At 62.5% G+C, this 57,671-nt stretch carries 48 protein-coding genes (1 of these 48 only partly in view); 11 read left to right on the top strand and 37 right to left on the bottom strand.

The window, feature by feature from the left end; translation table 11 throughout:
- Positions 1 to 186: 186 nt before the first annotated feature.
- Positions 187 to 1,113, bottom strand: coding sequence for an AraC family transcriptional regulator (locus AB8A23_RS07555; protein WP_231078897.1), 927 nt, complete (start codon positions 1,111 to 1,113; stop codon positions 187 to 189).
- A gap of 349 nt (positions 1,114 to 1,462) precedes the next feature.
- On the opposite strand from AB8A23_RS07555, the gene AB8A23_RS07550 reads away from it, so the two are divergent.
- The 3 genes from AB8A23_RS07550 to AB8A23_RS07540 all read left to right on the top strand — a co-directional run bounded on the left by AB8A23_RS07550 (position 1,463) and on the right by AB8A23_RS07540 (position 6,797).
- On the top strand, positions 1,463 to 2,212 hold the full coding sequence (locus AB8A23_RS07550) for an SDR family NAD(P)-dependent oxidoreductase (RefSeq protein WP_231078896.1): 750 nt from the start codon (positions 1,463 to 1,465) through the stop codon (positions 2,210 to 2,212).
- A gap of 239 nt (positions 2,213 to 2,451) precedes the next feature.
- The gene (locus tag AB8A23_RS07545; RefSeq protein ID WP_439060008.1) at positions 2,452 to 3,942 is read left to right on the top strand and encodes a diguanylate cyclase; all 1,491 of its coding nucleotides are present in this window, start codon (positions 2,452 to 2,454) and stop codon (positions 3,940 to 3,942) included.
- 125 nt (positions 3,943 to 4,067) lie between these two features.
- Positions 4,068 to 6,797 carry a bifunctional diguanylate cyclase/phosphodiesterase gene (locus AB8A23_RS07540; RefSeq protein ID WP_439060009.1) on the top strand — a complete coding sequence of 910 codons (2,730 nt, stop codon included), beginning with the start codon at positions 4,068 to 4,070 and terminating at the stop codon, positions 6,795 to 6,797.
- Positions 6,798 to 6,801: 4 nt separating this feature from the next.
- On the opposite strand, the gene AB8A23_RS07535 is transcribed toward AB8A23_RS07540, so the two are convergent.
- From AB8A23_RS07535 to cobS, 4 genes are read right to left on the bottom strand one after another with little or no spacing between them, the layout of a single operon-like run.
- Entirely contained in the window at positions 6,802 to 7,854 is a 1,053-nt protein-coding gene (locus AB8A23_RS07535) for an esterase-like activity of phytase family protein (protein WP_439060010.1), read from the bottom strand.
- A gap of 50 nt (positions 7,855 to 7,904) precedes the next feature.
- Entirely contained in the window at positions 7,905 to 9,806 is a 1,902-nt protein-coding gene (gene cobT / locus AB8A23_RS07530) for a cobaltochelatase subunit CobT (RefSeq protein ID WP_093758161.1), read from the bottom strand.
- Positions 9,807 to 9,815: 9 nt separating this feature from the next.
- On the bottom strand, positions 9,816 to 10,226 hold the full coding sequence (locus AB8A23_RS07525; RefSeq protein WP_439060011.1) for a GNAT family N-acetyltransferase: 411 nt from the start codon (positions 10,224 to 10,226) through the stop codon (positions 9,816 to 9,818).
- 4 nt (positions 10,227 to 10,230) lie between these two features.
- Positions 10,231 to 11,238, bottom strand: a complete 1,008-nt coding sequence (gene cobS, locus AB8A23_RS07520; protein WP_068729504.1) for a cobaltochelatase subunit CobS — start codon at positions 11,236 to 11,238, stop codon at positions 10,231 to 10,233.
- Between the two features lie 297 nt (positions 11,239 to 11,535).
- Here cobS and AB8A23_RS07515 point away from each other — a divergent pair, with 297 nt between their 5' ends.
- Positions 11,536 to 12,186: a DedA family protein gene (locus AB8A23_RS07515; RefSeq protein ID WP_439060012.1), complete on the top strand. Its 651-nt coding sequence runs from the start codon at positions 11,536 to 11,538 to the stop codon at positions 12,184 to 12,186.
- A gap of 139 nt (positions 12,187 to 12,325) precedes the next feature.
- The gene (locus AB8A23_RS07510) at positions 12,326 to 13,288 is read left to right on the top strand and encodes an acetyl-CoA carboxylase carboxyltransferase subunit alpha (RefSeq protein WP_093757526.1); all 963 of its coding nucleotides are present in this window, start codon (positions 12,326 to 12,328) and stop codon (positions 13,286 to 13,288) included.
- Between the two features lie 285 nt (positions 13,289 to 13,573).
- Here AB8A23_RS07510 and AB8A23_RS07505 read toward each other — a convergent pair whose 3' ends face one another.
- On the bottom strand, positions 13,574 to 14,521 hold the full coding sequence (locus AB8A23_RS07505) for a GlxA family transcriptional regulator (RefSeq protein WP_439060013.1): 948 nt from the start codon (positions 14,519 to 14,521) through the stop codon (positions 13,574 to 13,576).
- Between the two features lie 122 nt (positions 14,522 to 14,643).
- Here AB8A23_RS07505 and AB8A23_RS07500 point away from each other — a divergent pair, with 122 nt between their 5' ends.
- Positions 14,644 to 15,471, top strand: a complete 828-nt coding sequence (locus tag AB8A23_RS07500) for an SDR family NAD(P)-dependent oxidoreductase (protein ID WP_231078888.1) — start codon at positions 14,644 to 14,646, stop codon at positions 15,469 to 15,471.
- Between the two features lie 63 nt (positions 15,472 to 15,534).
- On the opposite strand, the gene AB8A23_RS07495 is transcribed toward AB8A23_RS07500, so the two are convergent.
- Entirely contained in the window at positions 15,535 to 16,473 is a 939-nt protein-coding gene (locus AB8A23_RS07495) for a peptidylprolyl isomerase (RefSeq protein WP_089267776.1), read from the bottom strand.
- 369 nt (positions 16,474 to 16,842) lie between these two features.
- On the opposite strand from AB8A23_RS07495, the gene secA reads away from it, so the two are divergent.
- Together secA and AB8A23_RS07485 are read left to right on the top strand one after the other, a co-directional pair.
- Positions 16,843 to 19,689: a preprotein translocase subunit SecA gene (gene secA, locus AB8A23_RS07490; RefSeq protein ID WP_439060014.1), complete on the top strand. Its 2,847-nt coding sequence runs from the start codon at positions 16,843 to 16,845 to the stop codon at positions 19,687 to 19,689.
- Between the two features lie 202 nt (positions 19,690 to 19,891).
- Positions 19,892 to 20,599 carry an MgtC/SapB family protein gene (locus AB8A23_RS07485; protein WP_309942303.1) on the top strand — a complete coding sequence of 236 codons (708 nt, stop codon included), beginning with the start codon at positions 19,892 to 19,894 and terminating at the stop codon, positions 20,597 to 20,599.
- A 30-nt stretch (positions 20,600 to 20,629) separates the two neighbouring features.
- Here AB8A23_RS07485 and AB8A23_RS07480 read toward each other — a convergent pair whose 3' ends face one another.
- The gene (locus AB8A23_RS07480; RefSeq protein ID WP_439060015.1) at positions 20,630 to 22,138 is read right to left on the bottom strand and encodes a L,D-transpeptidase family protein; all 1,509 of its coding nucleotides are present in this window, start codon (positions 22,136 to 22,138) and stop codon (positions 20,630 to 20,632) included.
- Positions 22,139 to 22,540: 402 nt separating this feature from the next.
- Positions 22,541 to 23,197, bottom strand: a complete 657-nt coding sequence (locus AB8A23_RS07475) for a J domain-containing protein (RefSeq protein WP_089267780.1) — start codon at positions 23,195 to 23,197, stop codon at positions 22,541 to 22,543.
- Positions 23,198 to 23,334: 137 nt separating this feature from the next.
- Between AB8A23_RS07475 and AB8A23_RS07470 the strand changes: the two genes are divergently transcribed.
- Positions 23,335 to 23,607, top strand: a complete 273-nt coding sequence (locus tag AB8A23_RS07470) for a BolA family protein (RefSeq protein WP_089267781.1) — start codon at positions 23,335 to 23,337, stop codon at positions 23,605 to 23,607.
- 169 nt (positions 23,608 to 23,776) lie between these two features.
- On the opposite strand, the gene AB8A23_RS07465 is transcribed toward AB8A23_RS07470, so the two are convergent.
- From AB8A23_RS07465 to AB8A23_RS07425, 9 genes are all read right to left on the bottom strand, one after another.
- The gene (locus tag AB8A23_RS07465) at positions 23,777 to 24,004 is read right to left on the bottom strand and encodes a formate dehydrogenase subunit delta (protein WP_068729526.1); all 228 of its coding nucleotides are present in this window, start codon (positions 24,002 to 24,004) and stop codon (positions 23,777 to 23,779) included.
- Positions 23,976 to 24,833 (bottom strand): formate dehydrogenase accessory sulfurtransferase FdhD, encoded by an 858-nt coding sequence (gene fdhD, locus AB8A23_RS07460; protein ID WP_439060016.1) that lies wholly within the window; start codon positions 24,831 to 24,833, stop codon positions 23,976 to 23,978. Before fdhD ends, AB8A23_RS07465 begins: the two co-directional genes overlap by 29 nt.
- Positions 24,834 to 24,848: 15 nt before the next feature.
- Positions 24,849 to 27,758 (bottom strand): formate dehydrogenase subunit alpha, encoded by a 2,910-nt coding sequence (gene fdhF / locus AB8A23_RS07455; protein WP_439060017.1) that lies wholly within the window; start codon positions 27,756 to 27,758, stop codon positions 24,849 to 24,851.
- A gap of 11 nt (positions 27,759 to 27,769) precedes the next feature.
- The gene (locus AB8A23_RS07450) at positions 27,770 to 29,341 is read right to left on the bottom strand and encodes a formate dehydrogenase beta subunit (RefSeq protein ID WP_231078882.1); all 1,572 of its coding nucleotides are present in this window, start codon (positions 29,339 to 29,341) and stop codon (positions 27,770 to 27,772) included.
- Entirely contained in the window at positions 29,338 to 29,829 is a 492-nt protein-coding gene (locus tag AB8A23_RS07445) for a formate dehydrogenase subunit gamma (protein WP_439060018.1), read from the bottom strand. Before AB8A23_RS07445 ends, AB8A23_RS07450 begins: the two co-directional genes overlap by 4 nt.
- Before the next feature lie 178 nt (positions 29,830 to 30,007).
- On the bottom strand, positions 30,008 to 30,907 hold the full coding sequence (locus tag AB8A23_RS07440) for a LysR family transcriptional regulator (RefSeq protein ID WP_068729536.1): 900 nt from the start codon (positions 30,905 to 30,907) through the stop codon (positions 30,008 to 30,010).
- Between the two features lie 277 nt (positions 30,908 to 31,184).
- Positions 31,185 to 31,391 carry a hypothetical protein gene (locus tag AB8A23_RS07435; protein WP_068729538.1) on the bottom strand — a complete coding sequence of 69 codons (207 nt, stop codon included), beginning with the start codon at positions 31,389 to 31,391 and terminating at the stop codon, positions 31,185 to 31,187.
- 471 nt (positions 31,392 to 31,862) lie between these two features.
- Positions 31,863 to 33,860 (bottom strand): O-linked N-acetylglucosamine transferase family protein, encoded by a 1,998-nt coding sequence (locus AB8A23_RS07430; RefSeq protein ID WP_439060019.1) that lies wholly within the window; start codon positions 33,858 to 33,860, stop codon positions 31,863 to 31,865.
- Between the two features lie 195 nt (positions 33,861 to 34,055).
- The gene (locus tag AB8A23_RS07425) at positions 34,056 to 35,603 is read right to left on the bottom strand and encodes a porin (protein ID WP_439060020.1); all 1,548 of its coding nucleotides are present in this window, start codon (positions 35,601 to 35,603) and stop codon (positions 34,056 to 34,058) included.
- 419 nt (positions 35,604 to 36,022) lie between these two features.
- On the opposite strand from AB8A23_RS07425, the gene AB8A23_RS07420 reads away from it, so the two are divergent.
- On the top strand, positions 36,023 to 36,496 hold the full coding sequence (locus AB8A23_RS07420; RefSeq protein ID WP_309942281.1) for a MarR family winged helix-turn-helix transcriptional regulator: 474 nt from the start codon (positions 36,023 to 36,025) through the stop codon (positions 36,494 to 36,496).
- A 42-nt stretch (positions 36,497 to 36,538) separates the two neighbouring features.
- Here AB8A23_RS07420 and AB8A23_RS07415 read toward each other — a convergent pair whose 3' ends face one another.
- The 11 genes from AB8A23_RS07415 to AB8A23_RS07365 form a co-directional block, all read right to left on the bottom strand.
- A complete protein-coding gene (locus AB8A23_RS07415; protein WP_439060021.1) occupies positions 36,539 to 37,681 on the bottom strand; it encodes an alpha/beta hydrolase family protein in 1,143 nt (380 codons plus the stop codon).
- 228 nt (positions 37,682 to 37,909) lie between these two features.
- Complete coding sequence (locus AB8A23_RS07410; RefSeq protein WP_175368114.1) at positions 37,910 to 38,272, bottom strand: Rieske (2Fe-2S) protein; 363 nt, start codon at positions 38,270 to 38,272, stop codon at positions 37,910 to 37,912.
- A complete protein-coding gene (locus AB8A23_RS07405) occupies positions 38,244 to 38,948 on the bottom strand; it encodes an ABC transporter ATP-binding protein (RefSeq protein ID WP_068729545.1) in 705 nt (234 codons plus the stop codon). Before AB8A23_RS07405 ends, AB8A23_RS07410 begins: the two co-directional genes overlap by 29 nt.
- Positions 38,941 to 39,753 (bottom strand): ABC transporter ATP-binding protein, encoded by an 813-nt coding sequence (locus AB8A23_RS07400; RefSeq protein WP_093757539.1) that lies wholly within the window; start codon positions 39,751 to 39,753, stop codon positions 38,941 to 38,943. The genes AB8A23_RS07405 and AB8A23_RS07400 overlap by 8 nt, the downstream gene beginning before the upstream one ends.
- Positions 39,753 to 40,799 carry a branched-chain amino acid ABC transporter permease gene (locus tag AB8A23_RS07395; RefSeq protein ID WP_439060022.1) on the bottom strand — a complete coding sequence of 349 codons (1,047 nt, stop codon included), beginning with the start codon at positions 40,797 to 40,799 and terminating at the stop codon, positions 39,753 to 39,755. Before AB8A23_RS07395 ends, AB8A23_RS07400 begins: the two co-directional genes overlap by 1 nt.
- Complete coding sequence (locus AB8A23_RS07390; RefSeq protein ID WP_170849610.1) at positions 40,796 to 41,668, bottom strand: branched-chain amino acid ABC transporter permease; 873 nt, start codon at positions 41,666 to 41,668, stop codon at positions 40,796 to 40,798. Before AB8A23_RS07390 ends, AB8A23_RS07395 begins: the two co-directional genes overlap by 4 nt.
- Positions 41,669 to 41,860: 192 nt before the next feature.
- Complete coding sequence (locus tag AB8A23_RS07385) at positions 41,861 to 43,015, bottom strand: ABC transporter substrate-binding protein (protein ID WP_120287422.1); 1,155 nt, start codon at positions 43,013 to 43,015, stop codon at positions 41,861 to 41,863.
- 79 nt (positions 43,016 to 43,094) lie between these two features.
- Positions 43,095 to 44,297 carry a xanthine dehydrogenase family Fe-S subunit gene (locus AB8A23_RS07380; protein ID WP_439060023.1) on the bottom strand — a complete coding sequence of 401 codons (1,203 nt, stop codon included), beginning with the start codon at positions 44,295 to 44,297 and terminating at the stop codon, positions 43,095 to 43,097.
- A complete protein-coding gene (locus AB8A23_RS07375; protein ID WP_439060024.1) occupies positions 44,294 to 45,127 on the bottom strand; it encodes an FAD binding domain-containing protein in 834 nt (277 codons plus the stop codon). The genes AB8A23_RS07380 and AB8A23_RS07375 overlap by 4 nt, the downstream gene beginning before the upstream one ends.
- Positions 45,124 to 47,505: a xanthine dehydrogenase family protein molybdopterin-binding subunit gene (locus AB8A23_RS07370; RefSeq protein WP_439060025.1), complete on the bottom strand. Its 2,382-nt coding sequence runs from the start codon at positions 47,503 to 47,505 to the stop codon at positions 45,124 to 45,126. The genes AB8A23_RS07375 and AB8A23_RS07370 overlap by 4 nt, the downstream gene beginning before the upstream one ends.
- 51 nt (positions 47,506 to 47,556) lie before the next feature.
- The gene (locus AB8A23_RS07365) at positions 47,557 to 48,834 is read right to left on the bottom strand and encodes an amidohydrolase/deacetylase family metallohydrolase (protein ID WP_439060026.1); all 1,278 of its coding nucleotides are present in this window, start codon (positions 48,832 to 48,834) and stop codon (positions 47,557 to 47,559) included.
- A 162-nt stretch (positions 48,835 to 48,996) separates the two neighbouring features.
- On the opposite strand from AB8A23_RS07365, the gene AB8A23_RS07360 reads away from it, so the two are divergent.
- The gene (locus AB8A23_RS07360) at positions 48,997 to 49,491 is read left to right on the top strand and encodes a MarR family winged helix-turn-helix transcriptional regulator (RefSeq protein ID WP_320445806.1); all 495 of its coding nucleotides are present in this window, start codon (positions 48,997 to 48,999) and stop codon (positions 49,489 to 49,491) included.
- A gap of 78 nt (positions 49,492 to 49,569) precedes the next feature.
- Here the strand turns inward: AB8A23_RS07360 and AB8A23_RS07355 are convergent, their stop codons facing one another.
- The 8 genes from AB8A23_RS07355 to ccoP form a co-directional block, all read right to left on the bottom strand.
- Positions 49,570 to 49,905, bottom strand: coding sequence for a 2Fe-2S iron-sulfur cluster-binding protein (locus AB8A23_RS07355; protein ID WP_439060027.1), 336 nt, complete (start codon positions 49,903 to 49,905; stop codon positions 49,570 to 49,572).
- Positions 49,902 to 51,623 (bottom strand): FAD-binding protein, encoded by a 1,722-nt coding sequence (locus tag AB8A23_RS07350; protein WP_439060028.1) that lies wholly within the window; start codon positions 51,621 to 51,623, stop codon positions 49,902 to 49,904. The genes AB8A23_RS07355 and AB8A23_RS07350 overlap by 4 nt, the downstream gene beginning before the upstream one ends.
- Positions 51,624 to 51,706: 83 nt before the next feature.
- On the bottom strand, positions 51,707 to 52,870 hold the full coding sequence (locus AB8A23_RS07345; protein ID WP_439060029.1) for a M20 family metallopeptidase: 1,164 nt from the start codon (positions 52,868 to 52,870) through the stop codon (positions 51,707 to 51,709).
- Between the two features lie 43 nt (positions 52,871 to 52,913).
- Positions 52,914 to 54,497, bottom strand: coding sequence for a GMC family oxidoreductase (locus tag AB8A23_RS07340; protein WP_439060030.1), 1,584 nt, complete (start codon positions 54,495 to 54,497; stop codon positions 52,914 to 52,916).
- A gap of 203 nt (positions 54,498 to 54,700) precedes the next feature.
- Complete coding sequence (gene ccoS / locus AB8A23_RS07335) at positions 54,701 to 54,871, bottom strand: cbb3-type cytochrome oxidase assembly protein CcoS (RefSeq protein ID WP_089267801.1); 171 nt, start codon at positions 54,869 to 54,871, stop codon at positions 54,701 to 54,703.
- Between the two features lie 9 nt (positions 54,872 to 54,880).
- Complete coding sequence (locus AB8A23_RS07330; protein ID WP_439060031.1) at positions 54,881 to 55,381, bottom strand: FixH family protein; 501 nt, start codon at positions 55,379 to 55,381, stop codon at positions 54,881 to 54,883.
- Positions 55,382 to 55,392: 11 nt separating this feature from the next.
- The gene (gene ccoG / locus AB8A23_RS07325; protein ID WP_439060032.1) at positions 55,393 to 56,841 is read right to left on the bottom strand and encodes a cytochrome c oxidase accessory protein CcoG; all 1,449 of its coding nucleotides are present in this window, start codon (positions 56,839 to 56,841) and stop codon (positions 55,393 to 55,395) included.
- Positions 56,842 to 56,941: 100 nt separating this feature from the next.
- Positions 56,942 to 57,671 carry the 3' portion of a cytochrome-c oxidase, cbb3-type subunit III gene (gene ccoP, locus AB8A23_RS07320; protein WP_231078862.1) on the bottom strand. It continues 146 nt past the right edge of the window, so the window shows 730 of its 876 coding nt (coding positions 147–876); its start codon lies beyond the right edge, outside the window; its stop codon occupies positions 56,942 to 56,944.

Below are 57,671 nucleotides of genomic sequence, written 5' to 3'. Positions count from 1 at the left end.
CTCGCTTCGCGCTGCCCGGCAATGACGTGGGGAGAGGACGGAGCGTGGCTGGGCGAACTCCGAGCGTGCGGCTACCCCTCTCCCGGCGCTACGCGCCACCCTCTCCCGCCTAGCGAAGCTTCGCTTCGCCTGGGGGAGAGGGGAAGAAAAGAGCGCAGGTGTCCGTAAAAAGTCAGGGTGACACCGTCACCCCGCGACGCGGGCCTCGCCTCCGAGCACCGGGCCGCGCGCACTGCCGACGTCGCGGATCGGGGGCTGGCCGTAGAGCCGGGCATATTCCCTGGAGAATTGCGACGGGCTCTGATAGCCGACCGCATAGCCGGCGCTGCCGACATCGAGCCGCTCGACCAGCATCAGGCGGCGCGCCTCATGCAAACGAAGCTGCTTCTGATACTGCATCGGCGTCATCGCGGTGACGGTCTTGAAATTGTGATGCAGCGACGATTCGCTCATGCCGACGCGGTCGGCGAGATCCTCGATGCGGAGCGGGCTGGCATAATTACTGCGCAGCCAGGAGATCGCCTTGGCGACCTTGTTGCTCGGGCTTTCGGCCAGCGCGATCTGCCGCAGACGCGCGCCGTAAGGGCCGACCAGCAGGCGATACAGCACCTCCTGCTCCAGCAGCGGCGCCATCACCGGAATGTCCTGTGGCCGGTCGAGCAGGCGGAGCAGCCGCAGCGTGGCGTCGAGCAGATCGGCGGAGGCCTTGGCGACGACGACGCCGCGCTCGGGGAGCTGCGGATGCGCGGGCGCATCGGCATGGCCGTTGCCGAACCGGCCAAGCACCTCCTTCAACAATTGCGGATCGATCGCAAAGCCCATGCCCAGATGCGGCTGCGCTTCCGAGGCCTCGACGATGCAGGACGACATCGGCAGATCGAGCGACACCAGCACATAATCGCCGGCGGCATAGGTGTAGGTCTCGGTGCCCAGTTGCAGCCGCTTGGCGCCCTGCGCCACGAGGCCGAAACACGGCCACTGCGCGGTATGCACGAGCTGGGTCGGCTCGGTCTGCCGCTTCAGATAGAGGCTGGCGAGGCCGGTCGGATGGTCGCTGCCATTGGCGGCGTAACGGGCAATGATATCGGCAATCTCACGAATCGTCTCGGTCACACGCAAACCCCTCAAGCGGCAGGCCTTTTATGCCGAGGTGTATCTAGGTGCAGTGCCGTGGCGGGGAAATGGCTGCGCCATCACTTTTGCAGGATCGTGCAAAACAGATGCAGGATCGCGCTAACGCCGACGCGGCTGCATTTGCGATAACAGCACCAGCCACAGAGCAGATCGGCGAGCCGCCCGCGGGCCTCGGATCTGCCAGGCCATACGGGTATCGGGTCGAACTCCCCGCCTTGCGCGTCCAGACTGTTGTCGGGGCGCGATCACGCCCGGATCGATTCCGCCTCAAAATCTACGCACACGACTGACGATCAAGACAGACATCATCCAGATCCAAGGACATGCCATGACAAGACTGGCAGGAAAAGTTGCGCTCGTGACCGGCGCCGCGGACGGCATCGGCGCGGGCATTGCACGGCGCTTCGGCGCAGAAGGCGCGGCAGTGATCGTGCATCACGCGGACGATCCCCGCGGCGCGGCGCGCGTGGTCGCCGAAATCGTGTGGCGCGGCGGCCGCGCCATTGCCGTACAGGGCGACATCGCCCGCTGGCCGGACGTGCGGCGGCTCTATGAGGAAATCGCGGCGACCTTCGGCCGGCTCGATATTCTCGTCAATAACGGCGCCTTCGCGCGCAGCGAAATAGAGGACGTGGTGTCCGAGGACGAGTTGCACCGGCAGCGCGAGCTGAAGGTGTTCGGCGCCATGCTGCTGTGCCAGGAGGCGGTGCGGATGTTCGGCGTCGCCGGCGGCAGCATCGTCAATCTCACCGCCCTCGATGGCATTCCGACGGCGCCCGCATCACTGCCGGACCCCGGCGCGGACGCCGCCATCGATGCCATGACGCGCGGGCTGTCGCGCGCCTATGGCACGCGCAATGTCCGCGTCAGCACCATCGCGCCGGGCATGCTCGGCCCGGAGGAACCCGCCGCCATCGACGTGCTCGACGGCAGCGTGCGGAACCGGCAGTTCATCGCTTTGCCCGCCGCGCGCAACCACACAACTGAAGGCATCGCCGACATCGCCGTGGCGCTGACCTGCGACGACAGTGCTGATCGTTCCGGCCGCGACATCATGGTGGCCGGCGCCATGCGGTGATGCGGGAACCCGCTTTCCAGGTTCCCACCGACGTTGTGGGCGTGCCTCCGCGGCACGCCCACATTTCTTTTTGCGCACTCGCCGACCAAAGCGTCTAGATTTCTTTCACATCCTATTAACCGCCCGTCACAAAACGGCGAAACGAAACTGTTGATCACCGCGTAGCTGTCAAAGAATTACCGGTTCTGATGCTATGCGTCGGTGATTGTAACGCAGTCCTTTTTGATCGACGAAAGCCAATGCTGGCCCGTAATACATCCGAGACGACCCGCCGGATCTCCCCGCGCTGGCTGCTGGCCGCTGCGGCGATCGTCGTTGTCGGATTCACAGTCATCTGCGGCAGCGTGCTGATGAGCATGCGGCGCGGCGACGAGAAGCTGGCGCACCAGACGCTCGGCAACCTCGCCTCCAGCATCGATGCCGATGTCGCCCGCAATGTGGAACTCTACGACCTCTCGCTGCGCAATGTGGTCAGCAACATGACCTCGCCGGAACTGGTCGAGATTTCGCGGCCGATGCGGCAACTGATCCTGTTCGACCACGCCGCCACCGCGCGCCACTTCGGCGCCATCCAGGTCACGGACGTCGCCGGCAACGTGACGCTGGATTCGTCGACTCTCGATCCGAAGCCGCAGAATTTCGCGGATGAGGAATTCTTCAAGGTCCACAAGCGCGATCCGCTGTTCGGCCTCTATATCTCCAAGCCGATGCTGCATCAGGGCAGTTACGGCATCGTGCTGAGCCGCCGCATCGCGGCGCGCGACGGAACTTTTCTGGGCATCGTCGCCGGCTTCATCCGCTACAGCTATTTCCACGAGATCGCCGATCGCCTGCAGCTCGAGCCGAACGACGTGATTTCCGTCATCCGGCAGGACGGCGTGTTGATCATGCGTGCACCGTTCGACATGGAGATCATCGGCCGCGATCTCAGTCGGGTCCCGGGCGTACAGAAAGCGCTGGCCTATTTCTCCGGCTCCCATATCGGCGATTCCGCGACTGACGGCGTGCGGCGTCTTTTTGTCTGGCGTGAAGGCTCGCATCCGCTGATCGTGATGGTGGGGCGGTCCACCGACGTGATCTTCGGCCAGTGGCGCAAGGAAGCGCTGCAGATCGGCGGCGCCATGGCCGCGCTCGGCCTGATCGCCTGCGCGCTGATGCTGATCCTGGCGCGCGAGATGGGCAAGCGCGGCGAGATGGAAGACAGGATGGCGCGTCTCGCCATGACCGACGGCCTCACCGGCCTCGCCAACCGACGTCATTTTGACGTGGTGATGGATAAGGAATGGCAGCGCGCCCAGCGCGCCCGCGCGCCGATCTCGCTGCTGATGATCGATGCCGACCACTTCAAGGTGTTCAACGACAATTTCGGCCATCAGGCCGGCGACCTCGTTCTGTGCGGGATCGCCTGGAGCATTGCCCGGCATGCCAAACGCGCCAGCGATTGTGCCGCGCGCTATGGCGGCGAGGAATTCGCGCTGATCCTGCCGGGCCTCTCCCTGGCCGACGCCATCGAACTCGGCGAACGGATCCGCGTCGAGGTGGGCCATCTCGAGCGCGACGGCATGACCACGACGACGATCAGCGTCGGTGCAGCGTGTCTCGTGCCGTCATCGCTGACCACGTCGAACGACCTGATCAGCAATGCCGATAGTGCGCTCTATGCCGCAAAAGCGCACGGTCGCAACCAAACATGGCCAGTCGCACCGCTGCAGAAAAGCCTTGCGGCGTAAGCAGATACCATTTGTACGGTTGTAATTAACCCGCGGTTCACCTGACTTCCTAACGCGTCTTCCACCCTTGCTCGGGTATTCCTATGCACGAGGGGTAGGAATTCATGCGGCTGCTGGGGAGGCGAATGACGAACGACGTGCGCGTTTCAGCGCCGGGCGCCGCCGAGCATGGCGATGGGCGCGCGACGACACGCCGCGCGCCGGTGCGCTGGCTCGTGGTCGTTGGCGCCGTGCTGATCGTCACCATTGCCGCAGGCACGGCGATGACCGTGAACAATTTCCGTCAGCGCACGATCGACAATTCCAATCGCGAACTTGAAAACACCGTGCTGCTGCTCAGCCGGCACTTCGATCAGCAGTTCCAGGATCTACAGCGCATCCAGAAGAGCCTCACGGCTCATCTTCTCGCCAATGGCGTGATGTCGGTCCACAGCTTTGCCAGCAGCATGTCGAGCTACGAATCCCACATGATGCTGAAGTCGAAGGTGGATGATGAATTCGTCAACGACATCACCGTTCTCGATGCCGAAGGCCGTCTGGTCAACTGGACAGGAGCCTGGCCCGGGCCGGATCTGGTGCTGGCCGACCGCGAATATTTCCAGAAACTCAAATCGCAGACCTTCACCCAGGACGAAGAGATCGTGCAGCCCGTCCTGAGCCGCATCACCGGCCGGTGGAAGACGCTGTTCGCACGTCGCATTACAGGGCCCAAGGGCGAATTCTTCGGCATCGTGACGCGCAGCGTCGAACCGCAGCAATTCGAAAAATTCTTTGCCTCCGTCTCGCTCGGCGAGAACGGGACCATCGCAATGTTCCACCGCAATGGCACGTTGCTGGCGCGCTACCCGCAGACGCCCTCGTCGATCGGCAAGGTTTTCAATAGCGGCCCGCTGCTGCAGCATCTCCGCTTCAGCGACGCGCCCGCAACCATCCGCACCGTCAGCCCCATCGACAATATCGATCGCCTCGGCTCGATCCGACTGCTACAGAACTTTCCGGTCGCGCTGGTCGCAACCACGACGGTCGAGGGCACACTGGCCAACTGGCGCGACCAGACCAAATTTCTCGTGACCCTCGCGACGCTCTCGGCCCTGATCCTGGCAGGCCTGCTTTATCTGATGATCCGTCACATCCAGCGGCAGAACCGTGCAGCACAGTTGCAGATGACGCTGGAGAAGAACCGCCTCGACACCGCCATCAACAACATGACACAGGGCCTGCTGCTGTTCGATGCGCAGGCGCGCGTAGTGGTTTGCAATCAGCGCTATCTTGATATGTACGGACTGTCGCGCGAGGTCATCACACCCGGCCGTACGTTCCGCGACGTGATCGCACATCGCAAGGAAACGGGCTCCTTCGCTGGCAGCGTTGACGCCTATGTGGCGGAAGTGTTGCCCGACGTCGGGCGGTCGCACATCCAGATCATGCAGACCGCCGATGGCCGCACCATCCAGATTTCGTCGCGACCGGTGGCCGATGGCGGCTGGGTCGCGACCCATGAAGACATCACCGAGCGGCGCAATGCCGAGGAGAAGATCGCGCATCTGGCGCATTACGATGCGCTGACCGACCTGCCGAACCGCACGCTGTTCCGCAACGAACTCGAACGCGAATTGAAGCGCGTCGCGCGCGGCGCGCAATGTGCGGTGCTCTATATCGACATCGACGAATTCAAGGGTATCAACGACTCGCTCGGCCATCCCGTCGGCGACGAACTGCTCAAGGGCATCGCGCTGCGGCTGCGCGGCTGCGTGCGCGGCTCCGACGTGGTGGCGCGGCTCGGCGGCGACGAATTCGCCATCGTGCAGACTGGCGTCGAGAGCCATTCCGACATCACCGATCTCGTCGGCCGCATCTATGATGCGATCCGCCAGCCATTCGATTGTCTCGGCCACAGCCTGCTCACCGACGCGTCGATCGGCATCGCGCTGGCGCCGCGCGACGGCGCAGACCTCGATACGCTGCTGAAGAACGCCGACCTTGCGATGTATGGCGCCAAGGCCGACGGCCGCCGCACGTTCCGCTTCTTCGAGCCCGAAATGGATGCGCGGGTGCAGGCCCGTCGCTCGCTGGAGCTTGAACTGCGTCACGCGGCCGGTGATGGCGGCTTCGCCAAAGGCGGCTTCGAAGTCTATTATCAACCGCTGCTGACGCTGCGCGACGACACCATCGTGGGCTGCGAGGCCCTACTGCGCTGGCGTCATCCCGAACGCGGCATGATCTCGCCGGCCGAGTTCATTCCGGTCGCCGAAGATATCGGCATCATCAATGAGCTCGGCGAATGGGTGATGAACACCGCCTGCGCCGAGGCTGCCAACTGGCCCGACGACATCCGGGTGGCGGTCAATGTCTCGCCGGTTCAGTTCCGCTGCGCGTCGCTCGCCCTGAAGGTGACCTCCGCCCTCGCCGCGTCCGGACTGCCGGCGCGGCGACTGGAGCTCGAAATTACCGAGGCCGTGCTGATCCGCGACGACGAGACCGCACTGGAAATCCTGCACGGGCTACGCGAGATCGGCGTGCGCATTGCGCTGGACGATTTCGGCACCGGCTATTCCAGCCTGAGCTATCTGCAGCGTTTCCCGTTCGACAAGATCAAGATCGACCGTTGTTTCGTGACCGATATCGCCGATGCACAGGGGTCGTCCTCCATCGTGCAGGCCGTGGTGAATATCGCGAGTTCGCGCAACATGACGACGACGGCCGAAGGCGTCGAGACGCCCCGGCAGAAGGAGCTGCTGCGCGCGCTCGGCTGCACCGAGATGCAGGGCTATCTGTTCAGCCCCGCCAAGCCCGCAGCAGAATTGCGGGATCTGTTGATCGCCCATCAGGCCAAGCAGTCCGAGGCTGCGGCCTGATCGCCTATTCCAGCAGCGTGAACTGCATCAGCAGAGTTCGCTGCAGCATCGAGAAATTGTCGTCCGAGATCAGCGTCAGCACCGTGTCGCCCTCCGGCGTCACATGGACATCGAGCCCTTCGAAATTGTCGATCTCGTAGCCGAGATCCGCATCGAAGATGGTGGGACCGTCGATGACGGCCTCCGGCACGATCGATGCGAGGAGAATGCGGCGGATGCGGACGCCGGTGTCGCCGAACAGCGAGAACTTGCGTTCCAGCAACAGCAGATCGCCGGAGGGCAGCAGCGCCGCATCGCTGATGTCGTAATTTTTGGTGCGGCGGACCGAGAAACTTGCCGGCACCTTGCCGCCGATGATCCAGGCCGCAATATTGCCGGCGCTGTCTAGCCCGCGTTCCGAGATCGCCAGCAGCATGCCGGCCAGCGGCGAGGTCTTGAACCTGTCCCTGCGCACCATCACCAGCGCTTCGAGACTGCCATTGCTGGGCAGCTTGCGCATGCCCGGCGGCTGCGGGATCGGTTCGCCCCGGGCGCGCACGCCATCGCGGCCGAAGTCGAATTTCAGGATCTGATGCACGCGTTCGAGGCCGATATAGACCGTCGGCCCGTCCACCGCGATGGACTCGGTATCGTACCAGCCGCGCGCCGTGATCGGCCTGCCGTCGGCGCCCAACATCGGCGCCGCCTCGACATCGATAATGCCGACCATGGCATCGCTGCTATAGGCGATCTTGCCGGTGAACCAGTTACCCTTGTCGCTGATGGCGATGAAACCCTCGCCCTTGTCGTCCAGGCGAAGACCGGAGATGCCGCCGAAGTCCTTGTATCGCGACGTCAGGACCAATCCGCTGCGATATTGCAGCGACCCGAACCTTGTATGCGCGCGATCACGCGTATCGAAAGCCGGGATCGGCCGCGCTTCGATCTCGATCGACACCGGCGCACGGGCCGATGGCGTTGCCGGCACCGGCACGGGCTGCGCATGGGCAAGCGACGGCAGCGCGGCTGCTGAAGCCGCGACTGCAAGAAAGTGACGACGGGTGAGATGAGCGGTCAAGCGATGGCCCTGGAGGATGGGTAGAGCAAAGCAAAACCCATCCTGTAAGCCTAATGCGTTCTGCGTCGCCGACCATGGGTCGGTGCCGGCCCTGCCGTTTCGCTGAACAATTCAGCCAGCTTCTCGGTAATGGCGCCGCCGAGTTCTTCGGCGTCGACGATGGTCACAGCGCGGCGATAGTAGCGCGTCACGTCATGGCCGATGCCGATGGCGATCAGTTCGACCGGCGAGCGGGTCTCGATCTCTTCGATGATGTGGCGCAGGTGGCGTTCCAGATAGTTGCCGGGATTGACCGACAACGTGCTGTCGTCCACCGGCGCGCCGTCGGAGATCATCATCAGGATCTTGCGCTGCTCGGGACGACCGAGCAGACGCTTGTGCGCCCAGTCGAGCGCCTCGCCGTCGATGTTCTCCTTGAGCAGACCTTCGCGCATCATCAGGCCGAGATTCTTGCGCGCGCGGCGCCACGGCGCATCGGCCGACTTGTAGATGATGTGGCGGAGATCGTTGAGGCGGCCGGGATTGGCCGGCTTGCCGGCGCCGAGCCACGCCTCACGCGACTGCCCGCCCTTCCAGGCGCGCGTCGTGAAGCCGAGGATTTCCACCTTGACGCCGCAACGCTCCAGCGTGCGCGCGAGAATGTCGGCGCAGGTCGCAGCGACCGTGATCGGGCGACCGCGCATCGAACCGGAATTGTCCAGCAGCAGCGTCACCACCGTATCGCGGAACGTCGCTTCCTTCTCATGCATGAAGGACAGCGGATGATGCGGGTCCGTCACCACGCGCGACAGACGTGCGGGGTCGAGGATGCCTTCCTCGAGGTCGAAGTCCCAGGCGCGGTTCTGCTGCGCCATCAACTTGCGCTGCAGCCGGTTGGCGAGGCGCGCGACCACTCCCTGCAGATGCGCGAGCTGTTTGTCGAGATAGGAGCGCAGCCGCTCGAGTTCGTCGTGATCGCAGAGGTCTTCAGCCGCGATGACTTCGTCGAATTTCGGCGCGAAGGCATGATATTCCGGGCCGCGCGGCTCGTTCGCGCCGCGCGAATTCGGACGCGTGGCTTCGCCGGGCGTCTCGTCGTCGCCCATCTCACCGTCTTCGTCGAACGTGTCCGATGCAGACGCCTGCGCGCTCTCCATCGAACTGTCAGACATTTCGTCGGACGACTGCTGCGCCTGATCGGCGCTCATTTCCTGCGAGGCGTCGCTCTCCGGCGAGCCTTCGGCACCGGCCTGATCGTTCTCGCCCTGGCGCTCGTCGTCCTCGCTCTCCTCGTCATCCGGCTCGGCATTGCGATCGTCGCCGAGCTCCAGCGCCGACAGCAGGTCATGCACGGCATCGCCGAACTTGGCCTGGTTCTCTGCGAACCGATCGAGCTGGTCGAGGCGATCGCTGATCTTGTCTTCGAGGACCGGCCGCCAGAGGTCGACCATCTTCTTCGCGGCGGCTGGCGGCGCCATGCCGGTCAGGCGCTCGCGCACCAGCATCGCCAACGCATCGGCCAGCGGCGCATCGGCGCGGTCGGTGATTTCGTCGAACTTGCCGCGGTGGAAATGATCGTCGAGCATCGCCGTGAGGTTCTTCGCCACGCCGGCCATGCGGCGCGACCCGAGCGCTTCCACGCGGGCCTGTTCGACGGCTTCGAACACGCCGCGCGCCTGCGGATTACCCGGCATCAGCTTGCGGTGAACCTTGGGATCGTGACAGGCGAGTTTGAGTGCGATCGAATCCGCGTGGCCGCGCACGATGGCGGCGTCGCGCTTGCTCATTTTTCGCGCGGGTTCAGGAAGACGGGCTTTGCCCGGTGAGAGACCCGGCCGCTCGGCCGCGAAGGTCACTTCAAGCTCGGGCGCTTTGGCGATGGCGCGCAAACACGACGTCACCGCGCGCTTGAACGGCTCGGTCGGCGCTTCCTTGGAGCCGGGGCGGAATTTGTTGGTCGTCGTCGTGCTCATCGCCAGTCCCTACAGCGCCTTGGTAAACCAGTGGCGCGTCACGCCGCCTGGATAACCATCGATGGTGCCTAAAGCTTCATAGTCACAGGCGCGGTAGAAGTCTGGCGCCTGAAAACTCATCGTATCAACATAGGCACGCACCGCGCCGAAGTTTCGCGCTTGATCCTCGATCGATTCGATCAGCGCCTTGCCATGACCCTTGCCGCGAAACCGCTGATCGATCCAGAAGAGCTGAATGAACAGCACGGTCATCCAGACTTCGCCAACAATGCCGCCGACGACCTCTTTCTTGTCGCGCAAAGAGATGGCGAAGCTCTTGTGCTTCTGCTTCCCCATCTTCTCGACATTGTAGCGAAACAGGCCACCTTGAACCGCGCGCTTGGTTGCTCCAATCGTGCGCTCCACGGTGACCTTCGCCATCACATCAGCTCAGCGCCACATTCACCGAGCTTTCCGCCAGCTCTGCATTGAAGCAGCGCTGATAGAATTCGGCGACCAGCGGACGCTCGAGTTCGTCGCACTTGTTCAGGAAGGTCACGCGGAACGCGAAGCCGATATCGTTGAAGATGTCGGCATTCTCGGCCCAGGTGATCACCGTACGCGGGCTCATCACCGTCGACAGATCGCCATTGGCGAAGGCGTTACGCGTGAGATCCGCCAGGCGCACCATCTTGTTGACGATGTCGCGGCCCTCGGGGTTCTGATAGTGCTTGGCCTTCGCCAGCACGATCTCGACTTCCTCGTCATGCGCCAGATAGTTCAGCGTGGTGACGATCGACCAGCGGTCCATCTGACCCTGGTTGATCTGCTGGGTGCCATGATAGAGGCCCGACGTGTCACCGAGACCGATCGTGTTCGCGGTCGCGAACAGACGGAACGCCGGATGCGGCTTGATCACCTTGTTCTGGTCGAGCAGCGTCAGGCGCCCGGACACTTCCAGCACGCGCTGAATGACGAACATCACGTCCGGACGGCCGGCGTCGTATTCGTCGAACACCAGCGCGACATTGTGCTGCAGCGCCCACGGCAGAATGCCGTCACGGAATTCGGTGACCTGCTTGCCGTCGCGGACCACGATGGAGTCCTTGCCGACAAGGTCGATACGGCTGATGTGGCTGTCGAGATTGACGCGCACGCAGGGCCAGTTGAGGCGCGCGGCGACCTGCTCGATATGGGTCGATTTGCCGGTGCCGTGAAAGCCCGTGACCATCACGCGGCGGTTGCGCGAGAAACCGGCGAGAATGGCGAGCGTGGTGGCGCGATCGAACCGGTAATCGGGATCGGTGTCCGGCACATGCGGATCGGATTCGGAGAAGGCAGGCACTTCGAGGTCGGAATCGATGCCGAACAATTTGCGCACCGACACCATCTTGTCGGGAATGCCAATCAACGCGTCGGTCTTTTCTTGCAGTTTGGTCGAGGCGGCGGTCATCAATCCTCCGTGGTCCCGGATATCCCGAAACCAGTCTAGTAATGGCTGCGGATGGGGTGCTTTGTGGAACGTATCAGAGAGCCGCGGCTGGACAAAGCCCAGCTCTTCATCAAAGTTCCCGAATGTTATCATCGAGATAGGTTCTAACGGCAATTTTTGGAAGTCTGCCCTGCGAATCAGCCGATGCTCCGGGTCGATCAATTTGCAGCGGTATTTGGGGATCGAACGGCGCGGCCGGCCATTTCAATCATATATGCTGTCAGTTGGCTGAGGCACCCCGCGCTGGATCGGAATTTCGTGACGTCCTTCATCGATTCCCTGACCCATTTTGTCGCCGCGCATGCCTGGCTGGGCTACCTCACTATTTTCCTCGCTGCCTTGCTGGAAGCCGTGCCGGTGCTCGGAACATTCATCCCAGGCACCACGGTCATTCTGGCGCTGAGCGCCCTGATTCCGGCAGGCGACCTCGATCTCGTGGCGGTGCTCGCGGCCGCCGTGGCGGGCGCCGTGCTCGGCGACGGGAGCGCATTCTGGATCGGGCATGTCCGGCAACGACAACTGCTCGACGCGTGGCCGCTTTCGAATTATCCGGGCGTGGTGGCGCAGAGCGAGGCCTTCTTCCATCGCTTCGGCACGCTGGCCGTGTTCCTCGGCCGCTTCGTTCCGCCCATCCGCGCTTTCGTGCCGGTCACGGCCGGAGCATTGGGGACCGCACCGGCGAAATTCTATGCCGTGAACATCCCCGCAGCATTGCTCTGGGCGCCGGCGCATGTGTTGCCCGGCGTGCTCGCAGTGTCGGTGCTGGACCGCTATGGCGGCATTGCCGGCCTCGAAGGCCAAGCCAAACACTACTGGATTCAGGCCGTGATCGTGGCGGCCGTGCTGGCCGGCGCCACCATCTGTTGGTGGCATCGCCGCAAGCGCAACACAGCAATGGAAACGTCATAAAAAGGCGCTTGAACGTTGAAATATCTCTTTGATTTTTCAAAGTAAATGACACCTTCGCGGCTTGACTTGCAGCCCCGATTGACTTGAAAAGCCTGCACCGGCAGTTTCGCCCGCCGTCCGTCCTTCCCATATCCAGTGAATGTCCGAACCCATGCGCAGCTATCTCGACTTTGAAAAGCCCGTCGCCGAGCTGGATTCCAAGATCGATGAATTGCGCACGCTGGCCGCCAGCGGCAGCGACATCGGCGAAGAGATCGTGCGCATCGAGGACAAGGCCGTCGCCGCGCTGCACGAGCTCTATGCGAACCTGACGCCGTGGCAGAAGACCCAGGTCGCGCGGCATCCACAGCGCCCGCATTGCATGAATTACGTGGAAGCGCTGATCACCGAATTCACGCCGCTCGCCGGCGACCGCAAGTTCGGCGAGGATGAAGCGCTGGTGGCTGGCTTCGGCCGTTTCCGCGGCGAGAGCGTCTGCGTGCTCGGCCAGGAAAAGGGCAACACCACCGAAAGCCGGCTCAAGCATAATTTCGGCATGGCCCGCCCCGAAGGCTACCGCAAGGCAGTTCGCCTGATGGAGATGGCCGACCGTTTCAACATTCCCGTGCTGTCGCTGGTCGATACCGCCGGCGCCTATCCCGGCATCGGCGCGGAAGAGCGCGGCCAGGCTGAAGCCATCGCACGCTCCACCGATGCCTGCCTCGGCCTCGGCGTGGCCAATGTCGCTGTGATCATCGGCGAAGGCGGCTCGGGCGGCGCCATCGCCATTGCCACCGCCAACAAGGTACTGATGCTGGAACACGCCATCTACAGCGTGATCTCGCCTGAAGCGGCATCGTCGATCCTGTGGCGCGACTCATCCAAGGCGCAGGAAGCCGCGACCAATATGAAGATCACCGCGCAGGATCTGCTGCGTTTCGGCGTGATCGATTCCATCCTGAAAGAGCCGCCGGGTGGCGCCCACCGCGACCCCGCTGCCATGATTGCCATCACCGGGGACGCCATCGCCCAGGCTTTCAACGACATGCGCGGCATGGACGCGGCGACTATTCGTCAGCAGCGCCGGCAGAAGTTTCTGGATATCGGCCGCAAGATCGGGTGAAGCCCGTCAGCAGACAAACAAAAGCCCGTCTTCGTTAAGAAGGCGGGCTTTTTGTTTGCAGCAGAGCTCTGATCCCCTCTCCCCCGCGCGGCGCAGCCGCGAAGGCGGGAGAGGGTGGATCGAACGCACGGCAGTGCGTTCGAGACGGGAGAGGGGGTGGTGCGGACCGGAAGGACCGAGCTTTTAGAAAGAGCCCTCTCCCGCCTTCGCTGTGCTCAGGCACCCTCTCCCGCGGCGCGCGGCTGTGCCGCGCTGGGGGAGAGGGGAAGCGAAGAGCTTCTCTGCTCACGCGTCCATCTGAGACCGCGCATTTCGGCGGATCACCTGCGGCGGCTGGCCATAGGCGCGCAGAAATGCGCGGCGCATGCGGTCACGATCGGCAAACCCCGTCTGCTGCGCGACGGTGTCGATGGGATGCCGGCTCTGCTCCATCATCAACCGCGCGGCCTCTAGCCGCAGATGCTCGACGGCCTTGGCAGGCGATTGGCCTGTCTCGGCGTGAAAGGCGCGGCTGAACTGCCGCGGGCTGAGATTTGCGGCATCGGCGAGATCATTCACCGTCAGCGGCTTCTGCAGGTTGTCGCGCGCGAAAGCGAGCGCCTTCTGGATACGGTCCGACTTCGGCGCCAATTCCAGCAGCGCGGAAAACTGCGACTGACCGCCGGCACGGCGGTGATACACGACCATCTTTTTCGCGATGTTGCGTGCGACGTCCTCGCCGAGATCAGCCTCGACCATCGCCAGTGCGAGATCGATGCCCGCGGTCATGCCGGCCGAGGTCCAGACCGGACCGTCATTCACGAAGATGCGGTCTTCATCGACCCTCACTTTCGGAAATTGCTTCTGCATGTCGCGCGCATAGAACCAGTGCGTGGTCGCGCGCCGTTGATCGAGAATGCCGGCTTCGGCGAGCACGAAGGCGCCGATACAGATAGACGCAACACGCCGCGCATGTTTGGGCGCCCGTCGTACGAAATCGATCAGGCCGGGCGTCGCAGATTCGACCGTCAGACCGCCGGCAATGATCAGCGTGTCATAGGCATCAGCCGCATTGAACGGTTCGGTGGTCAAACTCATGCCCAGCGAGGTGCCGACCTGACCGCCCCGCTCCGACAACACATGCAGATCATAGGTGGGCGGATCGGTCAGCATATTGGCCAGTTCAAAGACCGACATCGCCGCAAGGCTGATGGGCGAGCACCCCGGGGAAACAACAAGGCCGATGCGCTGCATGTGTTCGCTCCCTCAGGACAAAACGTCCTAAAACGCTGTTTATATGACATTTGAGACATGCCCGCGCAAGACTAGGTTTCCTGACACGGCCGCTGCGGCCGAGAGCATTCAGGAGAACGACAATGACGATTTCACATCAGGGTACGGCACTGATTACGGGCGCCTCGACGGGTATTGGCGCCGTTTATGCGGACCGGCTGGCCAGGCGCGGCTATGATCTCATTCTGGTGGCGCGGAACCAGGACCGCCTGGCGGCCCTCGCCAAGCGACTGACCAGCGAGACCGGACGATCGGTCCGCACGCTGGCCGCCGATCTCGGCAACAAGGCCGATCTGGCAAAGGTCGAAGCCGCGCTGCGCGACGATGCGAGCATTACGATGCTGGTCAACAATGCCGGAGTCGGCGCGGTGGCACCGTTGCTCAATGCCGATGTCGACAAAATGGAAGACATGATCACGCTGAACATCACCGCGCTGACACGGCTGACCTATGCCGCCGTGCCCGGCTTCGTCGCGCGCAACAAAGGCACGATCATCAACATCTCGTCGATCGTTGGTATCGGTGCAGAAATCCTCAACGGCGTCTACGGAGCCAGCAAGGCCTATGTGCTCAGCTTCAGCCATTCGCTGGTGCATGAACTGGCCGACAAGGGCATCCGCGTGCAGGCGGTGTTGCCGGGCGCAACGGCCACCGAATTCTGGGACATCGCGGGCTACCCGCACCAGAACATGGATCAGGCCACAGTGATGCGCGCCGACGACATGGTCGATGCTGCATTGGCCGGCCTCGACCAGGGTGAGCTCGTCACCATTCCGGGCCTGCAGGACGGCGCGAACTGGACCCGCTTCGAAGCAGATCGCCGCGCCCTCTCGACCAAATTCGGTCATGCGACGCCAGCGCCGCGCTACCACGTGACGCAGCGGCAGCGTGTCACCGAAACGCAGGCCTGAAGCCACGCACAGGCAGCAAAAAGCCCGCCCTCTCGACAGAGGGCGGGCTTTTCGGGTCCAGAATTACTTCTTCGCCGGAGCCATCTTGCTGTCGGCCGGCTTCGGCGCGTCCTTGGCGGCAGGCGCGGCGGGTGCCGCCGGAGCAGGCGTTGCGGCGGCCTGATCGATACGCTCAACCTTCGCACCTTCACGCAGCTTGGTGACGTAGTCGGCCTGCGCCTTGCGCACGACATACTGTTCGATCTGCGGCTTCACCTGGTCGAATTCCGGCGCCTTGCGGTTGCGCTTTTCCTCGACCTTGATGATGTGCCAGCCGAACTGCGACTTCACGGGGTCCGAGATCTTGCCCGGCTCCAGCGCGAAGGCAACGGCGGAGAATTCCGGCACCATCTGGTCCTTGGTGAAGAAACCCAGATCGCCGCCATCGGCCGCGCCCGGATCCTTCGACTTCTTCTTGGCGAGTTCGGCGAAATCGGCGCCCTTCTTCAGCTCGTCGGCGACCGTCTTGGCCTCGGCCTCGCTCTCCACCAGGATGTGGCGGGCATGGACTTCGGCTTCGCCGGTGATCTGCTTGGCCGCGTCCTCATAGACCTTCTTCATGTTGTCGTCGGTCAGGGCTTCCTTGCCCTCGACGGCCAGGAGGTTGTCCATCAGCAGACGATTACGGGCGAAGGCCAGCTTGGACTTGAAATCCTCACGATCGGCGATCTTCTTGTCCTCGGCAGCCTTGGCGACGATCTTCATGTCGATCAGGAACGACAGCACATTGTCCTTCCGGGTCGCGGGATCCATCTGGGCGAGGCTCGGGCCGAGCTCTTCCTCGGCAATGGTGACGTCGCTCTGGCGGATTTCCTGGCCGTTGACCTTGGCGAGGACCGGATTGGCATCCTGCGCGTAAACCGGGAAACTGGTGAGAAAGGCCACCGCAACGGCGCCGGTCAGGGCAGCCAGGGTGCGGCCCGGGCGCAGGCCCGGCGTCAGGGCGAGCGATACGAAGGTCATGGAAAATCCTTATCTCGGATAAGAGCCTGTTGGGGACGGCGGACACTCTCCCAAACGTACCGTCTTGGCAACGCGAAAACTCTGTCAAAATGATGAAATCCTTGAGAGGTTCGCGCCGTTGACAACCCCCCACACGGGCCATATCTCTCCCCGACCGGGCCGGTGGCGAAGGCGCGATTTCGGCCGCGCCGTGGTCATTGAACCCCTGATTGCCCTGCTCCCACTCATCTCCCGGGGTCTTGCTTTTTTGGCACTCCCGCACCGGGGTCCAGACAGCAATCCGCCACAGACTTTGGATATGACGAGGCTGGGCGACCGCTGCACCATTCCACGGCCTTCGGGCCGCATTGCTAAAGACAGGATTTCGTGATGATCGGCGCGCTCGCCCGCAAGTTCTTCGGCTCTGCCAACGACCGCCGCGTCAAGGGATATCAATCGCGTGTTGCCGCGATCAACGCGCTGGAACCTGAGGTCGCAGCGCTGTCGGACGATGCGCTCAAAGCGCGCACCGCCGAGTTCAAGGCGCAGTTAGGGGCCGGCAAGACTCTCGACGATCTCCTCGTTCCCGCTTTCGCCACCGTCCGCGAAGCCGCCAAGCGCACCCTCGGCCAGCGCCACTTCGACGTGCAGCTGATCGGCGGCATGGTGCTGCATGAGGGCGACATCGCCGAGATGAAGACCGGCGAAGGCAAGACGCTGGTCGCCACGCTCGCCGTCTATCTGAACGCGCTCGCCGGTCAGGGCGTGCATGTCGTGACCGTCAACGACTACCTCGCCAAGCGCGATAGCGGCTGGATGGGCCAGATCTACAGCTTCCTGGGCCTCACCACCGGCGTGATCGTTCACGGCCTCGACGATGCCGAGCGCCAGGCGGCCTATGCCTGCGACATCACCTACGGCACCAACAACGAATACGGCTTCGACTATCTGCGTGACAACATGAAGTACCGGCTGGAGGATATGGTCCAGCGCAAGCACTTCTATGCCATCGTCGACGAAGTCGACTCGATCCTGATCGACGAAGCGCGTACGCCGCTGATCATCTCCGGCCCGCTCGACGACCGCTCGGAATTCTACAACACCATCGACACCTTCCTGCCCAAGCTCGAAAAGGTCATCGACTTCGAAGTCGACGAGAAGCAGCGCACCGTGACGCTGACCGAAGCCGGCATGGAGAAGATCGAAACCTTGCTGCGCGATGCCGGCCAGCTCAAGGGCGAGACGCTGTATGACGTCGAGAACGTCTCCGTCGTGCATCACATCAATCAGGCGCTGCGCGCCCACTCGCTGTTCAACCGCGACAAGGACTACATCGTCCGCGACGACGAAGTGATCATCATCGACGAGTTCACCGGCCGCATGATGCAAGGTCGCCGTTATTCGGAAGGCCTGCACCAGGCGCTGGAAGCCAAGGAACATGTGACGGTCCAGCCGGAAAACCAGACGCTGGCCTCGATCACGTTCCAGAACTACTTCCGCATGTACAAGAAACTGGCCGGCATGACCGGTACGGCTCTGACCGAAGCGGATGAGCTGTTCGACATCTACAAGCTCGAAGTCGTCGAAGTGCCCACCAATGTTGGCATCGGCCGCATGGACGAGGACGACGAGGTCTATCGCACCCAAGACGAGAAGCACGCCGCCATCCTCGCCGAAATCGAGCGCGCCAATGCGCGGATGCAGCCGGTACTGGTCGGCACCGCGTCGATCGAAAAATCGGAAGTGCTTGGCGAGTATCTGCTCAAGAACGGCTACAAGCTGATCGACTTCACCAAGCCGAAGGCGATGGACAAGCTCTATGCGGCCGCGCGTTCCGGCAAGCCGGCGAAACTGTTCGCGGTCCTGAATGCGCGCTTCCATGAGCAGGAAGCCTATATCGTCGCCGAAGCCGGCGTCCCCGGCGCCATCACCATCGCCACCAACATGGCCGGCCGCGGCACCGACATCAAACTCGGCGGCTCGGTCGAGATGCGCGCGCAGATCGAAACGGCCGAGATCGCCGACGAGGCCGAGAAGGCCGCCAAGATCGCCGAGATCAAGGCCGAGATCGAGCGTTTCCGCGAGATCGTGCTGAACGCCAAGGAAGTGGTCGAGATCGAGCCCGCCAAGGGCAGCAAGCCGGCCAAGACCGTCGAGAAGCCCGGCGGCCTCTACATCATGGGCTCCGAGCGCCACGAGTCACGCCGCATCGACAACCAGCTCCGCGGCCGCTCCGGCCGTCAGGGCGACCCTGGCCGGTCCAAGTTCTTCCTGTCGCTGGAAGACGACCTGATGCGCATCTTCGGTTCGGATCGTCTCGATACGATGCTGACGCGCCTCGGCCTGAAGGAAGGCGAAGCGATCATCCATCCGTGGATCAACAAGGCGCTCGAAAAGGCCCAGCAGAAGGTCGAAGCGCGCAACTTCGACATCCGCAAGAACCTGCTGAAATATGACGACGTACAGAACGACCAGCGCAAGGTGATCTTCGAGCAGCGCGTCGACCTGATGCAGAACGATAGCGTCGCCGAGACCGTCAACGACATGCGCCGCGCCTTCGTCGAGGATCTCGTCACCAAACACGTGCCGGAAAACCAGTATGCCGAGCAGTGGGACGTGGCCGGCCTGAAGGAAGAGCTCAAGCGCGTGCTCGACCTCGATCTTCCGGTGGACGAATGGGCCAAGGAAGAAGGCATCGCTGACGAGGAGCTGCTCAACCGTATCGAGCAGAAGGCCGACGAGCACATGGCCGCGAAGGTCGCCCAGTGGGGCCCCGACGTGATGCGTTACGTCGAGAAGACGATCCTGCTGCAGACGCTGGATCATCTGTGGCGCGAACATCTGGTGATGCTGGATCACCTGCGTCAGGTCATCGGCCTGCGCGGCTACGGCCAGCGCGATCCGCTGCAGGAATACAAGGCGGAAGCCTTCAACCTGTTCGAGGCGATGATCGCCAATCTGCGCGAAGCCGTCACCGCACAATTGATGCGCGTCGAAATCGTGCCGCCGGACGTGCAGCCCGAACTGCCTGTCATGGAAGCCCACAAGCTCGACTACAACACCGGCGAAGACGAAATGGCCTTCGCCAATGCGGCGCTGGCACCGATGGGCCAGCAACAGCCCGCCGTCGCCCGTGATCCGAACAACCAGGACACCTGGGGCAAGGTCGGCCGCAACGAGGACTGCCCGTGCGGCTCCGGCAAGAAGTTCAAGCACTGTCACGGGCGGTATGCGTAAGCCGACCACCGGTTAGATCGCGAAGCCATCTGAAATCCCTCCCCGTTCGGGAGGGATTTTTCTTTGGGCTGTTGGTTCCACGCATTCACGCAGCCAAGCACTGCGCTGGACGCCGCTGACGACGATTGGACAACGCGTCGCAGAGGACTAGCCTGTTCCATCGTGCCGACACGAGCGGCCGCAGGAATGAGAGGGCGTGCCGATGATGTCCAATTCCGAAATGTTGATCCGCCTGATCTCCGCCGCGGCGCTCGGCAGTCTGATCGGTTTCGAGCGGGAGCGGCTGCTCTGGGCCGCGGGCATCCGCACGCATATGCTGGTCTGCGTCGGCTCCTGCCTGATCATGCTGGTCTCACAATACGGCTTCTCCAACATCCTGCTCACGCAATCCAATGTCGTGCTCGATCCATCGCGTATCGCAGCGCAGGTGGTGTCCGGCATCGGCTTTCTCGGTGCGGGATCGATCCTGGCGCGCGGCGAGATCGTCAAGGGACTGACCACGGCGGCAAGCATCTGGACGGTGGCGGCGATCGGGCTCGCAGTCGGCGGCGGATTGTATCTCGCGGCCGGCGCATCGACGGTGATCATCCTGATCATCCTCGTCGGTATCAAGCCGCTCGAGGAGGCCTATCGTTCGCGCAACCAGACCTGCATGCTGAAGGTGGAAGTCGAGAACAACGGCCTGACGCCGGAATTGCTGCGCGAGACACTCTCGCTGCGCGCCGGCCAGGTGAAGCGCTTCCTGGTGGAAAGCCGCGATCCCCAGGGCACCGACCAGCTCTCGATCCTGCTTAGCAAGGTGTCGTCACAGGATATCGCGAGCTATCCTTCGAAGCTGCAGGAGCTCGATGGCGTGCGTCAGGTGAGTATTGTCAAACGCGTCAGCGACCACGGCGCCAATCACACGTGAGCGATATGTCTGCAGGAAGAGCGACGCGCCTCAGCGCATCGCCGAGAAGCGATCCGTGAACGAATTCGCGGACACGACCGGGGCTGCGCCTGACAGCGCGGCTGTGCCGGCGCCGCCGCCGGAGGCTGGCGTGGATGGTTCGGCCGACAGCGTCGGCTTGAGCGGCGGGCGTGGGGTGGCGACGAGCGGTGCGGGTGCAGCGGCCGGCTTCGCTGCAGCTACAGAAGCAGGCGTCGCAGGAGCAGCCGACGGGGCGGCCTTGCTGGCGACGGCCTTCGGCTTTGCGGCCGGTGTCGGCACGGGAGCGGCTGGCGCCGTAGTTGCGGTGGCGGTCGTTTCCGAGCCGCCGATGCCGACCTTCTTGGCGAGATTGCTGAAGAAGCCACCATCCGACGAGGCCGACGCGACACGCGTGGAGGGCGCGGCGACGACGGGTTCCTCCGACGCTGCGAACAGCGAGGCCGAATAGGACGTCGAGGCCGCAGCATTGGCCTTCGGCGGATTGACGTGCGGCGGGATCGTGCCCGGTGCGCGCGAATAGGCGGCGGTCTGCACGCCCGGCGGCTCCGGATCCGACAGGCCGGTGGCGCCATCGGGCAGTTTGGAGGCGAAGACGCGGTTCATGCCGCCGTCGATATCGGGACGGCGCTGTGCGACCGGCGTGCCCTTGGCAACCAGTTCGGCAATCTTCGCATCATCCTGCGCCTGCTTGGCGCTGACGGCATCGGCGATCTCGGACGGAATCTGGTAGACTGGGCACTTGGCCGAGGCATTGAACACCAGCGGCTTGGTCGATCCTGCAGGTGCGGCCGGATCGAACACATACTTGTTCTCGCAGAACTCGACCTTCGGCTCCTGCCGCGTCACTTCGAAATGATCATAGCCCTGCTTGATCATCTTCCAGAACGGCATGTTCGGGTTGTTGCGATGCTTGGCCATGTTGACCGGCGTCATCTTGAACGGAAACGCCGCGAACTGGAACGAGCGCTGTCCGCCGAAGAAGGATTCACGGCCCAGCGAATAGATCTCGGCGATCTGTTCGTCGGTCATGGCGAAACAGCCCCGCGACGAGCAATCGCCGTGCACCATCAGCTGCGAACCGGTGCGTCCCAGCGACTTGTCAAAGGCGTTGGGGAAACCGGTATTGAAGGAGAGATAATAGGACGAGCGCGGATTCATCTGCGCCGGCGTGATCGAGTAGAAGCCTTCCGGTGCCTGACGATCGCCTTCCTTGACCTTCGGACCGAGGTCGCCGGACCAGCGACAGATCGGATAGGTCTTCAGCAGTGCAAACTGGCCGGAGCGGTTCTGCTTCCAGACTTCGAGTTCGGCTTCCTGCTTGAACACACGAACCAGCATCGGCGACTGCAGGTCCATGTCCTTTTCAGTCATCTCGGCGACGAGCTTGGGAGGAACGGGCTGGTTGGCCTTCGCGTTGCTGGCGAGCGACATGTCTTCGCCGTTGCAGCCGGCCAGCACCACGCCTGTCGCAAGTACGACCGACGTCAGCAGCGCGCGAACAAGCGAGCGATGTTTCAAAGCCAAGCTCCGCAGCCGACGGGACGTCGACACCCCAAGGAATAAAGACAAATGAGCCCTTATTCGTACGCAAATATTAGCCTTAAGGTCCCTTGCTCGCAAGGCAACTGGCCGTGAGCAGCAGGTTCCGTTCCGGCGATGGTCAACAGAGATTGAAGATCTCAGGCCGGGCGGAATTGCGGCGGTATCTGGCGGGAAGGCGAATTAAGCAGGCGACGGTGGGGTATGCTTAATAGTTTGGCAGCGCTCTCGACCGTCATGGCGGGCTTGTCTCGGCCACCCACGTCTTTGTTCACTCGCCGCCAGAGACGTGAATGCCCGGCACATCCAGCAAAGCTCGCTTCGCGCTGGCCGGGCACGGCGAACATTAGCAATCGCGTGCGTGGACAATCTCGGAGCGCCTCAGGAGCCCCGGACCACGGTCTTCAAGTAGTTGTAAGCCTTGATGATTTCGATCAACCGGTCCTCGGTGGAGCGGTCGCCGCCATTGGCGTCGGGGTGGTGCTGCTTCACCAGCGCCTTGTACTGCGCCTTGACGTCGTCCAGCGTCGCACTGGGGCCGAGACCCATGACTTGCAGCGCCTTGCGCTCGGCATTGAAGATCTTGCGGGTTTCTTCCTTGATCGGCTGCTGCGGCTTGCGGGCCCGGCCGCGCCCCATACCCATGCCGTTCATCTCATTGAACATGGCAAACGGATCGATCGCGCCATCGAGGTCGGGCTGCCCGGCCTTGGTTTTGTCCGCAGAGCCATTGGCGCCCATCTTCCAGGTCGGACGGTGGCCGGTCAGCGCATCCTTCTGGTACTTGGCGACCGCGTCTGGGGCCATACCCTGGAAGAAGTTGTAGCCCTGATTGTATTCGCGGACATGGTTCAGGCAGAAGTGCCAGTATTCCTTGTCCTGCGCGCGGCCCTTGGGCGCGCGGTGCGGACCCTTGTTCTTGCACTCGGGCCACTCGCACATAATAGCTTCTTCGCGCGCAGCGGCCTGCTGCTTCGCGCTCAGCTTGTTCGGCTTGATACGGATGCTGTCGAAGAATTTGGATGAGTCGATGGGCATGGCTGACTATGACAACGCAATGCAAAAAGCTTCAAGTCTTGACATTCCGATTACCTCATTCGGCGCCTTGCGCCGCACCAATATGGTCGCCACATCGTGATTGACCATGAGTGGGGCGAACCGCTAAGCCGGCCATCATGACCATGAAAGATAACATCACAAAGAAGCTGACAGAGGCTTTCGCGCCCCTCAGCCTCGACGTTTCAGATGAATCGCATCTGCATGCCGGTCACATGGGCCACCGCCCGGAGGGTGAAACCCACTTCAGGGTCAATATTGTGTCGGAGGCCTTCGAAGGGAAGAGCCGGATCGACCGCCATCGCATGATCAACGAACTGCTGGCGGCGGAACTCGCGGGAACGGTACATGCGCTGGCGCTGAAACCGCAGACGCCGAAGGAAGCGGGCTAGGTTTCGTCGCGGCACCCTACACCCTCATTCCGGGGCGCGAGCGCCGCTTGGCGATCACGACCCGGAATCTCAGCATGGGAGTCTCCAACAGCGCCAAGCCATGTCCAGCTTCCGGGTTCGCGCGCACGAAGACGCGCCCCCGCCCCGGAATGACGAGTGTGGGCTGGTCCTACTTCTTCAGCGACGCGATCGCCTCGAGGACGTTCGGCTTCAGCCCGGCGCCGCCCGCATCCAGATGTTCGAAGATCTTCTTCCGCATGCGCGGATCCCAGAACTTCTTGATGTGCTCGGCAATGCCGGCCACGGCGTGATCGTGGCCCTGGCTGTTGAAGAAGTCGCCGATCTGGTTGGCCATGTAGATCAGCCGGTCAGGCGACGTCGATGTGTGGGTGTCCATGCTCTTGCCCTGATGCATCCGCGGTGACGCCGTGCTGACGCACGCGATGCTGATGTGTGAAAACTTCGAACCCGTCGCTGCGCGCGATCGCGGCCAACGTAATGCCTGCGGCTTCCGCCATGCGGATGGCCAGTGCGGTGGGGGCCGAGACCGACACCATGAGCGGCGCGCCGATGGCCGCCGTCTTCTGCACCATCTCGACGGAGACGCGGCTGGTGAGCAGCACCATGCCCTGCCCTGCATCGACCTTGGCCTGCGCCAACGCGCCGGCCAGCTTGTCGAGCGCATTATGACGGCCGACATCCTCACGCAACGCGACGATGCCGTCGGCCGGAGTCCAGAACGCCGCGGCGTGCACGGCGCGGGTCTGGATGTTGACCTTCTGCAGCGGCGACAGCGTCTCCATCGCCGCCATGATCTGCTCGAAGGAGAACACGCCGCCGGGCGCTACGATGGCCGCCGGCTTAACGGCTTCAGAAATCGAGTCGATGCCGCACAGACCGCAGCCCGTCGGTCCGGCGATCTGCCGGCGCCGCGCGCTGATGCTCTCGGCCTTCTCGCCTGCGAGCCACATGCGCAGCTCGACGCCATCGTCGAATTCAACGGCCTCGAAACTCTCGATCTCGTTGATCGAGGTGACCACGCCCTCGCTCAGACTGAAGCCGTAGGCGAAGTCGCGATAGTCCTGCGGCGTCCCCATCATGACGGCATAGGTGCCGCCATTATAGGTGATCGCCAACGCGGTCTCTTCCGGCACCGCGCGCAGCCCCTCGCTGACGCCGGACTGGCGCCAGATCTTGCGGGGGACTGAGCGAACCGGCTCGTACATCTTTGGTTTCCAGACCTACTCCGCGGCTTCCACGACAGGCATGGCGATCCGGCGCGACTGGCGAGCCTGCTCGTCATATTCCTTCTGCCACTCGGACGGACCGTTCGAGGGCGAGATCTGCACCGCGGTCACCTTGTATTCCGGGCAGTTGGTGGCCCAGTCAGAGAACTCGGTGGTGATGACGTTGGCCTGCGTGGTCGGGTGATGGAAGGTTGTATAGACCACGCCCGGCGCCATACGCTCGGTTAGCAGCGCGCGCAACGTCGTCTCGCCGGCGCGGCTCTGCAGCTTCACCCAGTCGCCGTCGCGGATGCCGCGCAGTTCGGCGTCATGCGGATGCAGCTCCAGACGATCCTCTTCATGCCAGACCACATTCTCGGTGCGCCGTGTCTGCGCGCCGACATTGTACTGGCTGAGAATACGGCCGGTGGTGAGCAGCAGCGGAAAACGGGGGCCGGTACGCTCGTCGGTGGCGATGTATTCGGTGAGCATGAACTTGCCCTTGCCGCGTACGAAGCCGTCCATATGCATGATCGGCGTGCCCAGAGGCTGCTTCTCGTTACACGGCCACTGCACCGAACCAACCTCCTCCAGCTTCGCATAGGAGACGCCGGCGAAAGTCGGCGTCAGCGCCGCGATTTCGTCCATGATCTCCGAGGGGTGATTGTAGGACATCTCATAGCCGAGTGCCTTGGCGAATCCCAAGGTCACTTCCCAATCCTCAAGACCATTTTTCGGCGACATCACCTTGCGGACGCGCTGAATGCGACGTTCGGCATTGGTGAAAGTGCCGTTCTTCTCCAGGAAGGTGGAGCCCGGGAAGAACACGTGGGCGTAGTTGGCGGTCTCGTTCAGGAACAGGTCGTGGACGATGACGCATTCCATCGCCGACAGCGCCGCGACCACATGCTTGGTGTTGGGGTCGGACTGCAGGATGTCTTCGCCCTGCACGTAGAGGCCCATGAAAGTGCCTTCGGTGGCGGCATCGAACATGTTGGGAATGCGCAGGCCCGGCTCACTGTTGAGCTTGACGTTCCACATCGCTTCGAACTGCTCGCGCACCGCATCGCCCGAGATGTGGCGGTAGCCCGGCAGCTCGTGCGGGAACGAGCCCATGTCGCAGGAGCCCTGCACGTTGTTCTGGCCGCGCAGCGGATTCACGCCGACGCCGGGACGACCGATATTGCCGGTCGCCATCGCGAGGTTCGCGATCGCGATTACGGTGGTCGAACCCTGACTGTGCTCGGTGACGCCGAGACCGTAATAGATCGCACCGTTGCCACCGGTGGCGAACAAACGGGCGGCGGCGCGCAGCTCCTTCGGATCGACGCCGGTCATGATGGCGGTGGCTTCGGGGCTGTGGTTCGGCTGCGCGACGAAGGCCGCCCAGTCCTCAAACTCGCTCCAGTCACAGCGCTCGCGGATGAATGTCTCGTCGGCGAGGCCTTCGGTGACGATGACATGGGCCAGCGCGGTGAGCACGGCGACATTGGTGCCGGGCATCAGGGGCAGATGGTGCTGTGCCTCGATATGGGCCGAGCGCACGATATCGGTTTGGCGCGGATCGACCACGATCAGCTTGGCGCCGGCGCGCAAACGCTTCTTCAGGCGCGATGCAAACACCGGATGGCCATCGGTCGGGTTGGCGCCGATGATCATCACGACATCGGTATCTTCCACCGAGTCGAAATCCTGCGTGCCGGCCGAGGTACCAAAGGTCGAGGACAGGCCGTAGCCGGTCGGCGAATGGCAGACGCGCGCGCAGGTATCAACGTTGTTGTTGCCGAAGCCGGCGCGGATCAGCTTCTGCACCACGAATACTTCTTCATTGGTGCAGCGCGACGAGGTGATGCCGCCGATGGAGTCTTTGCCGTATTTGGCCTGGATGCCCTTGAACTTCTTGGCCGCGAAATTGAAGGCCTCATCCCATGACACTTCCTGCCATGGATCGGTGATCTTCTCGCGGATCATCGGATTGAGGATACGCTCCTTGTGGTTCGCATAGCCCCAGGCGAAACGGCCCTTGACGCAGGAATGGCCGCGATTGGCCTTGCCGTCCTTGTACGGCACCATGCGCACCAGTTCCTCGCCGCGCATTTCCGCCTTGAAGGTACAGCCGACGCCGCAATAGGCGCAGGTGGTCACAGCGGAGTGCTCAGGCTGGCCGATCTCGATCACGGCCTTCTCGGTCAGCGTCGCGGTCGGGCAGGCCTGCACGCAGGCGCCGCAGGACACGCATTCCGAACCCAGGAAGCTCTCGCTCATGCCCGGCGAGACGCGGCTCTCGAAGCCGCGGCCGGAGATCGTCAGCGCGAAAGTGCCCTGTACTTCTTCGCAGGCGCGGACGCAGCGCGAGCAGACGATGCACTTGGAGGGGTCATAGGTGAAGTACGGATTCGACTCGTCCTTTGCCATCCAGTGATCATTTTCGCAGGCTTCCGGCGAATTGTGATTGTGCTTCGGGCCAGACTTGGCGAACACATGGTTCTCGCCGTCATAGCCGTAACGCACGTCGCGCAGGCCGACGGCGCCGGCCATGTCCTGCAATTCGCAATCGCCATTGGCGGCGCAGGTGAGACAGTCGAGCGGATGGTCGGAGATATAGAGCTCCATCACGCCCTTGCGCAGCGCCGCGAGCCGCGCATTCTGGGTATGAACCACGAGGCCTTCCATGGCCGGCGTGGTGCAGGAGGCCGGCGTGCCCGCGCGGCCTTCGATCTCGACGAGACAGAGACGACAGGAGCCGAAGGCATCCACCATGTCGGTGGCGCAGAGTTTCGGAATCTGCGTGCCCATCTCCATGGCGGCGCGCATGATCGAGGTGCCCTCGGACACCGAGACACTCTGCCCGTCAATGGTCAGCGTGACCATCTTTTCGGACTTCGAACGCGGCGTACCAAAATCGATTTCGTGAACGAGCGACATGTGTTGCTCCTTTACTCTGCGGCCTGAAGGCGCGATGGCGCCGGGCCGAAATCCCCGGGGAAATGTTTCAGCGCACTCATCACCGGATACGGCGTGAAGCCGCCCAGCGCACAGAGCGAACCGAACTTCATGGTGTTGCTGAGGTCCTGCAGCACGGCGATGTTCTCGGCGACGCGTTCGCCGCGGCGGATCTTGTCGATGGTCTCAACGCCACGGGTGGAGCCGATGCGGCACGGCGTGCACTTGCCGCAGGATTCGATGGCGCAGAATTCCATCGCAAAGCGCGCCTGCTTCGACATATCGACGGTGTCGTCGAACACCACGATGCCGCCGTGGCCGATCAGGCCGTCACGCTTGGCGAAAGCCTCGTAGTCGAACGGCGTGTCGAACAATTCGCGCGGGAAGTAGGCACCGAGCGGACCGCCGACCTGCACCGCGCGGACCGGCTTGCCGGTGAAGGTGCCGCCGCCGATATCATCAATCAGCTCACCCAGCGTGATGCCGAAAGCGACTTCGAAGAGGCCGCCGAACTTGATGTTACCCGCGAGCTGGATCGGCATCGTACCGCGTGAGCGGCCCATGCCGTAATCCGCATAGGCCTTGGCGCCGTTGTCGAGGATGAACGGGATCGCCGCAAACGAGAGCACGTTGTTGATGACCGTCGGCTTGCCGAACAGGCCTTTATGCGCCGGCAGCGGCGGCTTGGCGCGGACGATGCCGCGACGGCCTTCGAGACTCTCCAGCAGTGAGGTCTCCTCGCCGCAGACATAGGCGCCGGCGCCGACGCGGACTTCGAGATCGAATGCGTGCGCCGAGCCGCGAATCTTGTCGCCGAGATAACCGGCGCGCTTGGCGGCAGCGATACCCTCATTCATCGCCTCGACGGCATGCGGATATTCCGACCGGATATAGATATAGCCCTTGGTTGCCCCCACAGCGATGCCCGCGATGGTCATGCCCTCGATCACCACGAAGGGATCGCCTTCCATGATCATGCGGTCAGCGAAGGTGCCGCTGTCGCCCTCGTCCGCATTGCAGACGATGAATTTACGATCGGCTTTGGTATCGGCAACGGTCTTCCACTTGATACCGGTCGGGAAGCCAGCGCCACCGCGGCCACGCAGGCCGGATGTGGTGACGTCGGCAATGATGCCGGCGCTATCCAGCGTCAGCGCGCGCGTGAGGCCCCTGTAGCCATCATGCGCGATGTAATCCTCGACCGACCGGGGATCGACGACGCCGCAGCGCACAAAGGTCAGACGCGTCTGCTTCTTGAGCCACGGAATCTCTTCCGCGACACCAAGACGCAGCGCGTGAGAGCCGTTTGCGACCATCGCATCGAGCACCGACGCAACGTCTTTCTCTTCGACCGGCCCGAAGGCGACACGGCCTTCCGGCGTCGCGACTTCGATCATCGGCTCCAGCCACAGCAATCCGCGCGAACCGGGGCGAATGATCTCGATTGCAAGCTTGCGCTTTTGAGCCTCCGCTTCGAAGGCACTGACGAGTTCATCGGCGCCGACGGAAACGGCGGCCGCATCCCGCGGAATGTAGATCTTCAGAGTTTTATCAGACGATGTCATCGCTGTGCCTCCGCGACCAGCGCATCGATGCGCTTCTCATCGAGGCGGCCAACCAGACGGCCATCGAGCATCGCCGATGGCGCTGTGGCGCAGAGCCCGAGGCAATAGATCGGCTCCAACGTAACACGCTGATCCGCCGTCGTGTTTCCAAACTTTACACCCAATTTCGCTTCCGCGCGCGCCGCAAGTGCATCGCCGCCAGCCGCCTGGCAAGCCTCCGCGCGGCAGATCTTCAGCACATGCTTGCCGGCCGGCTCGTGGCGGAAGTCATGGTAGAAAGTGAACACGCCATGGACCTCGGCGCGCGACAGGTTACGCGCCAGCGCGATCATCGGGATTGCCGGCTCCGGCACATAGCCGAAGGCTTCCTGCATCGCATGCAGAATCACGATCACGCCGCCTTCCACATGGGACAGGCTCTCGATGATCTCGGTGCCTCGGTCGGCATTCCAAGGCTCATAAGCATTCGGCTCGTAGGCTGCGTTCATCCCGGTACTCGATTGATCTTATGACTGGAAAACCAATCAAAATTGGAATCGATCCAAAGATCAATAAAGCTGTCTCATGCTGCGATACGGAAACGGTATCGACACCCGGCGAAATCGATGAATTTGAAATGGTTAGCTTGGTTGCAGCGCAGCAATTACAGCGCCCGAAACGAAGGTCTTACGCCTCCAGCGACGGCGCAACCTCCCGGGCGATCTGCACCAGCGTCGCCACCAGCGGGGTCATGGGATCGCGCTGGGGCACCACGAGGCCGACGCCATAATTCACCACAGGATCGACGATCGGGATCATACGGACCGAGTCATTGGCGGTCAGACCCAGCGTCTCCGCCAACTTGGCCGGCATCACGCTGGCCCAGCGGCCGGTCTTCACATGGGTATAGAGCACGATAATCGAATTCGACGTCAGCATCGGCATCGCCTCGGCGCCGACCGACTTCAGGGCACGATCGATGATGCGTCGATTCTGCATATCGGGGGTCAGCAGGCACAGCGGCACCTGGCCGACTTCGGACCAGGTGACACTCTTGCGATCGCCGAACATGCTGTCCGGCGAGGTCAGCAGCCGGTAGCTTTCTTTATAAAGCGGGATCGAACGCACTTTGCCGAGCGGTTCGTTCTCGATGTAGGTCAGGCCCGCATCGACTTCGAGATTTTCAAGCAGACCGAGCACGGCCGTGGAGGTGCAGGACACGATGCGAAACCGCACATCGGGATGCCGCGCACGAAACGGCGTCGTCAGTGAGGCGACCATGCCGAGCACCGTAGGAATTGCGGCGATGCGGATCTCGCCGGACAGACTGTCCTTGAGGCCGTTGATTTCCTGCTTCATCGCGCGAGCATCGCCGACGATGCGGCGTGCCCAGTCGAGCGCACGTTCGCCTTCCGGCGTAAACCCCTGGAAGCGCGAGCCGCGCTGCACCAACATCACGCCGAGCATGTCCTCGAGCTGCTTGAGGCTGGTGGACATGGTGGGCTGCGTCACGCCGCAAGCTTCCGCGGCGCGGCCGAAATGCCGTTCCTTCGCCAGCGACAACAGCAGTTCAAGTTTTTCGATCAAGGGACGCCCCGCTCCGACCACATCATTTTTGCCGAGGTGCGGCGCGACGATCGCGTGTGTGGCCTTCGGTACCCGCCCTCGGGGCAAAGCATATGGTGCGAAGCCGCTTTGCCGCAACCATCGCAGCAGGACGAGTAGAGATCAGCCCCGGCCAAGCTTCCCGCTTCAAGATAGAATCTGGTTGGGGTCTTTGGGGCGGTCTGCTTCGTCGCGGGGTCCAAGGCCCCGGCGACGACAGCAAACGGCAAGTACGATCAGCAAGAAGGCCGATCCGAGATCAACCCAGGCGGCTGATCTGCTCTTCGGTCACGACACGCTCGATGTTCTCGGACTTGCTCTTGATCCGGTAACGCGGGCGACCATCGGCTTCGATCGGAAGGCGAGAGGTGATGGTGTAGATGCTGCGTTCCTTGATGGTGGAACGGCCCTGCGGCCCCTGCAGCTGGTGGTGAACGTCCTCATTAATTGCGTAGTTATGCGCCATTATTCATACTCTCCACGATGAGCGGCTTTTAGCCACAACTTGCTCAAAAAGCAAGAAATCTCTAGCAATTTCGGTCAGATAGCTCGTCAGTCCTGATATGCAACGATGGGCAACAGGTCATAATTCGGACGCCTCTGCGACAGATTCCATCTCATGCTGCCGATCTGTTCAGCAGCAATTCTGCCGTTTTCAGAGGGGGTTGGACTGATTCAAGGGCGTGCCGGCGTGACACAGTTCCCGCGCCCTTTCCGCGTTAGCAATAATCCTGGAATACCAGCGGGCCACTCGAAACTGGCCCCAAAAAAGCCGAAAAACCACCGGCAGGGCATTGCCGGTGGTTTCGGAGATTTACAGCAGAGTGCGCGAGTCTCCTTGAAGACCTAGGGCCGTCAAAAATTTGCCGGCTGCGCACGAAAATATTACATGAGCCAGAATGTTGAGCGCAATACCTGATTTGCTCAATCAAATATATTATTGGCCGCTATCGTTAGCGGGAAACACGATGTGGGCTGGCGCCAGCCCTGCCCGGGCCCGTTCGGCCATCTTGCGAAATGCGGTTTCGATATCACGCGCCAGACGCCGGGTGTCGAAGGCCGGCATGTTCAGACGATTGGCCGATAATTTCTCCCGGATCGACGACAACCGCTCGGGATTTTCCGCCAGTTCGATCGCCATACGCTCATAGTCATCTCGCTTCGCGGCAATCAACTCCGGCACACCCAGATTCTGCAGAAGACTCGCGGCAACGCGCCCTGCAAAGGTCTCTCCACGACACGTCAGCAACGGCAATCCAGCCCATAATGCGTCGCTCGCTGTCGTATGCGCATTGTACGGCAACGTATCGAGAAATAGATCCGCACAACGATGCCGCGCCAGGTGCTCGGCCGGCAGCATGCGCGCGGCAAACACGAGACGCGCGGGGTCGATGCCCCGCAATTCCGCTTCGCGGCGCAGATTCGCCACAGCCGCAGCGCTGTCCTCGAGCAGCCAGAGAACGCTACCGTCAACGGCTGACAGAATCCGCGTCCAGCTATCGAAGACATCGGGCGTGATCTTGTAGGCATTGTTGAAGCAACAGAACACGAAGCCCTGCGCAGGCAAACCGACCTCCGCGCGCGCGAATGCACGCGTCGATATCTCCCGGCGATCGTCATTGGCCTGATAGCAATTCGGCAACCAGGCCACCTTCTCGCTATAGAATTGCCGGTGCTCGGGCGGCAGGACGTGCTGATCGGCGAGGATGTAATCCATGAAACCCGCGCCGAGCGTGCCGGGAAAGCCGAGATAATTGACCTGCACCGGCGCGGCCCTGCGCGCGAATACGCCGGTGCGCTGCTCGCCGAAATAGCCGTTGAGATTGACGAGGATGTCGATGCGCTGCGCACGAATGGCGTTTACCGCCTGCGGATCGCTCAGTGTGGAGATATCGACGATCCCATCCACGGCGCCAGCGATGCGTCGCCTGATGTCGCTGCCGTCGTCATACCCGTTGTCGATGGCGAAAATCTCGAACGCGCTTTTGTCGTGCTGCTCCAGCACACCAACCAGCAGCAGCGAGGTCGCCTGCTGTCGAAATTCACCGGAGAGATAGCCGACGCGAATTTTTGCATTCGGCCCGGTCGAGGAAGCACGCAGCAGCGGGGCTTGCAGAGGAAAACGTGAGGCGTTGGTCAGTTCGGCGCAGCGCTGCAGGCTGCGTTCCGAGGTGGCGACGCCCTGCCAACCGAATGGCTCGGCGGCCAGTTTGCCGGCTATGAGATCAACCTCGATCTCGGCAATCAGCGCATTCGTGTCATGCCAGTCGCAGACCAGCATTTTCTGATGCAGCAGATTGCCTTTCAGGAGTGGCAGGTCCGGATTGAGTTGGCGTGCGCGGCCATAGGCCTCCACCGCTTTAGCCGGCATCCGCATCTGGCCAAAGATGTAACCGCGGCCAAACCAGGCTTCCGCCAGATCGGACTGCAAGGCGAGCGCCGACCCGCATGCTGCAAGCGCCACGTCATAGCGCTTCAACTCCGCCAGCGACTTGCTTTTGTTGAAGAATGCTGCGGCATAGCGCGGGTTGAGCGCTAACGCGCGATCGAAATCCGCCAGCGCAGCCGGGTAGTCGCGCAGATCGTTCAGAACCGTGCCACGGTTATTCAGCGTTTCGGCATTACCGGGATTGAGTGCCAGCGCTTCGGTAAAACGCTGCAATGCCTCGTCCGGCCGGTTCAGCGCCTTCAGCACCAGTCCGTAGTTGTAGAAGGTGGCATCCGACGTCGCATCGATGCGCAGGGCCGCCTTCAGATGCGGCTCGGCCTCCGCATGGCGCTTCAGCGCGACCAGGACGATGGCGAGAATATTCAGCGCTGGGAAATGCTTTGGATCCTTCCGCAAGAACTTGCTGAACCCGCGCTCGGCCTCCTGGAGGCGGCCCTGCTGGAAGGCTGCGAATGCGCTTTGAAACAATTCAGCTGGTGACGCCATGATCCTGCGGACTTCGGGCTTTACGGCTTGCGCGGCCGGAGGCCACGCCGCCCGGTATAGACGCCCGCCTCCGCGGCGTCGAGAACGCCGCTCGAGCGAACGAAGTCGGGTGAGGCTCCATAAAACCAAAAACCCCCGGCAGTTTCCTGCCGGGGGTCTTTGTTTCAAAGACTGGTCGTCGTGAGACGATCAGAATTAGAAGGAGCGCAGGATCTGCACCGAACCGTTGTAGAGGTTCTGGTCGGCGGTCGTGAAGACCGTACCAGCCGGCTTGCCCGACATGCTGGCCGCAGTGTAGGTGCCGTTCAGGTTCTGATCCAGACGGCTGTAGGTAAACTGAGCCGACAGGGTCAGGTTCTGAACCGGGGTCCAGGCCGTACGGGTACCGATCTGGGCGAGACCCAGGTCGAAGTTGCCGGTGCCGGCGAAGACGCCAGCGCGAGCAGCTGCGGCTGCCGAGCTATTCGCACCCGGACCACCCGTCGCGCCGGGGGCTGCCGAGAATGCAGCAAGCATAGCGGCGTTACCCGAACCATACGAGATGTGGCTGTAGTTGCCGAACAGCGAGGTACGCCAAGCCGGGGTCCAGTAGTGCTCGTAGAAAGCACTGACCTGCCATGCGTCACTCTGAACGATCTGGCCACCGTTGTTGTAAACGCCGTCCAGCACGTAGCCGAAGCCGAGGGTCGAACCATCAACCTTCGCGTAACGACCACCACCGACGGTGTCGGTCGTACCGCCGAAGACGTACTTGGCAGCGCCCTTGGCGTAAGTTGCTTCGAGCTTCAAGCTGTCGCCTGCGCCGGTGGGCAGGTTCTTGAATTCGACCGCGCCGGTGACAGCGAAGCCGTACTTGTCGTCAGCGTGACCGAGCGACTCGTTGCCTGCACCGCCCGCAGCCGTGGCGTAGAAGCCAGGAGTTGCAGCATGCATCGCAGCGGCGAAGTGCAGGGTGCCCCAAGCCTGATCGAGGCGGATGTTGCCGACGATTTCAGGAATGTGGTTGCCGCCGTAGGCGTTGCCCAGGAAGGTGTTCGAGTTCGAACCGTAGAACGTACCGGTGAAGGTCGTAGCGCCCGGGCCGACGATGAAGGTGTCGGTGTTCCAGAGGCCGGCGTTGCGGTAGGCCGAACCGTTCTCAACCGAGATCGTGCCCGACACGCCGTTACCGAACGAAGCGGTGTAGGCGAGCTGCGGGATACCGGTTGCGTTGTTCGAACCAGCGTTGAAGCCCGACGAGATGTATGGCTTGGCAAGCGCCCACTGGGGATCGAACTGCGAAACGGCCTTACCGAAGGTGAAGCCGGCGAACTGGATGAACGCGTAGTCGACTTCGGTGTAACCACCAGCGATCGATTCACGATCCTGGAGGAAGTCGAACTGGATGTTCGCGTAGGTACGAACCACGCCGTATTCGGTCGCGGTGCGGGTGTCCGTCGTCAAGTTGACGCGTTCACGGGTCGAGAAATAGTTCTTGGTCCAGAGATTGTTGCCACCGGCACCACCCTGCCAGAACGGAACGTCGTAGGTGCTGCCGTTGAACGCAACGTCCAAACGGATCGCGCCGCCGATCTTGATGCAGGTATCGGTGCCCGGGATGTAGTAGAAGCCTGCGCCGTAGAGCGAGCAGATCTTCACGTATTCCACTGCCTTGGCCTTCACCGGAAGATCGGCTGCCTGAGCTCCGCCGATGGCGATCAGACCCGCCGCCGAGCCGAGGATAAGGCTCTTAATCATCGTCATGTTAAACCTCCAAGTTGTCCAAAAGGGAAGGTTCCGGATCTGCCAGGCGCGTGCGCCCGAAGATTTAGTCCCCCAAGTCCCCAAACTAACCGCTAGAGCACTTCGCGCTTTCGGAAACACCCGCATAACGCGAGGCACTCAAGCGAACTACTTCAACGGGACGATCGAGGGTTTCCCCATCGCCGAAACTGAGAATGCCTGCGCAATTCTTAGAAGCAAAATACTTTATGAACTCAGGTAACTTTATCGCGATGCAGTGTGGTTTCCCGGCAACACACGAAATCGTGGTTTGCACGTCACAATTCACTGATACAATTATAGAATTCTGAGAAGCGTGGGACGATGGAATGGCCGGCGGGGCAGTGGTGACTATGCGTGGGGGATCTGCGGGCTGGAACGAAAATGAGCTTTCGATTTGGGTGACCGGCCAGAATCAGGAGATCATCCGACAGTTCATCTGGGACATCGCCTCGATCAACGTCCATCTTGAGGGAATCCGACAGTTCTGGGCCAAGGAGCTCGGCATCAGCGGACCGCAATGGATGATCCTGATGGCCGTCAGCGACCTCGATCGCGGCAACGGCGTGCCGGTCAAGGACGTCTCCGCCATGCTCCACGTCGACCCCTCCTTCGTCACCACCCAATCCAAGATGCTCGAGAAGAATGGCTTCATGCGGCGCGTCGCGTCCCGCGAGGATGCCCGCGTCGTACTGATGTCGCTGTCCGACAAGGCCAGCAAGAAGATCTCCGCGCTATCAACCCGCAGGGAGTCGCTCGGGGATTTCATTCTCAGCGATTTCGACGAGCAGGCCTTGAAGGAGATCGGACAGCACATGTCCCGGCTCAAGAGTCGCCTCGAAAAAGCGACACTGATGCTGGAAGTCGAGAGCTGACCATCGCCGGGTGAGCGGCGGTCAATCGACCGAGCCGCGCCCCTACTTCGTCCCTGCGCGCAGACGATCGACAATCCAGTCGAAAATGAATTCGTTGCCCACTGTCGGAATATCGATCTGGGCGGGCGGGGCCACCGTTTCCGACGCGCGGAAGATCTTCAGTTCGATGTCGAGGCCGTTTTGTTTCATGACGCGGCAACATTCCGTGACGTGATCGACATCGAGCCAGTCGCGCTCGCCCATCGCAACCAGGACCGGGCATTTGATATTGGCGGCGACACTGCTGCTGTTGAAGCCCTCGATTTCACTCGGACAGCCCAGACCAGCCCGGCCTGAAATGCGGCTGGCAATAAACGCGCGCTCGTGAAGCTCCCAGATTCCGGCATCGCAAACAGCTGCTGCAAAGCGGTCGTCGAGATTGGCGCCGCGCGTCGCAAAGGCAGCTCCCAGGCCGTCTCCGAAGATCGCAATTCGCTCCTGATCGATATCGCTGCGGTCGGCCAGGAAATCGACCCAGCCGCTGATCGCCGTTTCGACCTCATACCGACAAGGCGACCCGATCATCTCCTGGCTATAAGATTGACCGGGCAAATCGACAAGCAACAGCGAGAGACCGCGTTCCAGCGCGTAGCTGGGCACCCTGTGCAGATGCTCTTCCTTGTAGTGGCCCTGCCCGACGACGCAGAGAACGACCGGCAGCGGCCGCGTCGCGCACGGCGCAGGAACGAAGTATCCCTGCAACACCCCGTCCCGCCACGGGATCTCGACGACCTCGCCGGCAGGCGTTGCATGCTGCACGTAAAGTCGGGCGCAATCCTGCATCAGTGCGATGGCGGCGCCTTGCCGCGGATCGCTGCAAGCGAGCATGACCTGAGCAGTGCGATAGTAGTTGGCTGCGCGCAGCCAGTTGCTCAGCGCCGTCGGGATTCGGCCGCTGGCCAGCGCCTCCGCGGCGCGCTCACGGTTGATATCAGCCGCGCTATGCCATTCGCGATACCAGCTCTCGTCATCGCGCGGATTGATGCGCTCCGCCGCCAGGAAACATTCCGAAACGGTACTTCCGCCTTCCTGCGCCGCGCGCAGCACGCGCAGGAACTGCAGCGAAAAGTCTTCATGGCCGGGCCATTGCTGCCAGCCGCGCCCCTGCGACGATGGGATGGCCCTGCCGAAATCGATAATGGTCACATCCCTGGCCCTTGACGGAGATCGCTTGGAAGATCGACGAGAAGCATGGGTCTTGCGCCCATTTGTGTACTGCCAGACACACTCAGGAGTCTGACTTTTCAGCAGTATTATCCGCGCTTTACGAGGGGGCAAGCATGATTATTATACCGCAACTGCACCAATTGAATGCTGCAGCGCCAACGAATTCTGCATCCAGACCCGATGCCGCGTAACTTTCGCGAAGGCTCGTTACTTCGGAACGACGGCCTGTGCATCGACCCAGATTTGTGCACCCCTTTCGCGCACCGGATAGCGTCGCAAACCCCTGCTGGGCCAGCCCGGCGACATGCTGCCGTCTGCCAGATCGAACCAGGCCAGATGACGCGGACAGTGCAGCCGGCGATCGGCGACGCGGCCAAGGCTGAGATCGGCCTGCTCATGCGGACAGGCGCGCTCGCAGGCATAGATCGTCTCGCCATCCTGCACGATGAGAACACCGAGGCCAGCCACGTTGACGCAGACGATTGTCTGCTCGGTCAGGCGCTCGCGCGAACAGACCGCGACCCATCGGGCGGGATTGTCGTCATCCGCCAAGATAGGCCCGTCGGACATGCTCGTTCTCGATCAGCTCCGCTCCCGCGCCGGACAGCACGACACGGCCGGACTCCAGCAGATAGGCATGATCGCACATCTCGAGCGCGGCGAAGGCATTCTGCTCAACTAGCAAAACAGTCGTGCCGGCATCGCGGATCGCGCGGATGATCGCAAAGGTGCGCTCGACGATGTTGGGCGCGAGACCGAGCGAGGGTTCATCGAACATCACAAGGCGCGGGCGCGACATCAATGCACGGCCGATGGCCAGCATCTGCTGCTCGCCGCCGGACAGCGTGCCAGCCGCCTGCTTGCGGCGTTCGGCGAGGCGCGGGAACTCGCCATAAATGCGATCGCGGTCCACTGCGACTTCGCTCGTGTCCGAGCGCAGATAGGCGCCCATGTCGAGATTTTCGGCCACCGTCATATGCGGAAAAACGCGACGTCCTTCCGGACAATGTGCGATGCCCTTTGTGAGCACCCGCTGCGCGCCAATGCCGGTGATGTCTTCGCCGTCGAAATGCAGACTGCCGGAGCGCGATGGCACGAGGCCCGAGATCGCCCGCAACGTCGTGCTTTTGCCGGCGCCATTGGCGCCAATCAGCGCCACGAGCTGACCGGCCTTGACCGAAAGCGAAATGCCCTTGAGGGCTGAGATCTGGCCATAGGCGCAGACCATGTCACGGATCTCAAGCATGGACTGCGACCTCCTTGACCACATCCTTCGCGCTCTGACCGAGATAGGCTTCGATCACTGCGGGATTCTTGCGGATTTCGTCGGGCGGTCCTTCTGCGATGATGCGGCCGTAATTCAGCACCACGATCCGATCCGATACGCTCATCACCATCGGCATGTCGTGCTCGACCAAGAGGATCGTGACGCCACGATCCCGGATATTGCGGATCAGCTGTACGAAAGTATGCGTCTCCGACGCGTTCATGCCGGACACAGGCTCGTCCAGCAGCAGCATCTTCGGCTGCGCGGCGAGCGCCAGCGCGACACCGACGAGGCGCTGCTCGCCGTAGGACAGCGAGCCCGCAAGATCGTTGGCACGCGCTTCCAGTCCGATCCAGCGCACCAGTTCGGCGGCACGGGCGCGCTGGGCTTTCTCCGATGCGCGGGCGCGCGGCAGGCCGAGAATGGCTTCGGCGAGGCCGAGCTTGCCTTTAAGCTCGCCTTGGCGATGCAGGCCGATCAGGACGTTGTCGTAGACAGTGTCGTTGGGAAACACGCTGGTGCGCTGAAAGGTGCGGATCAGCCCGAGATCTGCGATTTCATGCGGTTTCTTGCCCTTGAGGTCCGCGCCGCAATAGTTCACCGCGCCCTTCGTGGGCGTGAGAAAGCCGGTCATGACGTTGAAGGCCGTGGTCTTGCCGGCGCCGTTCGGCCCGATCAGGCTGACGATCTCACCTTTGTTGACATGGAAGTTCATGTCCGAGATCGCGACGAGGCCACCGAAATGAACGGCGACGTGTTCAATGCTGAGGACTGTCTCGGCCATCACGCGTGCTCCTCGGCGGTGCGTTCGGAGACCGCGATGGACGCTCGTCTGGTTCCACCGGCACGGACCAAACCGAGTTTCGCAGCAAGCGACGGCACGATGCCGCGCGGCATCACGAACAGGATGACGATAAGCACCACGCCATAGGTGATCCACTGCGCTTCCGGCGGCATGATCGGCCGCAGGAACACCGGCAGCAGGCCGAAGATGACGCCGCCGACGACGGGCCCGGCCAGCGATCCCTTGCCGCCCGACACCACCATGATCACCATGGTCACCGTCGAGATGAAAGCGAAGACGTCGGGATCGATGATGCGGATGTAATGCGCGTAAAGGCTTCCCGCCGCGCCGGCGATACCAGCAGAGATCACGGCAGCCAGTGTCAGCGTCTTTGTCACATCGATGCCGACGGCGACAGCCAGCGTCTCGTTCTCCATCAGCCCGCGCATGGCCCGGCCGTAATGGGAGTGAACGAGGCGCGAAATCAGAAAGTAGGAGATCGCAGCGACGGCCAATACCAGATAGTAGTTGTGAAATTTCGTCTTCAGCACGAGATAGCCAAGCCCCGGCAGACCTATGGTGATCGACGGAATATTGGTCAGCGCCAGCGGGCCCTGCGTCAGCTCGACCCAGTTCAGGGCCACCAGTCGCACAACTTCAGCGAACGAGATCGTGACGATGACAAAATAGGCGCCGCGCACGCTGAAGGACAGGCGTCCGACCAGATAGCCGCAGAAGCCCGAAATGAGGATCGCCAGAAAGAAGCCTGCAATCGGCGGCCACGGCACGTGGACGATGTGGAAGTCACCGTAGATCGGCACATCGAAGCCCAGCGAGGTCAACGCGCTGACATAGGCGCCGATGCCGAAGAAGGCGATATGGCCAAGACTGAGCTGTCCAGTAAAGCCGAGCAGCAGATTGAGGCTCATGGCGCCGATGATGAAGATGCCGGTCGTGATCAGCGCATTGAGCAGATACGGATCCGTCAGCCACATCGGCACAGAGATGAAGAAGGCAAGACAGAGGAGCGTGACAATCTGTTTCATCCGACGCGCTCCGCCCGTGCGAACAGTCCTGTCGGCTTGAAGATCAGCACCATGATGATGATCAGGAAGCCCATGGCATCGCGATAGCCCGACGAGACGTAGCCGGCACCGAGCTCTTCAGCGAGTGCGAGAATGAAGCCGCCGATGACGGCGCCGGTGATATTGCCGAGACCGCCGAGGATGACGATGGCGAAGGCCTTCACCGCAGCAAGATCGCCCATCTGCGGGAACACCACGTAGACCGGGCCGAGCAACGCGCCGGCAGCGGCCGCAAGGCTCGAGCCAATGGCAAAGGTCGAGGTGTAGATCAGGCTGACATTGACGCCCATCAGCGCCGCGGTGTCGGAATCCTGGAAGGTCGCGCGCATCGCCTTGCCGAGTTTCGTGAGATTGATCAGCGAGTAGGCAAGCACGATCAGCAGCGCGGCGGCGAACAGCACGAACAGGCGGAGCCAGGACACGGACACGGGCCCGATCACCAGTGGCGCATCGGGAAACGGATTGTCGATGGACTTGGCGACGCCACCCCAGATCCACAGCGCGCCGGACTGCATCGCGATCCAGGCACCGATCATCACCAGCATGGTAGTGTCGATATCGGCGCCGCGCAGCGGCCGCAGCAGCGTGATCTCGATGACCGCGCCCAGCAGCCAGCCCGCGACGATCGCCACCGGCAGCGCGACAAAGAAATTCAGACCTAGCTGATGCACGACAATGAACATCATATAGGCGCCGAACGTGTAGAGGATACCGTGGGTGAAGTTCACCACGTTCATGATGCCGAAGATCAGCGTCAGTCCGATGCCCAGCAGGGCGTAGGTGCCGCCGAGCACGAGCATGTTGACGAGGTGTTGCAGGAGCTGGTCCACGAGCGGCCCTAAAGGTTCGAGTAAGATGTTAACCTCTCCCCGCCTAGCGAAGCTTTGCTTCGCCGGGCGGGGAGAGAGCGACAGCGAGGCTTCGGGTGAGGGAGAGCCAGTGTTTCACTCGCAAGTGCCCCCTCACCCCAACCCTCTCCCCGCAAGCGGGGAGAGGGAGCTCACTGCCGGAGTTCGTCTGGATCAGAGATCCTTCATCACGATCTTGCCGCCGGAGATTTCGACTAGATAGACGTTCGGGAAGCTCTGGCCGCTCTCCTGACCTGCAGGACCCGACTTCTTGAAGATGATGTCGCCGTTCAGGCCCTTGACGTCGATCTTCCAGAGCGCATCCTTGATCGCTGCCGGCTCGGCCTTGCCGGCCTTTTCAATGGCTGCCGCGATGGTGCGGATGCCGTCATAGCCACGGAAGCTCTCGGTGCAGCCGGCGAAATCGAAGCCGCGCTTCTTCCACTCGTTGATGAAATAGGTGGTGGCTTCCGGGTTCGGCGTCTTCTCCGGCATCCAGGGCAGGAAGGTCGTCAGATGCATGGTGTCGTTGGCAGCGGCACCAGCCTGCGCGATGATCTGGTCGGGGTTCTGCGAGCCGCCGGTGGTGATGATCCGCTTCTTCAAACCGAGTGCTGCGGCCTGCTTGAAGATCAGCGTGAGCTGATCAACCGCAGCCGTGATGATCACGGTCTCGGAGTCTGTCGCCTTGATCTTGGCGAGCTGCGCGCTCATGTCCTGGGCCGACTGGTCCATGGTCTCGACCAGACCGATGGTGATGCCCTTCTCCTTCATCATCTTGCTGAAGTCCTCGGCGGTGCCGCGGCCCCAGTCATTGTTGATTACGAGAAAGTCGACTTTCTTCAACGCCAGCTTGTCGACGATGTTCTTGAACGCAGCCGCCTCGACAAAGGACGGCGGCGAGATACGGAACACGTAAGGATTGCCCGAGGTGGTGATCTTGCTCGCCGACGAGGTCTCGACGACCATCGCGGTTTCGTATTCGACCAGCTTCGGCATCACCGCGAGGGTGAGGCTGGAGCCCCAGGCGCCGAGCATGACTGGCGTCTTGTCGCGCGTGATCAGCTTCTCGGCGACGGCAGCGGCTTCGGTCGGGTTGCTCTTGTTGTCCTCAATGACGAGTTCGATCTTCTTGCCGAGCAGGCCACCCTTGGCATTGATTTCATCGGCGGCGATCTTGGCGCCGTTGACGACATAGGTGCCCGATGCGGCGAAGGCGCCGGTCAGGGGCTCATTGACGCCGATCTTGATGGTTTGCGCAGTGGCGGCGCTGCTCAGGAAAGCAATGGCCAGGGCGGTCGCCGAGGCGGCTTTGATGGTCCGTATCATGTGGTCCTCCAGTGTTACGCTGATGAAGCTTGCGCAGTCCAAACCCCGCCGCTCGCATGTCCGCGCGAACGTCGATCTCTCACGCCGATCCTCCACGCCCGGTGAGTCGGCGAACGACATGCATCGCGCGCTCACGCAGGAGACCAAGGATCAACGAAACACCATTCAGATCGGCGGCCGCTGACGGCGCCGACGTCACATCGCCCGACAGGCGGCGATCGAGATTGCCGGCGAATTCCGCGACCAGCCGCGCCGCGAGATCGCGCACCAGCCCGCTGCGACCGACCTGTGCCAGCATGCCGGTGAGGCTGTAGCCGATGGAAAGCTCCACACGCGTGGCAACGCCGTCGTCCTGCGGCACAAGCCGGTAACGAATCTCACCTTGCGTGGTGGAGCGGCTGCGCTGGTCGTTGCCGACGCCGAGAATGCGGCCGGAGAGATTGGCCTCGTCGCATTCGACGCGCGCGGCACCGTTGAAATTGGCCGAGATCGGCCCGATCTTGACGCGGATCGCGCCTTCGATACGCTCAGGTCTGGGCGTGCCGGTCAGCGTGGCGCCCGGCAGGCACGAGGCGACGGCCGCGATGTCGTCGAACAGCGCGAACACTTTCGCGGGTGGGTGCGCGACGGTGAACTGTTGCTCCAGCGCGGTCGATGGCGTGAAGTCTGGAATGTCCAGCGGTGCGACGGCGGCAGCCGGTTCGGATACAGCAAACTGCGCGGGCATCAGCTTCTGGGAGCTGACACAGGCTTTGTGTCCCGAACCCGCCGGCCCCAGCACCTTGCGGCCGGCATCCGGCTCCGGCGCGATATCGCGTGCGCGGCGCTCTGTGATGACCGACTGCACGGCGCGGACGATGCCGACATATCCAGTGCAACGGCAGAGATTGCCTGACATGCCGATGCGGATCTGCTTCTCGTCAGCATCCGGCAGGCGCTTCACCAGATCGCGGGCGGAGACCAGCATACCCGGAGTGCAGTAACCGCATTGCAAGGCATGTTCGCGCGTGAAGGCCGCACGCAACTCCGTGGCGATCTCGTCGTCATCGAGCCCTTCGATGGTGGTGACGTCAGCTCCGTCGCAGGCCACCGCATAGGTGATGCAGGAGCGCGTCGGTACGCCATCGACCAGGATGGTGCAGGCGCCGCAGACGCCATGCTCGCAGCCGAGATGCGTACCGGTGAGATCGAGCGTGTCGCGCATCAGGTCGGCGAGACTCGTGCGCGGCTCGACATCCCTCTTCACGGCACGGGTGTTGACGGTGAGTTCGACCGAGTTCATGCCGCGGCCTCCGCAACAGCGCGGCGCAGAATGGTGACGTGAATATGCCGATCGGCGGCATCGGCCATGCCGGCCTTCGACAGCAGGGTGTCGGCGACGCGCGCGTCGAAGCGCGACTTGAAATCGCTGGTGATACGCCCGCCGAACAGTTCTTCGGCATTCTCAACGATGATTGGCGCGGCTTCGACTGCGCCAATGACGATACGTGCCTTGCCAGCTTCTGGATTGATCAGCACCGCGCCAATGGCATGGGCAAATTCACCTGTCTTGCGGCAGCTCTTCACATAGCCCCAGCGCGCTGACGGAGACATCACCGGTACGCGGACGGCTTCCAGCATTTCGCCGGGCTGCAACACACTTTCCAGTGCACCCAGCATGAAATCCTTCATCGCTACCAGGCGCGCGCCTTTGGCGCTGCGCAGCGAGAGCGTTGCGCCGAGCGCTGCGAAGGTTGAGACCCAATCGGCGGAGGGATCGGCATGGCTGAGCGAACCACCGACGGTGCCGCGGTTGCGCACGGCGCGATAGGCGATCGCGCTGGCCACACGCTGCATCGCGCCGCGAGTCACGTCGGGAATGCGTCCGTCCTCGATATCCGCATGGGTCACACAGGCGCCGATCACCAGCTCTTCCCCGGTGACTTCCACATGCTTCAGCTCGGCGAGCCCTGTGATATCGACGATGGTGTCGGGAGCCACCAGACGCAGATTCAGCATCGGTCCGAGCGACTGGCCTCCGGCCATGACCTTGACCACGCCATCGCCAGCCATTGCGGCTAAGGCCGAGGCGACGTCGCGCGGACGCTCATAGGCGAAAGGTGCCGGCTTCATGCGGCCGGCCTTTCTGCATTGCGCGCAGCAAGAATGCCTTCGAGTACACGGCGCGGCGTGATCGGCGACTGCAGCATCTCGACGCCGAGACCGCGCAGCGCATCGTTCACCGCATTGCCTATAGCCGCCGGCGGCGCGATGGCCCCACCTTCGCCGATGCCCTTGACCCCGAACTTTGTGTAAGGCGACGGCGTTTCCATGTGATCGAGCCACGGCATCGGCACTTCGGTCGGACCGGGCAGCAGATAATCGGCCAGCGTAGTGTTGAGCGGCTGGCCGGCGCGATCAAACGGCATCTCCTCATACAGCGCTGTGCCGATGCCCTGCGCGAGGCCGCCATAGATCTGGCCATCGACGATCATCGGATTGACCAGCACGCCGCCGTCTTCGACGATGACATAATCGAGGATTTCCACGTCGCCCAGATCAGGATCAACGGCAACGGTGACCGCATGCGCGGCGTAGCTGAACGTGCCGCTGTCGCGCTGCGGCTTGTAGCCGGAGGTCGCCTCCAACCCGCCGGGGTCGACATCGCCGGGCAGATCCTGCGGGCGGCGATACCAAGTGTGCGCGATTTCCTTCAGCGTCACGCTGCCATTGGGTCCGCGGATCTCGCCATCGACCAGGACGACATTGGCTTCATCGACCTGCAGCAGCTTGGCGCCGATCTTCTTGGCGCGTTCGCCGAGTTCGTGACAGGCCGTGGCGACAGCACCACCGGCCATCACCATGCAGCGCGACCCCCAGGTGCCGGTCGAATACGGCGTCATCGCCGTGTCGCCATGGACCACGCGAATCTTGGCGACATCGACGCCGAGCATTTCGAACGCGACCTGCGACAACGTCGTCTCGAGGCCCTGACCGTGCGAATGCACGCCAACCTTCAGTTCGAGTCCGCCATCCGGCGTCAGTCGCGCGGTGGCCTGTTCATGGCCGGGCACCATGGGAATGCCCCAGCCGGAATAGACCGAGGTGCCATGCGCCGCCTGCTCGCAATAGATCGAGAGACCGACACCGATCAGCCGGCCGTCATCCTCGCCCTTGCGCTGGCGCGCGCGGATGCCATCGATATCGATCTGCGCGACGGCACGGCGCAGCGCCTCGGGATAGTCGCCACTGTCGAAATGTTTCTTGGTGATATTGTCGAACGGCATCTGCTCCGGCCGCACCAGATTGCGCAGCCGGACGTCGCCGGGCTCAAGCCCTGCTTCCGCCGCGACAAGATCGAGCATCAGTTCCAGCGCGAAACACACACCGGTGCGGGCGACGCCGCGATAGGGCAGGATCGGACACTTGTTGGTGGCCACCGAATAGGTACGGCAGCGATAGGCCGGCATCTGATAGGGGCCGGGCAAGATGCTGACCACCTGCGCGGCTTCGAGGCAGGCCGAGAACGGATAGGACGAATAGGCGCCGGAATCGACGGTGGCCTCGCAGTCGATGCCGCGCAGCGTGCCGTCGCGATCGGCATAGACGGTGATCTTGTAGTGATGCTCGCGGCAGTTGGAACTGGCGACCAAATGCTCGCGGCGATCCTCGATCCAGCGCACCGGGAAGCCGCGCTTCATGGTGAGCCATGACAGGCAGACTTCTTCCGGCAGCAAGATGCCCTTGTGACCGAAGCCGCCACCGACATCCGGCGAGACGATCCTGATCTGTCCTTGATCCATCTCAAGGCAATCGGACAACCCATTGCGCACAATGTGCGGCATCTGACTACCCGTATAGAGCGTGAGCTGATCGAGACGATGATCGAACGTGGCGATGACACCCCGACCTTCGAGCGGCGACATGCATTGCCGCGCGGTCGAGATTTCGCGCGTCACCTTGATCGGTGCGTCGAGAGCTTCGGTAATATCGAGTTCGAAGAAGCTTTCGAGAAAGACGTTGTCGCCCCAGTGCTCATGCACCAGCGGCGAGCCGGGCTCGCGAGCCTTGAGCATGTCATAGACGGCGGGCAGCTCTTCGAGATCGAGCGTGACGGAGGCCGCGATATCTTCAGCCTCGGCACGCGTCGGCGCGACGCACATGGCGACGAGTTCGCCGACCTGACGAATTTTGTCGGTGGCCAGAATGGGTTGATCGGACGGCTTGAAACCGGCCAATCCCGTAATCGCGCGGATCGGTTTGATACCGACAAGATCGGCAGACGTGAACACCACGTCGCGATAGCGTTCCGGAATATGGATTGCCCGGATTCGCGCATGCGCCAGCGGGCTGCGGACGAAAGCAACGTCCTGCAATCCCGCCAGCCTGATATCGCCGACGAATTGCCCGCGCCCGCGCATGAGGCGATCGTCCTCCTTGCGCGGTACGCGCGCGCCAACGCCCTGCTTTGAAACAGGGGCGGCGGGCGAGATATCTCGCTCATTGCGCATCGACGAACTCCCGGCGCCTTCCGGATTGACTAGCGAACTGGCTTGCAAAGCTCACGCCGCAACGGCCTGAGGAAGGATCGGAGCGATCGGATCGAAGCGGGCGCCCGCGCGCAGGCAGAAGGCCGGCTGCAGCAGGCCGTTCGCAATCACGTCGGTGTTCTCGTTGTCGCGCAGGATGTAACGACCGGGCTTTTCGACGAGCACCGAGACATCGGCATCCATGCCGACCTTGAGCGAGCCAATCTTGTCGGACAGGCCAATCATCTTGGCCGGGTTCGACGTCACCATCGGCACCACCTGTTCGAGCGTGAGACCGAGCGAAATCATCGAGCTCATCGCCTGCACCAGGCTGAACTTGGCCTGGCCCTTGAACGGATGGTTCTCGTCATCCTCGTGCTCATCCGGCGTGCCGGCAGGCGCAGGCACCTCGGTGTTGTAACCGTGGATGTCGGCGCCGAGTGTGTTCGGCACGATGCCAGCGGCAATCGCCTTCTTGGCGAGGCGATAGGAGAAGTGGCTGCCATGGCCGACATCGATCTTGAGGCCACGATCGATCGCCGCCTGGATCACCGGATGCACCTCGCCTTCGCGATTGACGAAGCCGCCAGGATGCCGCGTGAACGGATGGGCGAGCACGTCACCTTCCTTCAGCAGCGGAATCACGCGCTCCAGAATCGTATCGACGTCCTCGCCATTATTGCCTGACTCCGGCAGACCCCAGAGCTGGCCGAAATGCACGTAAACCGGCAATTCCGCGCGCTTGCCGATTTCGGCCGCCATTTCCATCACGCGAATCCCCCAGCGCGCGAAGCCGCCGATTTCCGCATGGGCCTTGATGCCGCGAACGAGATCGCGATTGGCCACCGCCGATTTCACGGTCGCGTCGATATCGACGCCATCGGGGCTGTAGAGGTTGGGATAGAAATGCCCTTCGAGACCGCCGACAAGATAGGCCGACAGAAACGCATAGACGCGCGATTTTGCGGGCTCGGCGATGAAGTGACGAAAGCCGGGCAGCGTCATGCAGGACGGGCCGCCCTGGTCGATCAGCGTGGTGACGCCGGATTGCACGCCGACCATGTCGGGCTGCATGCCGAAACGACCGCTGACGTATTGAAAGACGTGCGCGTGGGTATCGATCAAGCCCGGTAGCACCAGCTTGCCGGTCACATCCACCACTTCCTTCGCGCTGGTCGGCAAAATATCGGACTGCACGGCGGCGATCTTGCCATTGCGAATGGCGACATCCTTGATGCCGTCAACACCGGCGGCGGGATCGATAACACGACCACCGCGCAGCAGCAGGTCGAATGAGGCGGTAACGGACATGGCGGTCTCCTTGCGTTCCGGCGGACATTAAGAGATCCACCAAAATACGAAGCATACTTCGTATTTTACAAAAGCAAAGTCCGTGCCATAAACATTGCGATGCGGTAGTTTTTCAACGCGCTCGCACCATACGAGTCGTAGCCGACACAAGGAGAGACTGCGTTGCCCCAGGCCAAGCCGCGCCGTGACAAGCCCGTCCACAAGCCCTGGCCGCTGGCCCAGCGGCCGGGATTTCTGATCCGCCGGCTGCACCAGATCCATGTCGCGCTGTTCCAGGAAGCCTGCAGTGCCTTCGAGATGACACCACTCCAGTACAGCCTGCTGTCCGCATTGGCTGCGCGCGGAACGGCCGATCAAACCAGCTTAGCTGCTGATATTGCTCTGGATCGCACGACGACGACGGGCGCGCTGAAGCGACTCGAAGCACGCAGACTGGTCGAGCGTCCGGTCAGCGACGACGACCGCCGCGCCCGCGTCTGCCGGCTCACACCGGCCGGTGCAGCCCTGCTCGACAAGATCGAAACCGCCGCACGCGAGGCGCACCGCGCCACGCTCGGCAACCTCACCAAGACGGAACAGACTGCGTTTATTGCCATGATGCAGCGCATTGTCGCAGCGAACAGCAGCCGCGACGGAGCCGCTGATCTATCGGATTGAAGGTCGCCAAGACGGCTCTTCCCAGATTAGAACGGCTATAAATTAATCAGCCTGATCGCCGCGCAGGCAGACAATTATTCAGGACCGCAGCACCAGCCGTTCATCAGGCGGTGCAATTTCGGTGACGAGATCGCGGATCAGCGCCTTTTTGGGCAGCGGCGCCAGCGTCGTCATTCCCTCTTTGAGCCGAACCGTGCAGGCGTAATCAACCTTGCCGTCGATCAGCATCATGCATTCCTTGCACGCATTCGCATTGATGCAGGAGAAGCGAAACGCCAGCGAGGGATCCATGCTGCGCCTGATGGCACGCAGGCCATCGAGAATGGACTGGCCGTGTTCGAAGGGAATGTCGAACATGTCCTGATGCAGCGCTTCGCCGAGTGCGCCGCGCTGAATGCTGAGTGTCGCTTTCATGCGGCAGCCTTTCCGGTGGTGGGCATGACCTTGCGCAGGGTCATGTCGCTGCCCGACAGTGCCACGATCTGTTTGACACTCCATGCATCGTCGAGACCGAGATGATCATCACGCTGATGCGCGCCGCGGCTTTCGGTACGCGCCAGCGCCGGTATGGCAACCGATTGCGCGACGGCGAGCATATTGCGGAGATCCAGCCAGTCGGCCAGCACGGGATCGAAGGTTTCCGCTGAGGCAAAGGGCGTGTCGCCGACATCGGCCTTCAATTGCGCGATGGCTGATATCGCCGCACGCAGCCTGGCATCGGTGCGGAACGGGCCGACATCATCGGCCATCACGGCCTGCAGCTTCACGATGACCGCTGCGGGATTTGGCGCATCACGTTTGCTGGCACTGCGCAGCAGATCGATTGCCGACTTGGCAGCATCGGCTGACCACATCGACGCATTCTGCTTGGCACGCTCGGCGGCGCTGCGCCCCGCCCGCGCGCCGAACACGAAGGCTTCGGTGATCGCATTGCCCGACAACCGGTTGGCGCCATTGGCACCGCCGACCGCTTCGCCGCAGGCATAGAGCCCGGGTACGCCGGTCGCCATCATCTCGTCCACACGAATGCCGCCCATATGATAATGCGCGATCGGCGCCACCTCGACAGGACGCTGCGCGAGATCGATGCCGTTTTCGGCGAGCCGATCCACCACCGGCCCGAACGCCTTGCGTATCTCGGCTTCAGGCACATGCTGGAAGCTCAGATAGGCGCCGCCCGCGGGACTGCCGCGGCCGGCTTCGACCTCCTTGGTGATCGCATAGGTGGCGAGATCACGCGTCAGCACATAGGTGCCGTCGCTGCGCGCGTCCTTGGTCGCATAATCCGTTTCGAATTCGCGCATTTCGGAATTGAGCAGCTTGCCGCCGAGCTTGTAGCGGAACGGATCCCACATGATCGGATCCATGCCGACGAGGCGCGGCGCGAGATGGCCGATCGGGAAGAACTGCACGAATTCCATGTCGATCAGTTCGGCGCCCGCACGCAAGGCAAGCGCATAACCGTCGCCGCCCATATTCGACGACGCGCTGTTGCGCCGATAGAGACCGGTGAGCCCGCCTGTCGCGATCACCACGGCCTTCGCCGCCAGCGTCACCGCCTGCCCCGTCGGCAGATGCAGCGCCGTAGCGCCGCAGGCTTCGCCATCCCGCAATGCGATATCGACGATGGTGAGATCGCCGATGCGGCGAATGCCGCTGGCGCTGTTGAGTTGCGTACGCAGCGTCTTCGACACCGCCGGACCGGTGGAAAGAAAATCCACATAGGCACAGCGCGGCCGGTCATGGCCCGGCGCCTGCGCCTGTTTGATATGGCCGTCCTCGCGTGCCCAGCCGACCTTCCAGGCATCCATCTCGCGCAATCGCTGCGGGCCGTCTTCGCAGAGCAGTGCAGCGAGCCGCTCGTCGCAGAGCCCGCGGCCCGCCGCGAGCGTATCGGCGAAGTGATGTTCCCAGTGATCCGGCGTCTGCTCGCCCAGCGCCGCTGCCACCGTCATCTGCGCCATCACCGTGGCGCCACCGCGCCCGATCAGGCTTCGATCGGCGAGAACGACCGACGCGCCGCCCTTCGCTGCTTCCAGCGCCGCATACATGCCGGCGCCGCCGGCGCCAATCACGAGAACATCGGATTCGAGATGGGTAGGAACCGAAGTATTGGGAGAAGGTGATGTCATGGTCGGGCGAGTGTCTCTTCAAACAAAGGCGTTGTCAGCAACCATCACCGTGCCAAAACCATGCCACGCGGCATCTCCCGTCGTCAGATCTCCGTGCGCAGGATCGCCCGCGCCAGTGTCTGTGCACGCGGAACGATACTCTCGATATCCAGCCACTCCAGGTCGGTATGGACATTGCCGCCGACCGGGCCAAGACCGCAGAGCGTCGGCGTGCCGACGCTGGCGGTGAAACCGGAATCCGCACAACCGCCGGCGAATTCGCCGGTCAGCGTGGTGAGGCCCGAGTCGACAGCGGCCGCCTGATAGGCTTCGAACATCGCCTTGGCGGCGGCGTCCTGCACCAGCGGCAGGAATTCGCCGTTGATGTGCAGCTTCGCCGTCGTGCCTGGCACGGTCGACGTCGCAATGATGCTTTCGATCGCGCCCATGATGGTCGCGCGATCGGCGGGATCGATGTAACGGAAGTCGATCTCGCCTTCGGCATGCGGCGCCGTGGTGTTGACCGATTGGCCGCCCGATACGAGGCCGACATTCAGCGTGATGCCCTTGTCCATATCGGTCAGTGCATGAATCTGCACGATCTTATGCGCGAGCTCGCCAATGGCGCTGATGCCGACAGAGAAGTTATTGCCGGAATGCGCGGCCTTGCCGAATACCTCGAAGCGCATGAACACGCCGCCCTTGCGGCCGGTGGTGATATTCCCGGTCGGACGCCCCGGCTCCGAATTATAGACCGCGCGGGCGGCACGGCCCTCGCGCTCGATGATCGGCCGCGACGAGCGCGATGCGATCTCCTCGTCGCCGGTGATCAGGAGCTTGATCGGGCACGGCGCGGCATCGAATTTCTTCAGGGCAGCGGCAACGAATACGTTGATGACCACGCCGGCCTTCATGTCGGCGACACCAGGCCCATGGGCCAGATTGTCCTTGATGGTGAACGGGCGCTTGGCGACTTCGCCCTTGGGAAACACGGTATCGCGATGGCCCATCAGCAGGATTGGCTTCTCGTTGCTGCCGGGCTTGGTGATCAGCCCATGCACGGCATCGCCATAGACATCATGAGGCTCGCGCCAGGTCTCGATGCCGTAGTCGGCAAAATGCTGCTCGAAGCGCGCGCCGACGGCATCGACACCTTCCTTGTCGAAGGAGCCGGAATCGATGTTCACGACGTCGCGCAACAGGTCGATCATCGGCTGCTTTTGCGAGGCAAGCCATTCGATAATCTGGGTTTCGGTAGTGTTTGACATGAATTGTCCTTCGGTCACTCTTGAGCGCTTGCGTTGCGCGTTCTTACTTCGCCATCGCCACGGCGGGCGACGCTACATTCGACCTGCGCATCATCATGCGCGCAATGGCTTCGCCGATCACCACCGTGGTGAAATGAGTGTTGGCGCGGCAATCCGACGGCATGATCGACGCATCGGCAATGCGCAGACCCTTGAGGCCCTTCACGGTGCCATCCGGATTGACCACGCCACCGGTGTCCTTGAAGCCGGTCATGCGACAGGTGCCGGCGGCGTGCTGGATATCACCGGTGTCACGGCGCAGCGCGGCTTCGAGCTCGCGCGTCGGCAACGCCGCCGCCTGCGGCAGCGTCATGTCGGTATCGGTGAGGCGGATCCAGTCAGCGATGCCCGCCAGCGCCGGCTGCGTGGTGATCGCGGCAAGCCGCTTCACGGCATCGACCATCCGCAGCATGTCGCGGGGGTCAGCCAGCATGTTCTCCTCGACGATCGGATCGATCGTCGCATCGGTGGATGCAAGCTTCAGCGTGCCGCGCGAGAAGGCGTTGAACAGGCCGGCACCGATCGCACCGGGATTACCGATACCGCGATGATTGAACGCGATCAGGATCATGTCGCGCTTGCCGCCCTCAGCCAAACCCGACGAATAGGTCACACAGCAATTGGTATGGCGGGTGTCCTTATCCTTGGGCGCTATATCGTCCTGCAGCTTGATGGTGGTGCGAAACAGCGGATGATCGAAGAAATTCTGGCCGACGGGCAGATCGCATTCCACGGCGATGCCCATGTCCCTCAGCTCGTCTGCCGGGCCGACGCCCGAGCGCAGCAGGATCGCCGGGCTGTGGATCGAGCCACCACATAGCACGATCTCGCGCGCGCTGATTTCCTGCGTGCCTTGCCCCTCGAAGTGCACGATCACTCCGGTCGCCTGACCGTCCTTGATCACGACGCGATCGACCAGCGCATGACCGCGGATTTCGAGATTGGCGCGGCCACGCGCCGGCTCGAGATAGGCTTCATTGGTGGAGATACGCCGCAGGTCGCGGCTATTGATCGGATAGCAGGCAACGCCTTCGCCATCCGGCCCGTTGACGTCGTCGCACCAGGCATAGCCCGACGCCAGCGCCGCATCGCGCAAGCCCTTGTCGATCGGACCCCATGTCTCCGGCGGCGCGCGATAGACCGGCAGCGGACCACCACGGCCATGACCGGGCCTGTCGCCGAAGTCCAGATCATCCTCGATCACCGAGAATAACGGCATGATTTCCCTGGCCGACCAGCCGGTGCACCCCAGCGACGCCCATTCATCGAAGGCGTCGGCGACACCGCGGATCGCAATCTGGCCGTTCATCATCGACGAACCGCCAAGACCCTTGCCGCGCCAGTAAAAGCGCTGGTCTTGTCCGACCACCCGCCGCGAATGCAGCTGCGGCCACTGCCACTTCTCCTGGAATTCGCGCTGGTGAATGATCGGGATCGGGTTCGCCGTGGTGACTTCCCACGGTGCATCCGCCGCGCGCCAGTCGAGCCCGGCTTCCAGCAGCAGCACGCGCGTGGCGGGATTTTCGGAGAGCCTGGCAGCCACGGCAGCGCCGGCAGATCCACCGCCGACGACGATCACATCATACATAGTGCTTCATTTCTTTCTGCTGCGGCGCCCTACGCCGATCTTGTCCGGCCGAACGCGTGCAAAATCCGTTCCCGCCATTATGCGCCCGGTGCACAGCAGACGCCAGCACGCGCGCTGCAGAGGCAACGCGCGGCAAAGGCATGGCGGTTGGAAAAATATGGCCACAAGTTGTGGCGGTGATGGATTGAACGGAAAGAGCCGCCTCAGAGGGGATCGCCAGGCTTCTTCGCCGGCGGATCCTCATCGAGAATCGCGCGCCATCCCGCACCTTCCAGATCCTCATACTGTCCGCTTTTCAGCGACCACATGAAGGCCCACAGGCCGAGCAACCCGAGCGCAAGCGCCAGCGGCACGAGGACGACGAGGGACTGCATGGTTGGACCCTATTTCAGCACGAGGCGGTTTTTCGACAGGAACATGCGCTGTCCGCCGACCTCTCCTTCAAGCACCAGATCCCACAGTCCCGGCGCAAGTTCGGCGACCTTGCCGCGATAGACCACGCCCCCGGCCCCGATCAGCTCAACCGGCCGGTCCGCGCGACGATCGGCCGGCCGCTCCAGCCGACCGGTGAAACTCAGCCCCGTGATCGGATTGCCGTTGCGATCGCGCGCTTCGACGCGGACGACGGCATCACCTGCAGCATCGCGCTCGACATGCGCGCTGACCTTCCAGCCGCGACTGCTCTGGCCGCGCGCGGCTTCGATCTCGTTGCCGTAAGCGAGGCTCGCTGTATAGGGACTATCCACCTCGACACCCGGCAGCGTCTCCAGCGCGAATTTCATCATGACGACATTGACGCCGATGATCATGCCGAAAAACAAAACCAGGCAGATCAGGACGAACCGGCCGGTGATCGGACGAGGTGCGGCAACGGCGGCGCTCATACTGTTCTCCTTCACGGTGCAACGAAATGATCGGTCGCCGACGCCATGTCGCCATGGGCGGCATCGGTGACACGCATCACGAGCGGGATCGACTTCTCGGAATTGCCCGCCGCGGGCGCCGTCACCAGTACGCGCAGTTCGGTAGTCTGGTCGCGGCCAAGCACGATCTCCGGCCGGCCCGATGACACCGCATCCATGCCCACCACATGCACCGTAGCGTTAACCGGCCCTTTGACATCGAGCGTGACCACGCGGCCGGCGCCACGCTTGTTCAAGAGGCGCACCGTATAGGCATTGCGGATCGAGCCGTCGCTCAGGCGCACCGCAACCGGATTGCGATCGTGCAGCACGTTGATGTCGAGCAGCGAGCGGTTCAGCAGCGTATAGAGCATCACCGCACCGACAGCGACAATCATGCCGACATAGGCCACCGTACGCGGCCGGATGATGCGATAGATTTCGGACTTGCCCGCCTTACGCCTGGCAATGTTGATGTCGGTGTCATAGCCGATCAGCCGGGTCGGCCGGCCGATCTTGGCCATCACGCCGTCGCAGGCGTCGATGCACAACCCGCACTGGATACAATCCATCTGTAGTCCGTTGCGGATATCGATGCCCACCGGGCAGACATTCACGCACTGATGGCAATCGATGCAGTCGCCGGCAGGCTGGCCGAGCGCACGCAACTCCGCAGCCTTCTTTAGCGAGGTCCGTTGCTCGCCGCGATCGATCTTGTAGGTGACGTTGAGCGCCCATTCGTCGGTGAGGGCCGCCTGGATGCGCGGCCACGGGCACATATAGAGACAGACCTGCTCGCGCATCCAGCCGGCCAGTGTGTAGGTCGTTGCCGTCAGGATTGCGATCCAGATATAAGCCAGCGCCGGCGCCTGGAAGGTGACGAGTTCCTTCACCAGCGTCGGCGCATCGTTGAAATAGAGCACCCAGGCGCCGCCGGTCCACCATGCGATCAGGAGCCAGATTGAATGCTTCATCGTCAGTTCGACGACACGCTGCAGCGTGAGCCCTTCGGCCTCCTTCTTCATCCGCTCGCGGCGGTCGCCTTCGATCAGGCGTTCGACGGCGAAAAACAAGTCGGTCCAGACTGTCTGCGGACAGAGATAACCGCACCAGACGCGACCACCGATGGCATTCATCAGGAACAGCGTGAGGGCGGCAAGGATCAGCAGGCCGGTGAAGAAATAAACTTCCTGCGGCCACAGCTCGATGAAAAAGAAATAGAAGCGACTGTTCGGCAGATCGACCAGCACCGCCTGATCGGGGGCACCGGGACCGCGGTTCCAACGCACGAAGGGCAGCAGATAATAGATGCCAAGGCAGACCGCCATCAGCGCCCATTTGACGTTGCGATACCTGCCGGAGACCTTCTGCGGATAGACTTTTTTCTGCGCCGCATAGAGCGGGCCGTAGTCGAATTCCTGGGGCGTAACAGGCTTGTTCATGAAGGTCACTCTCGTCCTTGGAATGACCCTAGACTTCGCCGGTGCGATGCAATTGATGTACGTCAAAGGCACGCGCGGGATTGGCCGCGCGCGCTATGACTTATTGTCCACCCCCCAGCGAATGGACATAGATCGTCAGTGCCTTGATGGTCGCCGGATCGAGACGGCCAATCCAGGCTGGCATCACGCCGTTGCGGCCATTGGTGATGGTCTCGACGATGGTCGCCTCGTCCGAACCGTAGAGCCAGATGTTGTCGGTCAGGTTCGGCGCCCCCATGTCGGGATTGCCCTTGCCGGCGTCGCCGTGACACGAAGCGCAATTGTCAGCGAACAGTTTCTGGCCGGCATTCGCGTCGTAACCCTTGGCCGTCGGCAATCCGGACAGTGAGCGCACGTAGTTCGCAACCGTCTCGATCTCCGGCTTCTTCAACATGCCGTCGCGGCCAAAGGCCAGCATCGATCCTTCATGCGATTCCGCATGGGCGGAACGCGCGCCGAACTGGATGGTCTTCTCGATCTGCTCCAGTGTGCCGCCCCACAGCCAGTCGTCATCGTTCAGATTGGGGAAGCCCTTGGCACCGGTCGCACCAGTGCCGTGACACGGCGCGCAATTGTCACCGAACACCACACGGCCTCTGGCGCGCCCCAGTGCCAGCAGCGCCGGATCCTTCTCAATTTCCGCGAGCGGCGCAGCGCCGAGCGTCGCCATCTTGCCTCCGCGGATCTTCTCGAGATTGGCGAGATCGACGGCGACATCCGCACGCGACGAATAGCCCATGACTCCCGTCGCATAGCTCTGCACCAGCGGCCAGGACGGATACACGACCCAA

It is taken from the genome of Tardiphaga sp. 619_E2_N8_4 (assembly GCF_051810905.1).
Classification (GTDB): domain Bacteria; phylum Pseudomonadota; class Alphaproteobacteria; order Rhizobiales; family Xanthobacteraceae; genus Tardiphaga; species Tardiphaga robiniae.
Note: the sequence above shows the minus strand (reverse complement) of the source record. Positions and strands in the feature narration are given on the sequence as shown.

What these genes read in the sequence shown, in the direction of transcription:
- AB8A23_RS07350 (WP_439060028.1), bottom strand. Translation starts at nt 51,623, where the DNA reads ATGACATCACCTTCTCCCAATACTTCGGTTCCTACCCATCTCGAATCC.
- AB8A23_RS07330 (WP_439060031.1), bottom strand. Translation starts at nt 55,381, where the DNA reads ATGAGCGCCGCCGTTGCCGCACCTCGTCCGATCACCGGCCGGTTCGTC.
- AB8A23_RS07545 (WP_439060008.1), top strand. Translation starts at nt 2,452, where the DNA reads ATGCTGGCCCGTAATACATCCGAGACGACCCGCCGGATCTCCCCGCGC.
- AB8A23_RS07485 (WP_309942303.1), top strand. Translation starts at nt 19,892, where the DNA reads ATGATGTCCAATTCCGAAATGTTGATCCGCCTGATCTCCGCCGCGGCG.
- AB8A23_RS07465 (WP_068729526.1), bottom strand. Translation starts at nt 24,004, where the DNA reads ATGGACACCCACACATCGACGTCGCCTGACCGGCTGATCTACATGGCC.
- AB8A23_RS07550 (WP_231078896.1), top strand. Translation starts at nt 1,463, where the DNA reads ATGACAAGACTGGCAGGAAAAGTTGCGCTCGTGACCGGCGCCGCGGAC.
- AB8A23_RS07370 (WP_439060025.1), bottom strand. Translation starts at nt 47,505, where the DNA reads ATGCGCAATGAGCGAGATATCTCGCCCGCCGCCCCTGTTTCAAAGCAG.
- AB8A23_RS07450 (WP_231078882.1), bottom strand. Translation starts at nt 29,341, where the DNA reads ATGACATCGTCTGATAAAACTCTGAAGATCTACATTCCGCGGGATGCG.
- AB8A23_RS07425 (WP_439060020.1), bottom strand. Translation starts at nt 35,603, where the DNA reads ATGACGATGATTAAGAGCCTTATCCTCGGCTCGGCGGCGGGTCTGATC.
- AB8A23_RS07400 (WP_093757539.1), bottom strand. Translation starts at nt 39,753, where the DNA reads ATGGCCGAGACAGTCCTCAGCATTGAACACGTCGCCGTTCATTTCGGT.
- AB8A23_RS07340 (WP_439060030.1), bottom strand. Translation starts at nt 54,497, where the DNA reads ATGTATGATGTGATCGTCGTCGGCGGTGGATCTGCCGGCGCTGCCGTG.
- AB8A23_RS07375 (WP_439060024.1), bottom strand. Translation starts at nt 45,127, where the DNA reads ATGAAGCCGGCACCTTTCGCCTATGAGCGTCCGCGCGACGTCGCCTCG.
- fdhD (WP_439060016.1), bottom strand. Translation starts at nt 24,833, where the DNA reads ATGTACGAGCCGGTTCGCTCAGTCCCCCGCAAGATCTGGCGCCAGTCC.
- AB8A23_RS07355 (WP_439060027.1), bottom strand. Translation starts at nt 49,905, where the DNA reads ATGAAAGCGACACTCAGCATTCAGCGCGGCGCACTCGGCGAAGCGCTG.
- secA (WP_439060014.1), top strand. Translation starts at nt 16,843, where the DNA reads ATGATCGGCGCGCTCGCCCGCAAGTTCTTCGGCTCTGCCAACGACCGC.
- AB8A23_RS07380 (WP_439060023.1), bottom strand. Translation starts at nt 44,297, where the DNA reads ATGAACTCGGTCGAACTCACCGTCAACACCCGTGCCGTGAAGAGGGAT.
- AB8A23_RS07345 (WP_439060029.1), bottom strand. Translation starts at nt 52,870, where the DNA reads ATGTCAAACACTACCGAAACCCAGATTATCGAATGGCTTGCCTCGCAA.
- AB8A23_RS07445 (WP_439060018.1), bottom strand. Translation starts at nt 29,829, where the DNA reads ATGAACGCAGCCTACGAGCCGAATGCTTATGAGCCTTGGAATGCCGAC.
- AB8A23_RS07495 (WP_089267776.1), bottom strand. Translation starts at nt 16,473, where the DNA reads ATGACCTTCGTATCGCTCGCCCTGACGCCGGGCCTGCGCCCGGGCCGC.
- AB8A23_RS07525 (WP_439060011.1), bottom strand. Translation starts at nt 10,226, where the DNA reads ATGGCGAAGGTCACCGTGGAGCGCACGATTGGAGCAACCAAGCGCGCG.
- AB8A23_RS07395 (WP_439060022.1), bottom strand. Translation starts at nt 40,799, where the DNA reads ATGAAACAGATTGTCACGCTCCTCTGTCTTGCCTTCTTCATCTCTGTG.
- AB8A23_RS07500 (WP_231078888.1), top strand. Translation starts at nt 14,644, where the DNA reads ATGACGATTTCACATCAGGGTACGGCACTGATTACGGGCGCCTCGACG.
- AB8A23_RS07505 (WP_439060013.1), bottom strand. Translation starts at nt 14,521, where the DNA reads ATGCAGCGCATCGGCCTTGTTGTTTCCCCGGGGTGCTCGCCCATCAGC.
- AB8A23_RS07410 (WP_175368114.1), bottom strand. Translation starts at nt 38,272, where the DNA reads ATGTCCGACGGGCCTATCTTGGCGGATGACGACAATCCCGCCCGATGG.
- AB8A23_RS07475 (WP_089267780.1), bottom strand. Translation starts at nt 23,197, where the DNA reads ATGCCCATCGACTCATCCAAATTCTTCGACAGCATCCGTATCAAGCCG.
- ccoS (WP_089267801.1), bottom strand. Translation starts at nt 54,871, where the DNA reads ATGCAGTCCCTCGTCGTCCTCGTGCCGCTGGCGCTTGCGCTCGGGTTG.
- AB8A23_RS07540 (WP_439060009.1), top strand. Translation starts at nt 4,068, where the DNA reads ATGACGAACGACGTGCGCGTTTCAGCGCCGGGCGCCGCCGAGCATGGC.
- cobS (WP_068729504.1), bottom strand. Translation starts at nt 11,238, where the DNA reads ATGACCGCCGCCTCGACCAAACTGCAAGAAAAGACCGACGCGTTGATT.
- cobT (WP_093758161.1), bottom strand. Translation starts at nt 9,806, where the DNA reads ATGAGCACGACGACGACCAACAAATTCCGCCCCGGCTCCAAGGAAGCG.
- AB8A23_RS07430 (WP_439060019.1), bottom strand. Translation starts at nt 33,860, where the DNA reads ATGGCGTCACCAGCTGAATTGTTTCAAAGCGCATTCGCAGCCTTCCAG.
- AB8A23_RS07435 (WP_068729538.1), bottom strand. Translation starts at nt 31,391, where the DNA reads ATGGCGCATAACTACGCAATTAATGAGGACGTTCACCACCAGCTGCAG.
- fdhF (WP_439060017.1), bottom strand. Translation starts at nt 27,758, where the DNA reads ATGTCGCTCGTTCACGAAATCGATTTTGGTACGCCGCGTTCGAAGTCC.
- AB8A23_RS07510 (WP_093757526.1), top strand. Translation starts at nt 12,326, where the DNA reads ATGTCCGAACCCATGCGCAGCTATCTCGACTTTGAAAAGCCCGTCGCC.
- AB8A23_RS07470 (WP_089267781.1), top strand. Translation starts at nt 23,335, where the DNA reads ATGACCATGAAAGATAACATCACAAAGAAGCTGACAGAGGCTTTCGCG.
- AB8A23_RS07365 (WP_439060026.1), bottom strand. Translation starts at nt 48,834, where the DNA reads ATGTCCGTTACCGCCTCATTCGACCTGCTGCTGCGCGGTGGTCGTGTT.
- AB8A23_RS07405 (WP_068729545.1), bottom strand. Translation starts at nt 38,948, where the DNA reads ATGCTTGAGATCCGTGACATGGTCTGCGCCTATGGCCAGATCTCAGCC.
- AB8A23_RS07385 (WP_120287422.1), bottom strand. Translation starts at nt 43,015, where the DNA reads ATGATACGGACCATCAAAGCCGCCTCGGCGACCGCCCTGGCCATTGCT.
- ccoG (WP_439060032.1), bottom strand. Translation starts at nt 56,841, where the DNA reads ATGAACAAGCCTGTTACGCCCCAGGAATTCGACTACGGCCCGCTCTAT.